This window comes from Limosilactobacillus coleohominis, assembly GCF_016901675.1.
GTDB lineage: Bacteria > Bacillota > Bacilli > Lactobacillales > Lactobacillaceae > Limosilactobacillus > Limosilactobacillus intestinavium.
The window spans coordinates 1-41365 of sequence record NZ_JACJKU010000005.1 but is presented as its reverse complement, the minus strand read 5'-3'; the positions used below and the strand labels follow the sequence as shown (position 1 = coordinate 41365).

General features: G+C 39.8%; 40 protein-coding genes, 2 pseudogenes and 1 other annotated feature. Of the genes and pseudogenes, 13 read left to right on the top strand and 29 right to left on the bottom strand.

The annotated features are described in order from the left end of the window. Positions 1–173 precede the first annotated feature (173 nt). The 3 genes from adhE to H5975_RS01050 all read left to right on the top strand — a co-directional run bounded on the left by adhE (position 174) and on the right by H5975_RS01050 (position 4415). Positions 174–2810 (top strand): bifunctional acetaldehyde-CoA/alcohol dehydrogenase, encoded by a 2637-nt coding sequence (gene adhE / locus H5975_RS01060; protein WP_204784526.1) that lies wholly within the window; start codon positions 174–176, stop codon positions 2808–2810. Between the two features lie 128 nt (positions 2811–2938). Then, on the top strand, positions 2939–3748 hold the full coding sequence (gene thiD, locus H5975_RS01055) for a bifunctional hydroxymethylpyrimidine kinase/phosphomethylpyrimidine kinase (RefSeq protein WP_204784525.1): 810 nt from the start codon (positions 2939–2941) through the stop codon (positions 3746–3748). A gap of 49 nt (positions 3749–3797) precedes the next feature. Then, positions 3798–4415 carry a pyridoxamine 5'-phosphate oxidase family protein gene (locus H5975_RS01050; protein ID WP_204784524.1) on the top strand — a complete coding sequence of 206 codons (618 nt, stop codon included), beginning with the start codon at positions 3798–3800 and terminating at the stop codon, positions 4413–4415. A 182-nt stretch (positions 4416–4597) separates the two neighbouring features. On the opposite strand, the gene H5975_RS01045 is transcribed toward H5975_RS01050, so the two are convergent. The 3 genes from H5975_RS01045 to H5975_RS01035 all read right to left on the bottom strand — a co-directional run bounded on the left by H5975_RS01045 (position 4598) and on the right by H5975_RS01035 (position 7399). After that, complete coding sequence (locus H5975_RS01045; RefSeq protein WP_204784523.1) at positions 4598–5167, bottom strand: TIGR01440 family protein; 570 nt, start codon at positions 5165–5167, stop codon at positions 4598–4600. A gap of 72 nt (positions 5168–5239) precedes the next feature. Beyond that, positions 5240–6109, bottom strand: a complete 870-nt coding sequence (gene thrB, locus H5975_RS01040; protein ID WP_204784522.1) for a homoserine kinase — start codon at positions 6107–6109, stop codon at positions 5240–5242. Between the two features lie 15 nt (positions 6110–6124). After that, positions 6125–7399 carry a homoserine dehydrogenase gene (locus H5975_RS01035; protein WP_204784521.1) on the bottom strand — a complete coding sequence of 425 codons (1275 nt, stop codon included), beginning with the start codon at positions 7397–7399 and terminating at the stop codon, positions 6125–6127. A gap of 112 nt (positions 7400–7511) precedes the next feature. On the opposite strand from H5975_RS01035, the gene thrC reads away from it, so the two are divergent. Beyond that, positions 7512–9002 carry a threonine synthase gene (thrC, locus tag H5975_RS01030; protein ID WP_204784520.1) on the top strand — a complete coding sequence of 497 codons (1491 nt, stop codon included), beginning with the start codon at positions 7512–7514 and terminating at the stop codon, positions 9000–9002. A gap of 80 nt (positions 9003–9082) precedes the next feature. On the opposite strand, the gene rplL is transcribed toward thrC, so the two are convergent. Next, positions 9083–9448, bottom strand: a complete 366-nt coding sequence (gene rplL, locus H5975_RS01025; protein ID WP_178661951.1) for a 50S ribosomal protein L7/L12 — start codon at positions 9446–9448, stop codon at positions 9083–9085. 65 nt (positions 9449–9513) lie between these two features. Next, entirely contained in the window at positions 9514–10014 is a 501-nt protein-coding gene (gene rplJ / locus H5975_RS01020) for a 50S ribosomal protein L10 (protein WP_178661953.1), read from the bottom strand. A 32-nt stretch (positions 10015–10046) separates the two neighbouring features. After that, positions 10047–10166 (bottom strand) — a sequence feature (ribosomal protein L10 leader region). Between the two features lie 322 nt (positions 10167–10488). On the opposite strand from rplJ, the gene H5975_RS01015 reads away from it, so the two are divergent. Both H5975_RS01015 and hemH read left to right on the top strand, forming a co-directional pair. Continuing rightward, on the top strand, positions 10489–11826 hold the full coding sequence (locus tag H5975_RS01015) for an APC family permease (RefSeq protein ID WP_204784519.1): 1338 nt from the start codon (positions 10489–10491) through the stop codon (positions 11824–11826). Positions 11827–12003: 177 nt separating this feature from the next. Further along, positions 12004–12936 carry a ferrochelatase gene (gene hemH, locus H5975_RS01010; RefSeq protein WP_204784518.1) on the top strand — a complete coding sequence of 311 codons (933 nt, stop codon included), beginning with the start codon at positions 12004–12006 and terminating at the stop codon, positions 12934–12936. A gap of 71 nt (positions 12937–13007) precedes the next feature. Here the strand turns inward: hemH and rplA are convergent, their stop codons facing one another. From rplA to H5975_RS00950, 12 genes are all read right to left on the bottom strand, one after another. Continuing rightward, positions 13008–13700, bottom strand: a complete 693-nt coding sequence (gene rplA, locus H5975_RS01005) for a 50S ribosomal protein L1 (RefSeq protein ID WP_204784517.1) — start codon at positions 13698–13700, stop codon at positions 13008–13010. Positions 13701–13791: 91 nt separating this feature from the next. After that, a complete protein-coding gene (gene rplK, locus H5975_RS01000; protein ID WP_178661959.1) occupies positions 13792–14217 on the bottom strand; it encodes a 50S ribosomal protein L11 in 426 nt (141 codons plus the stop codon). A gap of 132 nt (positions 14218–14349) precedes the next feature. After that, positions 14350–14898 (bottom strand): transcription termination/antitermination protein NusG, encoded by a 549-nt coding sequence (gene nusG, locus H5975_RS00995; protein ID WP_204784516.1) that lies wholly within the window; start codon positions 14896–14898, stop codon positions 14350–14352. Between the two features lie 113 nt (positions 14899–15011). Continuing rightward, entirely contained in the window at positions 15012–15191 is a 180-nt protein-coding gene (gene secE, locus H5975_RS00990) for a preprotein translocase subunit SecE (protein WP_178661963.1), read from the bottom strand. Positions 15192–15205: 14 nt separating this feature from the next. Beyond that, entirely contained in the window at positions 15206–15355 is a 150-nt protein-coding gene (rpmG, locus tag H5975_RS00985) for a 50S ribosomal protein L33 (protein ID WP_204784515.1), read from the bottom strand. Positions 15356–15464: 109 nt separating this feature from the next. Beyond that, complete coding sequence (locus H5975_RS00980; RefSeq protein ID WP_204784514.1) at positions 15465–16046, bottom strand: sigma-70 family RNA polymerase sigma factor; 582 nt, start codon at positions 16044–16046, stop codon at positions 15465–15467. Positions 16047–16345: 299 nt separating this feature from the next. After that, entirely contained in the window at positions 16346–17095 is a 750-nt protein-coding gene (gene rlmB, locus H5975_RS00975) for a 23S rRNA (guanosine(2251)-2'-O)-methyltransferase RlmB (RefSeq protein ID WP_204784513.1), read from the bottom strand. After that, positions 17085–17498 (bottom strand): Mini-ribonuclease 3, encoded by a 414-nt coding sequence (locus H5975_RS00970; protein ID WP_178661971.1) that lies wholly within the window; start codon positions 17496–17498, stop codon positions 17085–17087. The genes rlmB and H5975_RS00970 overlap by 11 nt, the downstream gene beginning before the upstream one ends. A 1-nt stretch (position 17499) precedes the next feature. Next, positions 17500–18909: a cysteine--tRNA ligase gene (gene cysS, locus H5975_RS00965; RefSeq protein ID WP_204784512.1), complete on the bottom strand. Its 1410-nt coding sequence runs from the start codon at positions 18907–18909 to the stop codon at positions 17500–17502. A 465-nt stretch (positions 18910–19374) separates the two neighbouring features. Then, positions 19375–20514, bottom strand: a complete 1140-nt coding sequence (locus tag H5975_RS00960; RefSeq protein ID WP_204784511.1) for a PIN/TRAM domain-containing protein — start codon at positions 20512–20514, stop codon at positions 19375–19377. A gap of 31 nt (positions 20515–20545) precedes the next feature. Continuing rightward, on the bottom strand, positions 20546–21919 hold the full coding sequence (radA, locus tag H5975_RS00955; protein ID WP_204784510.1) for a DNA repair protein RadA: 1374 nt from the start codon (positions 21917–21919) through the stop codon (positions 20546–20548). 12 nt (positions 21920–21931) lie between these two features. Further along, on the bottom strand, positions 21932–22468 hold the full coding sequence (locus tag H5975_RS00950; RefSeq protein WP_204784509.1) for a dUTP diphosphatase: 537 nt from the start codon (positions 22466–22468) through the stop codon (positions 21932–21934). Between the two features lie 122 nt (positions 22469–22590). On the opposite strand from H5975_RS00950, the gene H5975_RS00945 reads away from it, so the two are divergent. From H5975_RS00945 to H5975_RS00930, 4 genes and pseudogenes are all read left to right on the top strand, one after another. Further along, positions 22591–22896 (top strand): GNAT family N-acetyltransferase, encoded by a 306-nt coding sequence (locus H5975_RS00945; protein WP_204784508.1) that lies wholly within the window; start codon positions 22591–22593, stop codon positions 22894–22896. Positions 22897–22898: 2 nt separating this feature from the next. Then, positions 22899–23582: a ribose-5-phosphate isomerase RpiA gene (gene rpiA / locus H5975_RS00940; protein WP_204784507.1), complete on the top strand. Its 684-nt coding sequence runs from the start codon at positions 22899–22901 to the stop codon at positions 23580–23582. A gap of 93 nt (positions 23583–23675) precedes the next feature. Further along, positions 23676–24290: pseudogene (locus tag H5975_RS00935) on the top strand (sugar O-acetyltransferase). 49 nt (positions 24291–24339) lie between these two features. Next, positions 24340–25677, top strand: coding sequence for an aminopeptidase C (locus H5975_RS00930; RefSeq protein WP_204784506.1), 1338 nt, complete (start codon positions 24340–24342; stop codon positions 25675–25677). Positions 25678–25752: 75 nt separating this feature from the next. On the opposite strand, the gene H5975_RS00925 is transcribed toward H5975_RS00930, so the two are convergent. The 11 genes from H5975_RS00925 to H5975_RS00875 all read right to left on the bottom strand — a co-directional run bounded on the left by H5975_RS00925 (position 25753) and on the right by H5975_RS00875 (position 38705). Then, positions 25753–28275 (bottom strand): M1 family metallopeptidase, encoded by a 2523-nt coding sequence (locus H5975_RS00925; RefSeq protein WP_204784505.1) that lies wholly within the window; start codon positions 28273–28275, stop codon positions 25753–25755. Positions 28276–28287: 12 nt separating this feature from the next. Further along, the gene (locus H5975_RS00920; protein WP_204784504.1) at positions 28288–29163 is read right to left on the bottom strand and encodes an alpha/beta hydrolase; all 876 of its coding nucleotides are present in this window, start codon (positions 29161–29163) and stop codon (positions 28288–28290) included. Position 29164: 1 nt separating this feature from the next. Then, complete coding sequence (locus tag H5975_RS00915; protein ID WP_204784503.1) at positions 29165–29842, bottom strand: 2,3-bisphosphoglycerate-dependent phosphoglycerate mutase; 678 nt, start codon at positions 29840–29842, stop codon at positions 29165–29167. Positions 29843–30079: 237 nt separating this feature from the next. Further along, entirely contained in the window at positions 30080–31282 is a 1203-nt protein-coding gene (locus H5975_RS00910) for a tyrosine-type recombinase/integrase (protein ID WP_204784502.1), read from the bottom strand. Positions 31283–31672: 390 nt separating this feature from the next. Beyond that, a complete protein-coding gene (locus tag H5975_RS00905) occupies positions 31673–31906 on the bottom strand; it encodes a hypothetical protein (protein ID WP_204784501.1) in 234 nt (77 codons plus the stop codon). Beyond that, positions 31903–32631: a hypothetical protein gene (locus tag H5975_RS00900; protein WP_204784500.1), complete on the bottom strand. Its 729-nt coding sequence runs from the start codon at positions 32629–32631 to the stop codon at positions 31903–31905. The genes H5975_RS00905 and H5975_RS00900 overlap by 4 nt, the downstream gene beginning before the upstream one ends. Further along, the gene (locus H5975_RS00895) at positions 32534–33793 is read right to left on the bottom strand and encodes a relaxase/mobilization nuclease domain-containing protein (protein ID WP_204784499.1); all 1260 of its coding nucleotides are present in this window, start codon (positions 33791–33793) and stop codon (positions 32534–32536) included. The genes H5975_RS00900 and H5975_RS00895 overlap by 98 nt, the downstream gene beginning before the upstream one ends. 2 nt (positions 33794–33795) lie before the next feature. Further along, a complete protein-coding gene (gene mobC / locus H5975_RS00890) occupies positions 33796–34233 on the bottom strand; it encodes a plasmid mobilization relaxosome protein MobC (protein ID WP_204784498.1) in 438 nt (145 codons plus the stop codon). A gap of 186 nt (positions 34234–34419) precedes the next feature. Beyond that, entirely contained in the window at positions 34420–34899 is a 480-nt protein-coding gene (locus tag H5975_RS00885; RefSeq protein WP_204784497.1) for a hypothetical protein, read from the bottom strand. After that, the gene (locus H5975_RS00880; RefSeq protein WP_204784496.1) at positions 34856–35029 is read right to left on the bottom strand and encodes a hypothetical protein; all 174 of its coding nucleotides are present in this window, start codon (positions 35027–35029) and stop codon (positions 34856–34858) included. Before H5975_RS00880 ends, H5975_RS00885 begins: the two co-directional genes overlap by 44 nt. Positions 35030–35351: 322 nt before the next feature. Further along, a complete protein-coding gene (locus tag H5975_RS00875; protein ID WP_204784495.1) occupies positions 35352–38705 on the bottom strand; it encodes a hypothetical protein in 3354 nt (1117 codons plus the stop codon). A gap of 482 nt (positions 38706–39187) precedes the next feature. Between H5975_RS00875 and H5975_RS00870 the strand changes: the two genes are divergently transcribed. The 3 genes from H5975_RS00870 (at position 39188) to H5975_RS00860 (ending at position 40704) form a co-directional block, all read left to right on the top strand. After that, positions 39188–39613, top strand: a complete 426-nt coding sequence (locus tag H5975_RS00870; RefSeq protein ID WP_204784494.1) for a hypothetical protein — start codon at positions 39188–39190, stop codon at positions 39611–39613. Positions 39614–39739: 126 nt separating this feature from the next. Next, positions 39740–40222 (top strand): hypothetical protein, encoded by a 483-nt coding sequence (locus tag H5975_RS00865; protein WP_204784493.1) that lies wholly within the window; start codon positions 39740–39742, stop codon positions 40220–40222. 119 nt (positions 40223–40341) lie between these two features. Then, positions 40342–40704, top strand: coding sequence for a hypothetical protein (locus tag H5975_RS00860; protein WP_204784492.1), 363 nt, complete (start codon positions 40342–40344; stop codon positions 40702–40704). Positions 40705–40744: 40 nt separating this feature from the next. Here H5975_RS00860 and H5975_RS00855 read toward each other — a convergent pair. Next, positions 40745–41365, bottom strand: a pseudogene (locus H5975_RS00855) (IS30 family transposase); the annotation flags it as partial.

Here is a 41365-nt window from a genome sequence, read left to right as displayed (position 1 = left end):
GCTATATATCTTGCATAATATCTCCCTATCAGTTTTACTTAAAAGCTTGTGAGACCTTTGTCCACTCTCTATTGTGTTTTCTTTCACAAATCTCTTTACATCTCCAATTTCTTTTGTATAATGTAATTGTTCAATCATTAACAAACTTTTTTAATTAAAGGAGAGTGGAAACTATGGCTGATACAAAAAAGAAAGTAGCTAAAACTACTGCAGCTGATCAGGCTGCGGAAGCCCAAAAACAAATCGATGATTTAATGGATAAAAGTGAAGTTGCCTTTAATGAACTCCGTAATTTTACCCAAGAACAAGTTGACAAGATTTGTCAGGCAATGGCTCTTGCAGCTGAAGAACACCATATGGATTTAGCCATCGAGGCTGCCAACGAAACCGGTCGTGGTGTTGCTGAAGATAAGGCCATTAAGAATATCTACGCCAGTGAATATATTTGGAATAATATTCGTCATGACAAGACCGTTGGTATCATCAAGGATGACGACGAAAACCAAACTATTACCATTGCTGACCCACTCGGTATTATTGCAGGTGTTGTTCCTGTCACTAATCCAACCTCAACCGTAATCTTTAAATCAATTATTTCTTTAAAGACTCGGAATACAATTGTGTTCTCAATGCACCCTCAAGCATTACAGTCATCCATCCACACTGCACAAATTCTTGAAAAAGCTGCTGAAGAAGCTGGTGCACCAAAGAACGTTATTCAATGGATTTCGAAACCTTCCCGTGATGCCACTAATGATTTACTTCAACATGAAAAAACTGCTACTATCTTAGCCACTGGGGGCCCTGGTTTAGTTAAGGCTGCTTACAGTTCTGGTAACCCTGCCCTTGGTGTTGGTCCTGGTAACGGTCCAGCATATATTGAACGTACTGCTGACATTCCACGGTCAATTTATGACATCGTCCTCTCCAAAACATTTGATAACGGAATGATCTGTGCTTCTGAAAATTCCATTGTGGTTGATGATGAAATTTATGATGAAGTAAAAGCAGAACTTAAAAAGTGGAACTGTTACTTCATTAAGCCAGATGAAATCGACACCTTTACTAAGGGCTTCATTGACCCCAAACGACACCAAGTTGCTGGTCCAATTGCCGGTCGTTCTGCAAATGACATTGCCGACATGTGCGGATTGAAAAATGTTCCAGAAAATACAAAAGTATTAATCGCTGAGTACGAAGGTGTTGGTAATGATTACCCACTTTCTGCCGAAAAGCTCTCACCAGTGCTAACTATGTACCGGGTCCACTCCCACAAGGAAGCATTTGATAAGTGTAAAGAATTACTCCATTACGGTGGTGAAGGTCACACCGCTGCTATCCACACTACCGACGACAGCTTAGCAACTCAATACGGTTTGGAAATGCGTGCTTCACGGATCATTGTTAACTCACCATCAGCACTTGGTGGTATTGGTAACATTTACAACAACATGACTCCTTCCTTAACTTTAGGGACCGGATCATATGGTAAGAACTCCGTTTCTCACAACGTTTCTGATTACGACCTTTTGAATTACAAAGTGATTGCTAAGCGGCGTGAAAATCGTCAATGGGTAAAGATTCCTCCCAAGGTTTACTTTCAACGCAATTCACTAAAGGAATTACAAGATATCCCAAATATTAATCGGGCTTTCATCGTTACTGGTCCTGGCACCGTTAAACGTGGTTACGCTCAACGAGTTATTGACCAACTTCGTCAACGTCCTTTAGAAACCCATTTTCAAGTTTTCGATGAAGTTGAAGAAGATCCATCAACCGACACAGTTAATAAGGGTGTCGCTTTAATGCGGGACTTTAAGCCTGATACTATTATTGCACTGGGTGGTGGTTCCCCAATGGATGCCGCCAAAGCTATGTGGATGTTCTATGAACACCCAGATACAAGCTGGAACGGTGTTAAACAAAAGTACTTGGATATTAGAAAAAGAGCTTACCAAATTGGCAAGCCTCACAAAGCACAATATATTGGTATCCCTACTACTTCAGGTACCGGTTCTGAAATCACTTGTTTCTCAGTTATCACTGATTCCAAAACCCACGTTAAGTACCCATTAGCTGATTATGCATTAACTCCAGACATTGCCATCGTTGACTCTCAATTTGTGGAAACTGTCCCTCCTAAGACGACCGCATACACCGGTCTTGACGTACTATGCCACGCCACCGAATCATACGTCTCAGTAATGTCCACTGACTACACTCGTGGTTGGTCATTACAAGCCATCAAAGGGGTAATGGATACACTGGCTGATTCCGTAAAGGGTAATCAAGATGCTAGAAGAAGAATGCACAACTACTCTACAATTGCTGGGATGGCCTTTGGTCAAGCATTCTTAGGAATCAATCACTCACTAGCTCATAAAATGGGTGGGGCTTTTGACCTCCCACACGGTTTGTGTATTGCAATTGCATTACCACAAGTTATTCGCTTCAACGCTCAACGCCCAACTAAGTTAGCAATGTGGCCACACTACGCTACTTACCACGCAACTAAGGACTATGCTGATATTGCACGTTTCTTAGGACTCAAGGGTGATACCGATGAAGAACTCATGGAAGCTTATGTACAAAAAATTATTGACTTAGCCCATGAATGTGGTGTTACATTAAGCCTGAAGGCTAATGGAGTAAGCCACAAGGACTTTGACAAGGTTGTTGACGAACTCTCTGTATTGGCATACGAAGATCAATGTACAACAACGAATCCAGTCGAACCATTAGTTAGTCAATTAAAAGAACTTTTGGAACGTTGTTATGACGGTACTGGTGTTGAACCACAAGAAAAATAATTAACTTTCCCCAAGGTTAATCTTCTGACCTTATCTTGTCTGGGACGTGATAGAAGTTATTAATAATTTCTGTCACGTCCCTTTTTTTATGGTAATGTAGTGTCAACATATTCAAATGAGGTGACAAAATGCAACAAGCGTTGTCAATTGCTGGTTATGATTCTAATGGTAGTGCTGGTTTAGCGGCGGATTTACATTCATTTTATGCTGATGGTGTTTATGGGCATGGCGTATTAACCGCCGTGGTTGCAGAAAACGCTTCTGAAATTACTGCTAGCCAGACTATGCCTACTAGTTTTATTGCTGAAGAATTTAAAGACCTGGCTGAATTCCACATCACTGCGGCTAAAACCGGGATGCTAGCTAACAAAGAGATCGTTCAAACGGTCGCTAAATATTATTCCAAAGATACATTTGGAACTTTGGTTGTAGATCCTGTTATTGTTACTAAACGTCAAGATCGATTACTCAGCGACGACACTTTTGATGCATTTTGTCATCAAATCATTCCACTAGCTTCCGTACTGACGCCAAATTTTGTGGAAACGCAAGAATTATTAGGACGCCAATTAAATAATCAACAAGCTATTAAAATTGCTGCTCAAGATTTACAAAAAATGGGTGCTCAAAACGTTGTCATTAAAGGCCCTCATGAATCAGAGCAGGATTCTCAAATTCATAATTATGTCTTATTAGCCAGTGGTGAGGATTTTTGGATGGATAATAATTTTGTAAAAACTAATAAACTTAATGGAGCTGGCGATTCATTTTCTGCGATTATTACAGCTGAACTAGCAAAGGGACAACCAGTTAAAAATGCTATTCAAACGGCAAATAACTTTGTTGATGTAGCGATTCATCATCCACTATCAATTGGTAAAAAATTTGGGCCTATCAATCATTGGGCCGGTCAAAGGTCACTGAACCCAGATGATTAATTTGATATAATGAAACCATACTAATACGTTTACTAAAGGGGCTGAAAATATGAAAGCAGACACTTATTTCGATCACGAACACATTAATCAAGTTTTAGATGAAATGGAAGTTCTCGTCATTGGAATGCATGATGGCGAAAGCATTTATCAAACTCCCGTTCACTTCGGCTATGAAGAAATTGATGGCCAATATACTTTTTGGTTCCATGGTGATGACTCACACACAACAGGACGATTATTAAAAGCAGATCCACATGTTGGATTTGAGTTAGATGGTGGTCAAAAATTTCTTTTAGTTCCTAAACCGTTCCACTATAGTGCTGAGTTTAAGAGTGTGATTGGTCAGGGAATCATTACCCAAGTTACGGATCATCAATCAATGTTGCATGGTCTTAATGTAATGACGGATCATTATATTAAGAACCACCCGCAATTTACTGATAAAATGCTTGGTAAAGTGGCTGTGTGGCGTTTAGATGCCAATAAAATTTCTGCACGAATTCACATTCCTGCAGGATTAAAGGACATGAAGCCCGGTCAAAAGTTATCTGGTTCTGAAACCGTTTATGGAGATCCAAACACTACCGTGGACCTCGATGCTCTTGCTAGTGCATCTGTAAATGCAGATTATTCTGACGTTTATGCAGATGATAAGAAAAAGAAATAGGCATCTCTCACTATAAATACAAAACAGGGAGCGCGACAGAAGTCGTTTACGACTTCGTTTTCACGCCCCCGCAAGCAACAATAGGGGCCTAGCGTTCGGTTTACCGAATTCTAGGCCCCATTGTTGTACTGCGCTGTTCGTATTTAATGATTGTAGTCCGACTAATGACACAGTCACTGTTTTTACTTCTCATTAAACGGATCCCACTCATATTTAGCACGTGCACCACCTATTAATTTTGGTCGTGAACGCAAATAGCGAGTGTGGGCCTGGCCGACTGTATCAATAGATGTTCGCACTGGAATCTGCACAAAACGAACGTGCATCCCAATATCACAATCGCCAATATCCATTCCGGCATCTGCAGTAATATGTTCAACCTCCACCGGGTCGTCAAATCGTTCAAAGGCTGCAATTTGAGCTGCACCACTTGCATTAATCGAAGGATATACCGTCACAATTTCTAAGTGGTGTTTCTCAGCAACCCGACGCTCCACTGTTAAAGCTCGATTGATTTCAGCGCACCCTTCCACGGCTAATTCAATCCCTCGTGGCTGCAAAATATCATACAAAGTGTTAATCACCGTGCGACCAACATCAATCGAAGGTGCACCGCTAAGTTTTACCCCTGCCACTTCACTCGTTGAAATACCAAGGACAAAAATGTCACCTTGCGATAAATTAGCACTGTCTAATAATTCATTTACGCCTTGTGTTACTTGCGATTTAACCTGTTTCAAATCTACAGTCATCAATTATCACCTGCCTTATAAATATTTTACAGGAGAATATTTATATCGGCAATTTACTACCACTAGCAATTTTTACGGTTCTGGCTTAATAACTACTCCATCTGGATCTGGATGCAAAACTTCTATCCGGTCATTCAGCTTGTCCTGTCGAACTGCATTAATAAATGTGGTTGTCTTCTCAGAATCAATAATGGTCATCACGGTTGGCCCAGCACCACTCAGATAAGTAGCTACTGCTCCATTGGCATGACTAATTTGACGAATTTTGGCTAGTTCGGGCACCAAAGATGACCGATATTGTTCATGAAATTCATCCGCCTCAATCAATTCACCAGCTACTGAATAATCTTTTTTAAATAGCGCTGCCACTAATGTATTAGCAATTGCGCTCGCGTGAGTGCTTTGATGATAATCAAGCTGGTTGGGCAAAACTGCCCGGGCCTTTTTCGTTGCTAAATTATATTCTGGAATATACGCAACTAAATCATACGGTGGCAATGGCGCTGCAAATGCGTCAAAGTGATCCCCGATATTAGTACCAACTACTAGTCCACCTAAAATTGCAGGCGCTACGTTATCTGGATGTCCTTCAATCTGACTAGCTATTTCAACCTTCTCTTCAGCACTTAAATTCAAATTAGCAAATTGGTTTGCTAATTCGATCCCCGCAACAATTGCACTAGAACTGCTACCTAACCCATGTGTGACAGGAATGTCGCTTACGACTTTAAGATTGCGCGGTGTAAGGTCGGGGGCTAACTTAAGAGCAGTTTGAACAATCATGTTTTGCTGGTTATGAGGCAAGGATCCTAAATCATGATCAACCCGCCACTTATTACTTGACCCTAAATCTTGCAAATGTAAATATAATGAGACGGCAATTCCAATTGAATCAAATCCTGGCCCTAAATTGGCACTGGATGCTGGTACTTGTATTTCCATAGCAAAATTGCCTCCCTATTTTAAAACCTTATAGGCAGCGCCCAATTTAATAGTTGAATCATCTTTAACCCGATTCTTAAACTCTTGCAATTGGTTTTCGTTCATGCCGTGGGTGATGATTACCACATGCGCCATTCCATCCGCCTCAGTTTGCGTAATTTGGCTAAAACTGGCATCAATGTCCGTCATAATTTGAGTTAGTTTTAACATCTGTCCTGGAACATCTGGCATCGTGATAGATAAGAAGTATGGGTAAATAACTTCATCAGCTGGAGCAGGAATATAACGACGCTGATAATTGTTAAAGAAGTTCCCGTTTGTTTTTAAAACCAGGTTCTTGGTAACAGAAGTAATATCACTTAAAACACTATTAGCGGTTGGCAGACCACCAGCTCCAGGGCCATAAAACAAAGTATCTCCAACTGCCTGTCCAGTCACCATGACCGCGTTGTATTCATTATTAATAGTTGCCAATGGGTGATCATTAGGAACCAGTGTTGGTGCGACTTCCACAAAGACACCATCTTCAATGACTCGTGCAATCCCTACCAATTTAATTACGTAACCAAATTGACTCGCTTGATGAACATCAAAGGCGCTTAAATTATCAATCCCAGTTACCGCAAAATCGTTTAGTCCTAATTGAGTACCAAAAGCAAACTGACTTAAAATAATCATCTTATAGGCGGCGTCCTTACCAGTAACATCATTGGTTGGGTCAGCTTCGGCAAAGCCTAATTTCTGCGCTTCCGTCAACGCTTGCTCATATGACCAGCCACGTTGCCCCATTTGCGTCAGAATATAGTTAGTAGTGCCGTTAACAATTCCCTTAACTTCTGTGATCTTGTCCGCAGAAAAACTATTAGTGATGGTCCGTAAAATTGGAATCCCACCAGCAACACTAGCTTCATACATTAAATCGCAGTGATTATCATGAGCTAGTTTTACTAATTCGGGTCCATAGGTTGCAATTAAATCCTTATTGGCAGTGACCACGTTTTTGTGATTACGTAAGGCCGTTTCGATGTATTCTTTGGCAGGATGAATACCACCGATTAATTCCACTACTATTTGGAGGTCAGGATCATTAACAATATCATTAATTTCAGTAGTTAACTTGACTGTTTGCTGAACATCTTGATGGCGCTCGGGATGCTTCACCAGAACTTTTTTGACTTCGAGGGTACTACCGGTGACATTAGCAACCTTATCTTCATTATTTCTGATCATTTGCAGTACACCAGAGCCTACTGTTCCCAAACCAAGTAAGCCTACTTCTATTTTTTTCACAATGCCACCCCATTTTCTCATTATTTTTTCATTTTTTCGATTGTATCATACCGAATTGAAAGGTACAATATCAAATAAAGAACAACTAAATCCAGAAAGGGAGGCCTTTCACATGCAATATCGAAGTACTCGTGGAAAAATGAAAGAATCATTAAATTCTGCTCAAGCAGTCATTAAGGGACTTGCTCCTGATGGTGGATTATACGTTCCGGTCAATTTCACACAAGTGAAATTGCCACTTACCAAATTATCTCAGATGACTTATCAAGAGATTGCTGAAATGGTCCTTGGCTGGTTTTTCGATGATTTTACTCACGACCAGCTTTATAAGGTAGTCAACGATGCTTATGGTTCGCAATGGGATCAGCAACAAATTGCCCCACTATCTGTTGCTCATGATGGTAATTATTATCTTGAGTTATTTCACGGCCCAACTTTAGCCTTTAAGGACATTGCACTACAAGTTCTTCCCCGGTTAATGACCCAGGCGATTAAAAACGAACACAATGATCATCAAATTGTTATTCTAACTGCCACATCGGGTGATACTGGAACTGCTTCAATGCGGGGATTCAGTGATCTCAGTGGCACTCAAGTTATTGTATTCTACCCCCATGGTGGTGTTAGTCCTGTCCAGCTAAAGCAAATGTTAGGGCAACGAGGAACCAATTTAAGTGCTATCGCCATCGAAGGAAACTTTGATGATGCCCAAACAGCAGTTAAAAATATTTTTAATGATTTGAGCTTTAATCAACGGTTATTGGATAATCATTACCAGTTCTCATCTGCTAATTCAATGAACATTGGCCGCCTTATTCCGCAAATTGTGTACTACTTTAGTGCATATGGACAACTTGTTCACCGCCAAGCAATTAAGCCTGGTGATCCAGTGAACTTTACTGTTCCTACTGGAAATTTCGGTGATATTTTAGCAGGTTACTATGCTAAAAAATTAGGCCTGCCTATTCATAAGTTAATTTGTGCTTCAAATGAAAATAATGTCCTTACTGATTTCTTTACTTCTGGTCAATATAACCGTAAGCGTCCTTTCCATCTTACAAATGCTCCGGCAATGGATATCTTAGTCTCTAGTAACCTGGAGCGTCTACTATTCGACGTTGCCAATGAAAACGAAAGTACCATCCAAGTCCTCATGCAACAATTATCAGAAGATGGTAGTTACTCAGTCAGCTCAGATATCAAAGCCAAATTAGATCAAACTTTTGCTGCTGGTTTTGCTACCCAAGATGAAGTTCGTTCAGAAATTAAACGTATCTATACTGATGACGGTTATTTAATTGACCCTCATACTGCTGTAGCATCCTATGTAGCACACCAATATCGGCAAAAGCAGCACGATTCAACACCAAATGTTATTGTGTCTACTGCTAGCCCATACAAGTTCCCAGAAACCGCAATTTATGCACTAAACGATCAAAAAACAGCAGTGACTGGTATCCCAGCAATTAAGGAATTACAGTCAATCATCGACCAGCCATTAGACTCAAATGTCCAAACACTTTTGAAGATGACGGCTCGTGAAGAACGGGTTATCAACCCTTCATCAATGGAAAAAACCATTGCTAAAATTTTAGGAATTTAATTAATAGTACTGACAAGTTTGAATATTTTGCATAAAAAAAGACCACCAAATTGGTGGTCTTTTGATTTTGGTAATGGAAACTACTTAAGGGTAACAGTAGCACCGGCATCTTCAAGCTTAGCCTTGATGTCGTTAGCTTCGTCTTCCTTAGCGTCTTCCTTGATAACAGAAGGTGCGTTATCAACAAGGTCCTTAGCGTCCTTAAGGCCGGAACCAGTGATGTCCTTAACAGCCTTAATAACCTTAACCTTAGCAGTACCTGGTTCAGTTAATTCAACAGTGAAGCTGTCCTTAGCAGCAGCGTCGCCACCAGCAGCACCTGCAACTGCAACTGGAGCAGCAGCAGAAACGTCAAATTCGTCTTCGATTGCCTTAACAAGGTCGTTAAGGTCAGAGATTGATGCTTCTTTTAATGAAGCGATAATAGCATCCTTATCAAAAGCCATTTTAAATTCCTCCAATAATTATATCTTGTTTGATTGATAGTTTAAATGTAATACTAAGCCAAATATTATGCGGCTTCGTCTGCCTTGTCGGCAACGGCCTTGACGGCACGTGCGATCTTCCGCATTGGGTCTTGCAATGCAGATGCAAGCATTGAAAGAAGATCGTCCCGACTTGGTAATTCAGCAAATTCATTGATTTCGTCAAGAGTCTTAACATCTTTTTCAATGAATCCACCCTTAATTTCAAGGGCATCATGGTCTTCTGCAAATTTCTTCATGATCTTTGCAGGAGCAATTGGGTCTTCGTTTGAGAAGGCAACTGCAGTTGGACCAACAAAAGTGCTCTTTAAGTCGTCATAACCAGTACCTTCAATGGCACGTTCCAAGATCTTGTTCTTGATAACAACCATCTTAACACCGGCATCACGAAGTTGCTTACGTAAGTCAGTAACTTCGTCAACGGTTAAACCACGGTAGTCAACAACGATAGCAGATTCAGCATCAGTTAACAAACCATTAGCAACCTTAACGGCTTCAGCCTTTTTAGCAATAGTTGCTTCACTCATGAAATTACACCTCCTGTATTTTATTTTGGTACGGATTTATAAAAAAATCCCTATGACCGGCAGACATAGAGAAGGAACATTTCATTTCTTCCTCGGCAGGTAATTATTAAGGCTTGCGCCACCTGAGTCTTAGGCAGAGTCATATTTAACCACTTAGATAGTATACAAAACTAATCTTTCTTTTGCAAGTCTAATTACAATTTTCGAAAAAAGACTTGCGCTTATTATTTTCTAATGGTATTCTAATGTCAATCAAAAAAAGGAGGATGTTATCATGTTACAATTAAATCTTGCAAAGCTTAATATGTCCTCTTCCTCAGCCTCATCATCTATGATTGTGGTTGAGTGATTTTGGTATTCATTAAATTATAATAATAATCAATGAACCGATTCTTTCAGCCACTAAGCTATTAACTGCTTATTGATTGAAAGGGTCGGTTTTTATTGTGTTCAAAAGAAACGGAGGAATTTATTATGCAGGAAAAACAACCCACAGAGGAATTGAAACGTTCGCTTGGCTTTGGTTCGGCGATTTCGATTGTAATTGGCACAATTATTGGTTCGGGAATCTTCTTTAAACAAGGCTCTGTTTTGGATAGTGCTGGTAATTCGACAATGGCAATCCTTGCATGGGTCTTTGGTGGTGTCATTACATTGACTGGAGGCTTAACGGTCGCAGAAATCGGTGCTCAAATGCCTTATACTGGTGGTCTTTATGTCTATATTGAAAATATTTATGGACGGATTCTCGGCTTCCTCGCTGGCTGGATGCAAATTATCGTTTACGGTCCCGCAATTATTGCCTCGGTTGCCGGCTTCATGAGTATTTTAATGGCCAACTTTTTTGGATTGGGTACCGAATGGCGAATTCCATTAGCAATCATTACAGTCGGCTTAATTGGTCTTATGAACCTACTTGAAAATAAGGTTGGTGCCATTTTCTCCATCATTACTACAATTGGAAAATTAGTTCCGATTGCTGCAATTATCATTTTTGGCCTTTTCTGGGGACACCAGGATGCTTTTGGACAAACTATTCGTGAAGTTCAACAAACTTCTGGTGGATTCGGGGTTGCTGTTCTTGCCACCCTCTTTGGTTACGATGGCTGGATCTTAATCGCTAACCTTGGTGGTGAAATGAAGAACCCACAAAAACTTCTTCCAAAAGCAATTATCTTTGGAATTACTGCTGTTTTGATTATCTATACATTAATTACCGTTGGTATCTTACGTTTTCTCCCTGCTCAAACCATTCATCGTTTAGGCGAAAACACAACCGATTATTTGGCTACCAAAGCCTTTGGACAAATTGGTGGTAAGCTTTTATCGGCAGGAATTATCATTTCCATGATGGGAACACTCAATGGAAAAATGTTAACCTTCCCCCGGATTGTCTATGCAATGGCTAAGCGTGAAGATATTCCTTTCTCGAAATTCTTATCGTACCTCAGTCCTAAGGGTAAAGCTCCTGTTACCGCAACAATTTTTATTGTTGTATTAGCGTTTGTCATGATGGTATTCTTTGATCCTGACCACTTATCTGACCTCTGTGTGTTTACTGTTTACTGCTTCTACTTATTAGCCTTCTTTGGTGTGTTCATCCTCCGGAAACGCAACAAGAACGTTCAACGTCCTTTCTCGACTCCGCTTTACCCGTTCGTTCCTATAATTGCAATTGCTGGTGGTATCTTCGTATTAGTTAGTGAAATAATGAATGACCCAAGTGGTGTTATTCTGTTCATCGGAATTGTAATTGTTGGATTACCAATTCTATATTTTGTTAAAAAATTTTACCGTAAGAACCAAAAATAAATTAAGCAGCTGTGGCTGATGTCTAACCATCATCAATTGCAAGCAGCTCGTTCAAAATGGGGCCTAGCAATCGGATAACGAATGCTAGGCCCTTATTGCTGCTTATGAGGTGTTTGACTGTCACTTCTCTTTTTACTGTAAAATAAATCTATCATATTAAAAGGAAGTTTGATATTAATGAAAGATAACGGTCTGCTCCTAGTTAATTTGGGCTCACCCGCTACCCCAACCACAAAAGATATTAGGGACTATTTGCAAGAATTTCTTGGAGACCCCAACGTTGTGACAATGCCTCGCTGGTTATGGAAGCCACTGTTGAAAGGCTTCATTTTGCCGTTTCGTTCACCACGCTCATCATCTTTGTATCGCAATATTTGGTTAGACGAAGGATCTCCATTAATGGTTTATACCAAGCGGATTACGGATAAAGTTCAACAGCTTTTGCCTGATTGGGATGTCCAGATGGCAATGACTTATGGTCAACCATCAATTCCAGAAACCTTACACCAAATGAAGCAACAATGCCGGCACATTACTGTGCTTTCGCTGTTCCCACATTATACTAAAAGCACCACCGATTCGATTATCGAACAGGTTCATGAATATGATGAGCACATCCCCATTATTGACCGTTTTGCAGATAATGAAGAATATTTAAATCTGCTCGCCAACCATATTAATAAGGCATGGCAGCAAGCCAACTACGAGTTATTATTTATATCGTATCATGGCATTCCCCAATCAATGGTTAAGGCCGGTGATCCATATCAATCTGAAACACAGCAAACTACTAATGAACTAAAAAAACGATTAGTTATTCCTAACCATCAAATTAAAATGGTCTATCAGTCTAAATTTGGTCCAATGCCTTGGCTGCAACCATACTTAAGTCAATCATTATTGGAGCAGGCGCAATTAGGTACCAAAAGGGTTTTAGTCGTTTCACCATCATTCGTCGCTGATTGTTTAGAAACACTAGAAGAAGACGGGATGCAAAATGCCCAATTGTTTAGTGATCATGGCGGAGAAAAACTAACAATGTTACCTTCATTAAATGATGATCCAGCTTTTGCCAAATTTATTGTTCATCTTGTTCAAGGACAGGCCTAGTCATTATATTTCCATTTGCATTCAAAAAGAGCCATCAGTTCGCTGATGGCTCTTTTTATGATTTAATTAGCTTAAAATGTACTTAAGTCAAGTGTAACACTTGGACCAAAAGTAGAAGCAATTGATGCGTGTTGTACATAAGTACCACGTACTGAAGCAGGACGAGCCTTAACAACAACATCTTCAATTGTCTTCAAGTTTTCAACTAACTTGTCGGTACCAAATGAAGCCTTACCGAATGGTACAGCAACATTACCGTCACGGTCAGTCCGGTAAGTAACCTTACCAGCCTTAGATTCTTCAACTGCCTTAGCAACATCCATTGTCACAGTACCAGTCTTTGGGTTTGGCATTAAGCCCTTAGGACCTAAGACCCGACCTAAACGACCAACTTGTGGCATCATGTCAGGAGTTGCAATAGCAACATCAAAGTCTAACCAACCGTCTTGAATCTTTTCTACTAAGTCTTGGTCACCAACAAAGTCAGCACCAGCATCCTTAGCAGCTTGTGCGTTGTCACCCTTAGCAAATACAATTACAGTTTGATCTTTACCAGTACCATTTGGTAAAACAACGGCACCACGTAATTGTTGGTCTGCTTGCTTTGTGTCAACGTTTAACTTAAATGCAACTTCAACAGTTGAGTCAAAGTTTGCAAAATCAATATCTTTTACTAATTGAACCGCATCGTTTACAGCGTATTCTTTCTTGCTGTCAACCTTTTTCAGCGCTTCAAGGTATTTCTTACCATGTTTTTTAGCCATCTTGTGTTTTCCTCCTTGCAAATGTGGTCTAACGGGTTTACCTCCCACTTGGGAGCCTCCACTTTAGTAAAGGTCCCGGTCTGCCAGTTGCTTAGTCTTCAACAGTGAAGCCCATGCTCCGTGCAGTACCTTCGATCATGCGCATAGCTGCTTCAACATCAGCAGCGTTTAGATCTTGCATCTTAGTTTCGGCGATTTCCTTAACTTGATCCTTGGTTACCTTAGCAACCTTCTTTGTGTTAGGTTCACCGGAACCCTTTTGAACACCAGCGGCTTTCTTAAGTAATACGGCAGCAGGTGGGGTCTTAGTAATGAAGTCGAATGAACGATCTTCATAAACGGTAATTACAACTGGGATCAACATACCCTTTTGGTCTGCGGTCCGTGCGTTGAATTCCTTAGTGAATCCCATAATGTTAATACCTGCTTGTCCAAGTGCAGGACCTACTGGTGGAGCTGGTGTAGCTGCACCGGCAGGAATTTGCAACTTAACAACGTTAGCTACTTTTTTTGCCACGAGACAAAACCTCCTTAGTCCGTGTTGTGGTAATGATGAGGCAGTAAGTTTTTTACCTCTCCCACAGTATGCTTATAACATACTAAAATAACTTACCACAAATTTGTTTGTAATTCAAGATTTTGGGATAGATTAATCGTCCATCGTATCAATTTGGTCAAATCCAACTTCTGCACTAGTTTGACGACCAAACATTTCAATTTCGACGTTTGCTTTCATCTTTTCATGGTCCACTTCGGTTACCTTCCCGGTGAGATCAGCAAATGGACCAGCGATGATCTTAATGTTATCACCAACATTAACATCAATATCAGTTCTTGCCACATCTTGGCCCATCCGCTTCATGATCCGGTCAACTTCTTCAGGAAGCAGTGGTGTTGGCTTTGAACCACCACCATGTGATCCAAGGAACCCTGTTACACCTGGGGTATTTCGTGCAATGTACCATGCTTGGTCAGTCATTACCATTTCAACTAATACATAACCAGGGAAAGTCTTTTCTTCAGTTTCTTTGGCTTGGCCGTCTTTAACTGTGCGGACAGTTTCTTCAGGTACCACTACCCGAAAAATGTAATCTTGCATTCCCATTGATTGTGCACGTGATTCCAAATTGCTTTTAACCCGGTTTTCATAACCAGAATAAGTATGAAGCACGTACCAACGCTTTTCATGTGATTCCATGATAATTCTCCTTTATTGATCCATAAATTGTTCAAAATAAAAAAACCTCGCTCACCACGAAGTTTTGCTTCTCAAACATTGTAACAAAAAAAGCGGTCATTGACCACCTTATCTTACTTCACAAATGCTAACATCCCGGTTTGAATGATCCAGTCAACTAATGCGAAGAAAATAACAAAGAAGATCGTCAACGAAATAACAACTCCTGTATCTCGCCGGTTTTCTTTCCAGGTTGGCCATACAACCTTATGCATTTCTTGACCAACACTCTTTAAAAATCTGAATAAATGCATTGTTTGCCTCCACACTACCTTGTTTCACGATGAATTGTATATTCACCACAATGTTTACAAAATTTTTTTAATTCGAGTTGCTTGGTTCGTTCTGGGTTAACAGTAACAGTATAATTACGAGTGCCACATTTACTGCACTCTAATCCAACTTTTTTCTGGGACATTACTGTCACCTCCATACTGTTTAAGGTTATCATTTTTTGAAAATGAAAACAACTCCAATCCAACAACCGGGACTGGAGTTGCTACAAACAAGCAGACAAAGTGAGCTAATTATTCATATAAGTATCTCAAAAACTTTTGTCGTGCTCTTTCAAAAGCACTGCGTATTGATAATGGCGAGCAACTTAAACGGTGCGCAATTTCTTCTGGGCAATGGCCAGAGTTAATCATTGTAAAAGCATCACGCTCTAGTAATGAACAACTTTGCAAGAATTGCCGATAAATATAGCGAAACTCACTAGCATCATCAGGACGGAAATGGGCATCAACTAATCGTTGATCGATATGTAGATCCGTAATTGGCTCTACATTTTCAACAGGGATCCGTTTCTTCGCCACTTGTTGACGGTACAGGTCACGAATTTTATTCAATAGTGCCTGCCGTAAATACCAACAGAAACGGACACTTTGGCAATGATTATAGTATGAGCAGGAAGTCCTATATAACACAACCGCAGCTTCCTGTTTCCAATCCTCAAGGGGCAATTCAGTCAAATGAAATTGGTACCATACCTTACAAATTAATGGTAAGTACTGATCATAAAGTTTTGAAAAACTTACTGAATCATGCTCCACCACTTTCTCAATAAGCAAGCTTTCTTGGGCTGTTGATTTAGCATGGGTTTTACTCATGGACTACAACCTCAAACCTCGCTAACAACAAAAGGCCCCCACTTGAAAATTAGTTGCCTAATCATCTCACCATCACAGCGTCATGATGGAGGGTAGCAAATTAACTTTCACATTGATTTACCGGTGGCTTTTCTCCTGCGTTTCGTTCCGCTGTCGCAAAATTTGACCACCCTCGTTTGTTGTCTAGGATAATTTACCAGACTTTATGACTAATGGCAATAGGTAAAACCTTTCACTAATCTAAGGATAAGGAACATTATCCCTTATTCTTTGTTAATTCTGCACTTAATTTTTTTAAATTATTTTAGAGGATGCCGAGAACTGAACCCTTGATAAATTAAAAGGCTGGCAGCCACGCTCGCATTCAAACTTTGAACATGGCCAATCATTGGGATCGTCAGCATTTCATCACATGTCTTCTTCAGTAGAGAAGAAATTCCCTTACCTTCATTACCAATCACAAGAGCCACAGCACCTTTAGCATCCCAGCGGCGGTAATCTGTCCCTTTCATATCAGTACCAAATAGCCATACGCCCCGCTCTTTTAGCTCATTAGCAGTTTGAATAAGGTTGGTAACTCTGGCAACTGGAACATGTTCAATTGCGCCGGTCGACGTTTTAGCAACAACTGAGGTCAGTCCAACGGCACGTCGTTTAGGAATGATAATCCCATGGACACCAGCAGCGTCGGCAGTTCGCAAAATTGACCCTAAGTTGTGTGGATCAGCCAATTCATCAAGAATTAAAAAGAATGGCGCCTCATCATGCCGAGCAGCATTATCAAATAAGTCATCAATTGTTGCATACTTATATGCCGCTACGGCCAACGCAACTCCCTGATGATTTTGATGGTTTACCATCTGATCCAACTTAGTCTTTGGAACATTTGAAATTACTAAGCGACGCTCCTTAGCTAATTTCACTATTTGCGAGATAGCATCCGTTTTTAATCCTTTTTGAATAAATACCTTATTAATTTCTTGATCTGATTTAAGAGCCGCTACTGCAGGGTGACGGCCAATAATAAATTCTGGAGAATCATTGTTCATATTGAATCCTTCCTAGGTCGACCTGTTTAATACACCAAGTGCATAATTCATTCAGCCGTTCCTGTTGTCCTGATAATTTCAAGTAACCCATCAATGCTTCAAACCCCGTCGAGATCCGATAGGTGATTACTGATGTATGTTTGGCGTGTGTATAGCTATTAGCATTGCGTCCACGTTTGAAAAATTCCCATTCTTCATCCGTCAGCTTATCTTGATCTTCCATTAACTTGATCAAGCCAGCTTGCGCTTTAGCAGAAACATACGAAGTAGCCTTTTTTTGAAGACGATTTGGCTTTGACATTCCTAAATCTAATAAGTGTTCTCGAACATATACTTCATATACCGCATCGCCAAGATAAGCCAGTGCAATCCCATTTAATTGTTGAAAATCAGCTTTTGCCATACTATTCCTTCCTATAACGTGTTCCCTGAGGGGTATCTTCTAAGATAATTCCCTGAGCTTTCAAGTCATCTCTAATCTTGTCACTCAATGCAAAATCTTTGTTCCGCCGTGCTTCATTGCGCTGATCAATCAGTTGCTGAATCGCATCATCATCAATTTGGCCAGTAGCAACAATCTTGACCCCGAAAATACTCAATAATTCCTGAAGTAATTTTTGAATGTCAGCAATGTCATCTTGATTAACTGATGCTTGTTTAGCGTATACATTGGCATACTTCACTAATTCATAAACAACCGCAATCCCGTTTTGAACATTAATATCATCATTCATTGCTTCAATAAAGTGTTCCTTAAAATCACTTAACTTGCTTTGAACATGAATTTCACTACCGTCGTGGGCATCGTTCTTACGGTATTCTAAATTATTGTAAGCATTTTGGATATGTTCCAAATTATTCTTAGCATCTGTTAGATTAGCTTCACTATATTGAATTGGCCGCCGATATTGGGTAGTGGCCATAAAGAACCGTAGCACTTGCGGATCAACGTGCTTAATAATGTCGTGAACAGTAATAAAATTATGCAAAGACTTGCTCATTTTTTCGTTGTCTTTACCAATCGTAACGAAGCCGTTATGCATCCAGTAGTTTACAAACTTCTTTCCAGTAGCAGCTTCTGATTGCGCAATTTCATTTTCGTGGTGTGGGAATTCCAGATCTTGCCCACCAGCGTGAATGTCAATTGTATTATCCAAATACTTGGTGGACATTACTGAACATTCAATATGCCAGCCTGGCCGACCTGCTCCCCATGGTGAATCCCAGCTAATTTCACCTGGCTTTGCAGCCTTCCATAGTGCAAAATCCATTGGGTCTTCTTTTTTACCAACTTCGTCTGCACTAACGTGTTCACTTGCCCCAACCTCTAAATCGTCGATTGATTGTCCAGACAACTGACCATAATTTTTGAATTTCCGTGCTCGGTAATAAACATCTCCATCGACAACGTAGGCGTATCCCTTATCAATCAATTTTTGGACAAAATCAATAATTTCTGGAATATTTTCCGTAGCTCGCGGATGCATCGTGGCTGGTTCAATATTAATGGCATTGGTATCTTCCATAAATGCCTTAATATACTTATCAGCTAGTTCTGGAACGGTAATTCCTTGGTCATGGGCAGCTTTTATCATCTTGTCATCCACGTCTGTGAAATTAGAAACGTAGTTAACCTGATAACCAATGTATTCCAAATAACGGCGCACAGTATCAAAGGCAATCGCACTCCGCGCATTGCCAATGTGAATATAGTTATAGACTGTTGGCCCACAGACATACATATTAACCACACCTGGATGGACTGGATGAAATTCTTCTTTTTTGCGTGTTAAAGTATTATATATTTTCAGCATATGCAAAACTCCTTTGTGGGCCTGATTTGATAAGTTAATAGTAACATAATCACTGCAGAGACCTCACTTTTCTCAGAAAAAATTTTGAACTGTAATAATTATTTACTTTTTGGTCACACTTTCTTCACAATCTATTGGTAATATATAAACCGTAGTAGAAATTAACTACTACGTATTAACCGAAACCGATTATTTTTCAATTACTCCTCCCAATAGTAACCGAAAAATATCCTTTACGAAATCTTCCCCAAAGATATTCGTAAGAAGCCGTGGTTCTCCCAAGCCACGGTTTTACTTTAAATCTCCTAATTACTTCTGAAATTGAAATAAAAGCTTTCCCGATTTTGTTTCAACTCTCAGAAGTGCAAATAAGGCCTCAAACGTTTATTTTCCCGAACGTTTGAGGCCTTTTGTGTATCCTTATAGATCCTTTTGATCTGCTAAAGAACTTATCACATAGTTTCTTTAGTCTTGATCATCTTTTGATTGCTTATCATCTTCACCAATTGGCTTGCCAGAATGAAGCGGTCGAGCAAAAATCATCCGCCCTGCATCAGTTTGCAGTGCACTGGTAACTTCAACTTCAATGTTTTCATTCATGTAATAGCGCCCATCTTCAACAACCACCATCGTTCCATCATCCATGTATGCAACACCCTGTTGCCGTTCAGTACCCTTTTTAACGACTGTCACGTGGAGATGTTCACCCGGAATTACCCGAGGACGTAGTGATTTAGCCAGATTATTGATGTTTAATACCTGTACATTTTGAAACTGAATAACTTTGTTAAGGTTCCAGTCATTCGTCACAATCACACCATCAACTTTTTTAGCTAGGGTGATTAACTTACTGTCAACTTCTGGAATATCCTCAAAGTCACCTTCGTACATCTCAATTGGAACAATTTTTTCACTCCGCAGTTTATTTAAAATATCTAGACCACGGCGTCCACGAACCCGTTTAATACTTTCGCCAGAATCGGCTATGTATTGTAATTCATACAAAACAAAATTCGGTACTAATAATGTTCCTTCCAAAAAGCCGGTTTTCACAAGATCATAAATTCGCCCATCAATTAAGATGTTGGTATCCAATATTTTATAGTGATGGTAATTAGCATCCTGCTGTTTGATAACATCACCCGTCTTACCGGTGAGTTCTTTATTATTACCACGTTTTAGCGTTAACAACGTTCGCCAATCATCTAAACGGGTTGTTCCCATTCGGAACCCAAAGTAACTGAAGATAATCATCAGCAAAATTGGAATAATGTTATTAACTACGGGGATATGCGTCCGCCATAGTGGAATAGAAATTAAAATTGCTAAGATCAAACCAATGATTGTCAACAGTGCACCAAAAAATAGGTAGATGGGACTCTTTTTTGTTAAATAATCTTCCACTCGCTGGATCAATTTCAGGACCCAACCAATAGAGATTAATGACAACAGCCAAAAAATAATTCCACCAATTAAAATATCAACAATTACCATCAAGACTGAATTATATTTAACCCCAATGGCTGGCCACACTGGCGGTAGATAATAATAACCCATTGCGGCCCCAAAAACTGTAAAGATTAGTCTAACGATTCCTTTACGCATTTGATGTCCTCCTTTCTTTTTGATCTCCTATCTATGCTAACGCGATTTTCAATGTTTCGCCAATTGTTGTAACACCAACGACCTGAATATTCTTAGGTGGTTCCCAATTTTTGAGATTATTCTTAGGAATAAAAATCCGTTTGAATCCTAACTTAGCTGCTTCTGCCACCCGCTGTTCAATTCGATTAACACGACGAATTTCGCCAGTTAACCCCAGCTCACCAACAAAAGCATCCGTTGGTCGGGTTCCTTTGTCACGATAGGATGACGCAATTGCTACTGCTATGGCTAAATCAATTGCCGGTTCATCTAATTTCACTCCACCAGCCGCTTTAAGATAAGCATCTTGGTTTTGCAACAACAGATTGGCCCGCTTTTCTAACACTGCCATAATCAAGGAAACCCGGTTACGATTTAAGCCCGTCGCTGTTCGTTGGGCATTTCCAAAAACAGAAGGCGTGATCAATGCTTGAATTTCTACCAGAATAGGTCGTGTTCCTTCTAAAGACACGACAACAGCTGAACCATTGGCATCTTTTAAACGCTCTTCCAAGAAAATCTCGGATGGATTTGCTACTTCTTTAAGTCCATTAGCATTCATTTCAAAAATGCCTAACTCATTAGTAGAACCAAACCGATTCTTTACAGAACGCAATATTCGGTAGGTATGGTGGAGATCCCCTTCAAAATACAAGACCGTATCCACCATATGTTCCAGAATTTTAGGTCCGGCTAGGATACCACCCTTTGTAACATGACCAACTACGAAAACGGTAATGTTTTTACCCTTTGCAATCTGCATTAACTGTGCTGTCACCGCACGAATTTGGGAAACACTACCAATCGCTGAAGTAACATCAGTGGCCTGCATGGTTTGAACTGAGTCAATCACTACATATTCAGGATTCATTTCATCAATCGTTGCCCGAATACTATCCATATTGGTTTCAGGATAAATATAAAAGTCGTCGCCAGAAACGTCTACCCGCTGAGCACGCATTTTGATCTGGTTCGCACTTTCTTCTCCTGAAACGTATAGTACAGAGTGCCCTTCTGCACTTAGCTGTCCGGAAACCTGTAAGAGAAGCGTTGATTTCCCAATTCCAGGGTCCCCACCAATTAATACCAGTGATCCTGGAACGATCCCTCCTCCTAAAACACGATTCAATTCGGCCAGTTTTGTTTTGACCCGCGGTGTTTTTTGAGTATCAATTTCATTAATTTTTTGCGGTTTGGCAACAATACCAGTTAAAGTAGTCGTTGGTGTCTTCACTGGTTTTACAGTTGACTGATCGACCTCTTCAACTAATGTATTCCATTGCCCACAATTCGGGCACCGTCCTAAAAACCGTGGTGAAATGTAGCCACAGTTTTGACAAACATAGTGTGTTTTGGCTTTTGCCATTCTCATCCCTCTTTACTTTTGGGTTGAGCCGAAACCACCTTCCCGATCAGCTTGTGGTGTTTCTTCATCATCTGCTGTCAAATAGGGAACAAAGATTCCTTGAGCAATTCGTTCGCCCTTTTTAATGTGGTAATCGGTCAATCCATAATTAATTAATTGAACAAATATTTCGCCTTCATTGGCAGGGTTATCATAATAATCTGCGTCAATCACGCCAATTCCGTTTGGAAGCACTAATCGACGCTTTAAAGGACCACTCGATCGGTTAACTAATAGTAATACTTCATTCGGTTGCATATAAGCCTTAATCCCAGTCGGTACCAAATATGGTTTCAGGCTTTGGTCACCATTTGTAATTTCATCCGTCGTAAGTTGCTTTTGCTGGTGGATTTTCCATAAAGCCTTGATAAAATTACCCTTCCAAATTGATGGAAGCGTAAAATCTTCTGCCGCCTCAAAATCATATCCGGCAGCCTGTTTAGTTTGCCGTTGTGGAATATGCAAACCATCATTTGCCTTTGCTGCAACAACTTTAAAACCCCGTTGCATCTTTTTTCACCTCGTTAAAATTTCATTCATTTTATTGTAACATGAACTCTGCTTGACTTTTATTAATAAACCAGTAACAATTTATTTTGTATCAAATCAAGCAAGAAAGGAATTGTTCAAGGGTGGAATTCAAACTACAAGCTAATCAAATCACTGCGATGACAGAAAACGGTGAATGGGCCGGCGAAGTGAGCTTCCCATTTGTCGACCGCGAGCAACGGCGAGTTGTCGTGGAAAGAGTTTTTGTGGTTCCCAATTTTCGTCATCACGGATTAGCAGCTCAATTAATGGAACAATTTATCGATTATGCTCACCAGCATTCCTATACCGTTAAAATTATGTGTCCATATGCTAAGCAATACTTTAAGTTGCATCCCGAAGCTCAATCCCTTCTCTTGCCGCAAGATCGTTGTTCAAAGGAGTTGTAAAGATGGATCAAAATAAATTAAAAGCACAGGTTGGTAAAGAAGCCGTTAAATATATTGATGATGGCATGATTGTTGGCCTTGGTACTGGATCTACAGTGCGTTACATGGTTGACGCCCTTGGTGAACGAGTACAAAAAGAAGGCTTAAACATTGTTGGTGTTACCACCTCTAATCGGACAACTAAACAGGCCGAATCCTTAGGAATTACTATTAAGGATATCGATGACGTTGATCACATTGATGTATGTATCGATGGTGCTGATGAAGTTGATGATGATTTCAATGGAATTAAGGGTGGCGGCGGTGCCCTCTTATGGGAAAAAATTGTTAATAACGCCTCCACAAAGAAAATTTGGATTGTTGATCAATCCAAGTTAGTTCCACGGATTGGTGACTTTGGTGTCCCAGTCGAAGTCATCCCATTTGGAGCTCAACACGTCTTTAATGCGTTTGAAAAGAAGGGTTACAACCCACAATGGCGCATGGATGGCGATCAAAAGTATCGGACTGACGAAAATAATTTCATCATTGATATTAAGGTCGGTCAAATCCAAGACCCACACGCATTAGCTGAAGATTTAATCCATACAGTTGGTGTTGTTGAACATGGTCTCTTCTTAAATCGGGTAGATGACGTGATCGTTGGTCGCGACAACGGTCCAGAAGTTTTACACGCTAATAAATAATCACCTTGGGTACGTGAAAATGAAGTCGTAAACTGCTTTTTTCACGTGCCCTTTTAATCTCGCTAAATATAAGATTTTCAAGGAGCAAGCTACATGGACGAAAATACTAAAAAGATGTTATCTGGGCAACCCTACATACCAGATACAGACGAATTAAACCACCTTTCCAGTCGAGGACATCAATTGTGCCAAGACTATAACCAACTTTACGATACCGCCGCTGATCAAAGGAACGCTATTATCGACCAATTGTTAGGGCATCATGGTTAGAACTGCTACTTTCAAGGGCCGATTCACTTTGACTATGGCCGGTTCCTATCGGTTGGCGAGAATTTTTATGCTAACTTTAATTTCACCGTTCTTGATACATGCCCAGTAACCATTGGTGACAATGTAATGGTTGGCCCTAATGTCAGCTTGGTTACACCAATTCACCCACTTCGTTGGCAACAACGCAATGCTCGCAAACAGACAAATGGACAATTCACAATCTTAGAATTTGGTGCCCCTATTACCATCGGCAATAATTGTTGGTTAGCCAGCAACGTTACCGTTTGTGGCGGTGTTACCATTGGTGATGGCTGTGTAATTGGGGCCGGTGCTGTGGTTACCCATGACATGCCAGCAAATTCTTTAGTATTAGGTGTGCCCGCTAAAGCTGTTCGTAAAATCACTGCCGAAGATAATTTGGATTCGTTCCCCTACTAATTAAATACGTTATAATAGTGATTAACATCTTTTAAAGGAGTGACTTTTTGTGAGTTTTGAAATTACTGCAAATGATTTGCAAGATTTTGCGCAAGATTATGATAATCGACGTGATTCCGCTATTTTAGAAAATGCGGTGACCACGAATGGTGTTAGAGCTGCTAGCTTTAATTGGCATTCCATTGCTGATGACAGTCCCGTGTTTTCGATCGACTTATCTACTGGCGATGTTACTGACCAAAAGCAATCTGGGCGGTGTTGGATGTTTGCCGCATTAAACACGATGCGTCATGAAATGCAACAAAAGTTCAATCTTCCAGATAACTTTGAACTTTCTCAATCATATGCATTTTTCTGGGATAAGTTTGAAAAGTCTAATTGGTTCTATGAAAACGTCATTAAAACTGCCAAATTAGATATTGATGACCGCAAAGTGGCTTGGCTAATGGAAACCCCTCAACAAGATGGTGGACAATGGGATATGCTCTGCGCACTCATCGAAAAATATGGTGTTGTTCCAAAGACTGCCATGCCTGAATCATATAATTCAAGCCGTTCCAATGAAATTAACGCGGTTTTGAATAATCAGTTGCGCCACGATGCTGTTATTCTTCGTAATATGGTAAACGATGGTGCTTCAGAAGATGACCTAAACGGGATTCGCAAGCAAATGCTTAACAATGTTTTCCGCATGCTTTCCTATGCTTTTGGTAAGCCAGTTACCACCTTTGATTTTGAATACCGGACTAAAAAAGATAAAGAATTTCATCGGGATTCTAATCTAACCCCTCAATCATTCTTTAAGAAGTATGTTGGCTGGAACCTTGATGATTACATTTCAATTATTCAAGCTCCAACAGCTGATAAGGAATATGGCAAGACATACACCATCGACATGTTAGGTAACGTTGTGGGTGGCCGCCAAGTTAAACACCTGAACTTATCAATGAAGGACTTTAAGCAACTTGCTATTAACCAACTCAAGGGTGGCGAAAGTGTTTGGTTTGGTTCTGACGTTGTAAAGTACTCCAACACTAAGCACGGATTAATGGCCCTCAACACTTATGATTATGCAAAACTATTCGATACTGATTTGGATATGACTAAGGCCGAGGCCCTTGATTACGGTGAAAGCATGATGGACCACGCAATGGTTCTAACCGGAGTTGACCTCGTTGATGACCAACCAACCAAGTGGAAGGTTGAAAACTCATGGGGACCAAAAGTTGGTACCAAGGGTTACTTTGTCATGAACGATGCTTGGATGGACAAATATTGTTACCAAGTAGTCATTAATAAGAAGTACCTGAGTGATGACCTTCAGAAGGCTGCTGCACAGAAACCAGTTGTGCTTAAACCATGGGACCCAATGGGAACATTAGCCTAAATATTCATACAAAATAAAAAGACGGTATGACCCAGAACTGATTTACTAATAGTTCTGTCATATCGTCTTTTTTAATTATCGAATTGAACTTTCAATTACTTTATTAACGCTGTCTTTTTCGTTATCTACTAAGTCAACACGACTATTAATTACGCGGATATCCATATTAATCTCACGGGTTAATCCTGGAGTATTGATCTTTGGAGTAAAGAAGTCTTTGAATTCGTTTAATCGATCTATTGTATGGAAAATACCAGCAGTAACGGTGATATAAGTAGCAAATTCCATATCACCACCAACTGTTACTTCTAGCCAGTCCCATTCATTTCGTAACCAATCCCATGCCAACTGCTGACCAGCCGGGTTAGCCAGGACACCACGGTACCAAGCTCGTAAGTCCTGTGGTTTGATCACTTTAGTATTTTCAAACTCGTTCACCACCTTGGTTAACAGTTCTGGATCAGTAAACTTTGTAACTGCGAAGCACAGATCTTTCTTAAGCCCTGGATCAGCAGTTTTTTGGTAGGCACTGATCATTCTGTCAAACAGTTCAGGAGTACCATAATTTTCTGCTTCGTTTTGCAAGACTGCAGGACGAACGGAAGCAGGCAACTCAGCTAATTTATCAACAGAATTAAATAATTCGTGTGCCGCCTTTAGTGAGGCAGAATTCTTTGCATACAAGGAAGCGCTCAGTACGTATGGTCTGGTTAATTGATCATCATTGCTTTCCCCTGCTTCTGGTTGCCAACCGAGTCGCGTTACTTGTTGCTTGCTAATTTGATCAAATAGTTGGCGTAAGTTGTCTTCAAGAGCGGTACCAGGGATCACAAACTTCTTTAGTGAATTAGCAATTTGATACAATGCTGCATTAACAATTGCGAAATGACTGTTACTAAACCACTGCAGTAATGGTACTAGAGTAGCATAGCTAATTTCGCGACCTTCAGCTAATAAACGCAGATCTTGCAATAATTGTAATTGGGCAATGTTATCTAGTTCACCATGATCCAAAATATCGTTTAATAACGTTTCATCATACTTCACAATGAAATGGGAATTATTACCGACATTTAAGCGGAATGGTTGACCATTGTTAGCGCGTAACTCTTGATAATCACCTAAATCAAGGTCTGCTTGATCCATAATTTGTGGTGCAGCATCATAGTTGGCGTTTAACGGAATCTTCCATAACCGTCCTTGATCTTGACCTTGACCAATAAAGAATTGTTGCTGATGTAACTTCAAATGACCATCAATTACATTTGCAGAAACTACTGGGTAACCCGGTTGGTTCAACCATGAATGCATAATTTCACCAATTTGCATTCCTGATGCTTCACCCAGGGCATCCCAGAGGTCATCACCTTTGGCATTACCATATTGGTGAGCAGTGAAGTACTTCTTCAATCCCTTCCGTAATGCATCATCACCTAATAAGGACCGTACCATGACTAACATCCGCGATCCTTTGGCATAAACAATTGCCCCGTCAAAGATTGAATCAATTTCTGCAGGACTTTCTACGTTCACGTGAACTGGCTGTACACCATCGGTTGCGTCACGTTGCAATGCCATTGGGACTTCAGATGTTTGGAACATTTCCCAAATCTTCCATTCTGGATGAATGGCATCTACTGACAGGTATTCCATCATGTTGGCGAAACTTTCGTTTAACCACAGGTCATCCCACCAGTTCATTGTCACCAGATCACCAAACCATTGATGGGCTAATTCATGAGTAATAACAGTGGCTACCAGTTGCTTATTATCAAGGGTGGTGTTATCAGGATCTAACAATAAATATGCTTCCCGATAAGTGACCAGTCCCCAGTTTTCCATTGCCCCAGCTGAGAAGTCAGGCAGTGCTAGTTGCCAAGAGTGTTCCAATGGATATGGAGTTTGATAGAAATCTTCATAGAACTCAATTGCCCGCTTAGCGATTTCCAATGCAAAATCTAGTTCCTTAGCCTGGTGCGCCTTAGTTGCAAACACACCGATCTTGACACCGCTCTTGGTTTCAGTCAATTTCTTTTGCATATCACCAAATGCAAACGCAATTAGGTAAGTGGACATTTTAACCGTCCGCTTAAAGTAGTGGACACCATCTTCGCAACGTTCTTCTGGCATATTGGCAATAATTGTTTCGCCTGGCTGTTCATCGAACTTAATTGCTAAATCAAAGGTCGCCTTGGCTGCTGGTTCGTCCACACAAGGAAAGGCTTGCCGAGCTGCTGTCGTTTCAAACTGAGTCCCAATTAATTCCTTGCTTTCACCATTAACCTCGTAATATGACGGGTAGATCCCCATCATTGTGTCAGTAAGTTTGGCCTGATAAGTGATCTTCACAACTACTTCGCCAGTGGCTGGTAAAGTAATTTTAATGATTTCATTATCATCATCAACTGAAAAAGGAACGTCCTGATCGGACACCTGCACCCGATCAACTTGTAAAAATTTTTGGTTAACAGCAATTTCTGTGGTGTTAGCATGACCAGTAATCGTGGTGACACCCTTGATCATTTTTGATTGACGATTAATATCTAAATAAATTTGGTAATTATTAGGTGTAAAGTCTTCAACTAATCTTTTACTCATTTGATATTCTCCTTACTCAACTACTGGTTTTTCAATTGGTGCTAAGAAGTCTTTAACAATGTCGTATATTGTTTGACTCCAAAAATCTCGTTCGTGATTAGCACCCTTCACCCGGTATGCCTCTACTGAAACCCCATGTTCTTCTAAAGCATGATACATGTCTTCCATTTGGTGATAAGGAACCACCTTGTCAGCATCACCATGCAAGAGTAAAAATGGTGGGTACTTTTGACCGTCTTTAATTTGATATAACGGACTCATTTGACGCTTAATATCATCCCACTTACTTGGATCAGTACCAAACAGTGAGTACTGTAAAATATATGAACCTGGTACCTGAGAAGCATTTTTAAATGTATCTACAACATCTGTTGGAGCAAAGCAACTAACCACTGCATTTACTGCATCCGACTGATCCGCATATTCAGCGGTCTTATAGCGGGAATCATTAGGGGTCAAAGCAACTAATAACGAAGCGTTTGCTCCAGAAGAAGTCCCCCAAATTGCTACTCGTTGAGGGTCAATTGCATATTGTTCAGCGTGAGCCCGTAAGAAGCGGATAGCAGTTTTAACATCTTGCAAAAATGCTGGAAAACTATGACCATCTAATGAATTTCGGTGTTGCACAGTCGCAACAATATAACCAGCCTTAACAAACTGAACTAACTGGGGAATTTCTTCTCCCATGGTGGGTTGACGCCAAGAACTGCCTTGAACGAAAACAATTAATGGTCGCGGATCACTTTTCAAATAGTCGTATCGTTGGGACCAAGGGGCTAAAATATCCATCTTTAATGCTTCACCATCCACTGCTGAATATGTTACATTTTCAATCAGACGAACTTGGCCTTTCATGGCAGCATTGTTGTTAATTTCATGAATTGTCATGCTAGTTCTCCTTTATAATTTCTTTATCTAATAGTGTCAGATGTTCATCAAAGTGGTATACGATTGGCTGTCCGTTAGGCACTTCAACTTGATCAATCTGGTCGTCCGGAACTTGTTCGATGTATTTAACCAATGCCCGCAGAGAGCTTCCGTGAGCGACAATTAATTGGTTTTGATTATCTAACAGTCGTGGAGCAATTTGGTCCTGCCAATAAGGCAAAATCCGCTCCAAGGTCATCTTAAGGCTTTCACTTAATGGTTCTTGAACTCCCAAGCGATCATAACGTCGCTCATGTTTCCGCTGTTTTAACCGCGGTGGAATTTCAGTATAGCCACGACGCCAGCGATGCAAAGTCTCTGCTCCGACCTGCTCTTTGACAAGCGCCTTATTTTGACCACTAAGTGCGCCGTAGTGACGTTCGTTTAAACGCCACGTTTTATGAATTGGGATATATAACTGGTCAATCTCTTCCAGAACGATGTTAGCAGTCATAATGGAACGCCGCATATATGAAGTGTGTACATCGTGAAACAGGTAACCACGTGCTCGCAACTCTTGTCCAACTTTATGCCCCTGCTCAATTCCCAGCGGTGTTAATGGAGAATCACTCCATCCCGTAAAGACATTGTCAAGGTTCGCTTGACTTTGTCCATGTCGAACCATTACTAACGTAGACATTACTTTCTCCCCTTTCGTCATGGCTTTATTTTACCACCTTCAAGTTGAAAAACTGCCGTTATTCATGAATCTCAATAACATTTGATTATCGGAAAACAAGAAAAGGACCATGACTTCCGTCATAGTCCTTTTCTATAGTAGTGCGGCCAAGAGGATTCGAGGTTGCAACTAATTAATCCTTTAGTATCAACGGTTCAGGCATTCAGTATATCCAACTGTGTGCAGAGCGTGTGCATCTTATTCAAGCCAGCTTTTTGCCATTTCGTCATCTAGGTCACGATCGTCTTTTACATAAACGTTCATAAATACTAGCAAAGAATTACCCATTCTTGCTGCAGCCCAAGGATACGACATATCTTTCTTATTAGCTAACTTAGTACATACAGTATGCCGGAAAGAATACATGGAAATATTATCATTCTCTGACTTGATACCTACTTTTTTACACAGTTTATCTAACATGTCGTTCATACTACGCTGATTGATCGGTTGGTTATTTGATGAAGACTTATAATCCCTAATGTTAAGGAAAACTAAGTCTTCTGGGTTGCTTAGCCCGTGCAACTTTAAAAATTTCACTTGTTTCTTATGAAATGCTTTAATAAAACTTAATAGCGACTTACTAATTGGCAGGCACCGGCGTGAATCCCCATGAGGACGTGCCTTTAATGCACCATTGAAAGATTTTGAATAGTCAGACCAACTATCATCAATCACAAAAGTAGTATAATTTTTGAATTGTTCCAAGTTGCGGAAACGTAATGCTTGAATTTCTCCTGGCCGCATTCCTGTTTCAAGACCAATCCAAATCGCTAACTTAGTTAACCAGCGAGTAATTTCTGTATTGCTTAATTCGCTAATAATTTCATCCTTTAAAAGATTCAATTCATTATCATTAAACACATAACATTTGCTACCAATATCAAACTCATTCCGACGAAAAAACACATTAAGCGGTTTTCTTGGAACAGGATTCTTCTTAACAACTTTTCCAACTATAGTTTGAAAATAACTACGAATATGGGTTAAACGACGATCAATCGCTGAAGACTTACGTACTGTCGTGTTATGGTCTTTAACAAACTGACGCGCAAAATCGGCAATAGCTTCAGTATTAATTTGCTTAATTTTTGCCGACCCAAAGTAATGCTCAACTACGTCCGCAGAATAATCCCAATCACGATAAGTAACCGCTGAAACGGATTTTTTTCTTTTATCCACAAACTTGCGAAACTGTTCAGCAAAAACAGCATTACCATCAGCTCGATTAAGCCCATCCTGATAATCGGCCCACATTTGACGTTCCATTGCCTTGGCAGCACGTTTTGTTTTTGCATAACCAATAGGCCAATTCTCACGTTTTCCTGTTAGTTCATTAATCGGCTGAATTCGTACCTGAAATTCTCCTGCATGGTTACCTGTACTCTTTTGCTTGATCATTTTTAAATCAGTTCCTTTCCTTATTAAGAGGAAAGGTTGTACTTACTGATTACCAGTAATGGTACAACCTTAGCCTTTACTTTGTCCACTTTGATTCTTGGTGGTACCCGGCGTTTAATAGCCATTCCTGCACTTCTTTTAAAATGTAATACTTACGACTTGCCGTTGATAGTTGATGGTACGGCATACCTTGCTTTAGCAGACGATACAGCAGAGTGGTGCTTATCCCTAACGCTTTGCAGATTTGCCTGCCATTTAAAATTTCTTTCCCAAACATTTACATCTACCCTTTCCTAGATGATAATGAAGGGGATAACAGTTTGTTGTCAGGAAGCGACTTCCCAATGTTGGTGACGGGGGTTAGTCGCTTTTTTTGTTTGCTGTATAACCTTACAGTTCCAAATCATTATCCTTACCATGCATCTTATTCATCTGACCATCACTAATTGACTTGGAATTGATATTTTCTCTTCCTTTATTTAGTGCTTTAGTTCTTTCACGTTCATGCTTCGTTTGCGAATATTCGTATCGCCAAGCATGAAGCTTTGGTTGATACATAAGGCGCCCCCAAGGCTTGTTCAAGTCAAATAGGTTTACCTTTTGCTTAAAATCGATGTGGATCATAAGTTATCAACTCCTTTGTTAAAAAGCCAACTGATTATCGCAACCGTCATGATAGCTGGTGCTTTCCACCAGCCAGGTACCACAGCCGCTATTGCCAAACCAATAAATAGTTCAAATAACACTCGGTTAATACAACGACTAATGTTGTAATCCAGCATATCGGTCTTAGCAGCATACTTTTCACACTGCTTTGCACGAAAACTGGCGGCATTCTCAGCTTTTTCAGCCTTCTTTTGCGCTTGTTTAACGTCTTTAACCCGCCGCTCTAGTTCATCGTAAACCGCGTCCTTAATTAATCCATCAATCGAATAACCGGTAATCTTGTTCAAGTCGTCAATCACAGAACGGGTTACATCGGTGGTCGATACTTGAATACCACCAAGCAGCAAACTTTTGATTACTCCGGCGATCCGATTATTAGATATGGTGTTGCTCCGTATATTATCGGACATTCCCTTTAAATCAGCGTACATAGCATCATTTGTTCGGGCAACATCGCTCATATTCCTTGTCTGATTATCAAGTCGGATTTGAAAAGCATCAACCTTTTGACTTACACCATTAAGGTTATTTTGCACGCCCGCATTAAACGCGATGTTTTGGGTATCAACTGCAGTCTTAATGACTTCATTCCCCTGGTTCCGGACCGTCTGGTTGATGGAATCTGTTGACTCCTTCAAATCCTGCTTGTTGACTAGTGCTTTGGCTTGCTTCTGGGTCAGCATTTGGATTGACACATTGTCGACTTTCTTGCCGACGGCTTTGACGCTTTCGTTCAGTTGTTCGTTCGTCGTTGATTTCTTCAGTTTCGGTGGCAAGTTCGTGCTGCCGAAGGTGTTCTTGCTGTCGGCGTTGACGGTTGACTTCTTGTTCAAATCGTTTGATGTCGTTGTTACTTTTTTCTCTGACATTGTGATCATCCTTTCTTTTACTATTCTTGTTAACTGATTTAGGTTGATAATCTGATTCGATTTCAACCTGTTTCTCCCAATAATTAATCAAAGCTGACTTGGTATAACCAACACCCAAACCGCGTGTAGATAAAACGCTGCCGGTTTGTCTATCAATCCGTTGGTAAAAATCACGCACGCTTAACCTTTTAGTCCCTTTCGCTGTTTTAATAACTTGATGGTATGTCCATGCTCTGCCCTTCTGGCGTTCAGTAACTGTGATGCCATAAGTCTGCAGAACGGCTTTGAAATCTGTCTCATTACTGACTTGCGATTTAACGTTATCAATAGTCTGTTTTAAGCGTTTGTTCCATGCTGATTTGGTAACTAACTTATCAACATCATGCCGTGTTTTGTTATTACTAAAGGGATTCTTCCATTCACGACCAGTTGCCTTTTCAAAATTCTCTTCCATATAAGTATTCAAATTCTTACGTAAGTGAAAAACCGAAAAGCGGTTAGTTGCTACCGTCCTTCCATCACGCTTAACGGAATTAACAATTAAATGGACGTGTAATTTACCATCACCGTCATTTAACCCTCCGGGGCCGTCACATTGAACACAAATTACTGACTGCGCATCACCAAAATATTGACTGGCGAATCCCTGAATTAACTTCAGTGCTTGTCGCGACTGTCCAGCCAAGTCACTGGTATCAAATTCGTTTTTACTAAAAGAGACAACAACCGATTGACATTGGTACTGCCGGTGTGGGTTGTATGCTTTCTTTAGTGACTGATGGAATTGTTCTTCAAGATATGGTGCTGATTGTACATTACTAATCTGACCATCTGCGTCATGTAACAGATTAAGATTGGTTCCCGAAACAGCTAGTGCCCGTTGATTTGTTTTCGAATTATTGTGTGCAGATCCCTCCAGCACATAACAAATGCGATTGTAGCTGCTATGACAAGCTCGGCTTTCTAATACAACCATTTTTAAGCACCCACCTTTTGCTTAATTGTTTCAATTAACTGGTGGAGTTCCGGAACTTGCTGATTAACTTGCTGGACATTTTTAACGATCCAATCCCAGCTTGGTTGATTGTCCGGATCATTTGAATTTAACTTATTAACACCATACGCAATCTGGTTAACGTTGTTTGCAATCCCGGTGATTTGTCGCAACAGCGCTTGAGTGCTAGCACTAATGTCTTCCATTAATGCTTGTTTCTGCAACTCATCTTCAATCGATTCACCATTGTTATCAGCAGCCAATTTGATCAGCATACGTAACGTGCTCGAATTATTATCAGCCTTCAGTTTTCTTCGTACTAACCAAAATTTCCGAAATTCTTTATTATTCATACGTACTTGCACCATGTGATTCTTCGTGTTGTCATTTTCCAATTCCGGATCTAAGTTATCTTCAACCATGATCATTTACCTCCTCACTATCACTAACATGATTAACGCTCGTCGGGCCGCTCTGCATGTCACACATGTTTTAAGCGGCGGGCAAGTAGTTAAACTTAGCTGTAAAACAGCTCGTTACTACTTGCAGGGGGATACCCCCTTGCCCCCCCTTCACCGGAGTACGAATCCTTTCATTGATAAAAGTCATTATTGTTTCACTTTCTTCCTATTAATATTCAATTGCTTTTTCTTCCAAACTTTCCAAAATTCGTACAACTCCCACCTAGATAACATAGGGCTGCCATTCCCATACTCGAAAAGCAGGCTGACACCAAAGTTGTCTTCTATATCAGGTGCGTTGTGTGAACTACACATATCGCGTTTAACATACGTGCAATATTCTCTTGCCACATCACGCCATTCAGGATCAACAGCTAAAATGTTGTATTCGGTATCAAACTTCATCAAAACGCGCTTTGCTGTTTCCGGTTCATACAAACCTTGATCAATCATTTGGTTAACACCATTTACGTATTTATCCAACGTTGTAATCGTTTGGGGAATCATTTCACCTGCTCGATTTAGGTAATCTTCCAATTCGTTAAATTGGCTCACCAACGTATACCGTGTTTCGCCCACCAAATTAATCAGGTTCATCAAAAATACGACATTCATCTTCGTTTTCATCGTTTAGTACTCCTTTCACTGATTCATCCTTTTTACTGTCATCATCTTGCTCATCTGCCACATTCGGATCGTAATATTCGAAGTCCACAACTTCTCCAGGTAGAATTGGACCTAAATCAAAGTCATCCATGTCCATCGCCTCGCTTAATTAGATTACTTATGACATTATCTTTTTAATATCATGCTACAACAAACGATCTTACATTATGTCAACTAAAAATCAGCTGTTCATAATAATTAATTAATGGTGGTTAATTCTGAACGTTAACCGTTGTATTACAGTAATCACAGCCCTTCCATTCATAATTATTTTATTATTTTATTTTCTAACTTTATTTTAGAACAACTTGAACACCAATATGTTAATCAAGAATCAAAAATGACAACTGCTGACATCCAAAAACCACCCACTTCAAAAAAATACGCTCCACGTAATGTGGAGCGCTTATTACCTATCTATAATCACCATTGGTTGCGTCCAACGGATTTAAATATTGGTTACGGTATTTGCACATATATGGAACTGCAACCTTATCGCCTGCTTTAATTGCCTTCTTAAATCGGTAAATCTTGTCTTTGTATTTACGATCGGCTTTGTCTGATTTACTTATATGATTAAGCACATAAACCATGTCATCATACTTGTCCGAATCATCCAAAGACTTCTTGTTACCAAAGCTGTATGTTTCCATAGTCTTCAAATAACAATCAAATCGGTCATTTGAACGCATAATGTTAAAACGGTCGGTTAGGATTTTGCTACGTTTCTTCCAATTATTATGTTCGTCATTATCTTCAAAGAATGTCGTCAAGAAACCGAACCCTTGCCAATCATCAAACAGCCATTGGTCCGGTTTGCAGGCACAGTCGTACTGCAAATTTATCCAAACAGGGACCGTTGGAACATAAAGTAACCCCATCCTGTGATTTAGTGTTCCGTATTTCATCGCAGTAAGATTAACAAAACGCTGAGATCTTTGGTGGATTGCAATAACGCCCTGGTTTAATAAGTCATATACTTCTTTGGGCGAATAGGTATTAGAACGAATAGATGCCATGGCATTGATTGAACCATTTAAAGCGCCGTTAAAACGCGTTTTTGTATTGAAAACCCAGGTTGAGTCATCCCAATCCTTTGGGTCAACACTACTATCCGCGAATTTCCTTTCGAATCCAGCTTTAGTCCCGATAGCTTTCAAGACCTGGCGATAATGTTCCGGAAGCTTGGCATTAAACAACTTATTTACACCGTCAAAGTCGAACTTAATACCAGGTTTTAAGACAGCCCCTTCACCGTCCGTAGTGATATTTAAAGGTATAATGTTATCACCATAAAATTCTTGTAAAGCATCATATAGGTGATTAGCCAGATATCGGGTAATACTTGTGTATGTACTTGCAATCAGCGGGTCTGTGATTTTGCTTACGGGCATTTTTTCCATGCGGTTAGTCTGATAATTACGGGCTTGTTTAGTGGTAACAGCCTGGGCAGATTTACCGAAAATCACATTGCCAGCAAGCTTCCAAAATAATTGTTCCCCATCGTATTTAAGATATTCACTACTGCCTTTGGGATAACCGTCACGTTTTCTTTTTGCTAGATCACGTTTTTTGCGAAAATCAAATTGAGTCTTACCGTATACATTTAATTGCTTCCACGTTTGTGCGGGGATAAAGAGCGAATGTACTTTGATGCGGGCACCATGCTCATAAGCATTGATTACATCAATTAATGGAAGTGAATTACTGGACTGATGTTTAACATAAATTGGTGACCCAGTGCCCTTACCTTTTTGACCATCACGCATAGGAGTAGTGATGATGCCTTGATAATCGTCAGGATAATCAATATCAAACTCCCCGCATCCCATTACAAAGGGAAAACCAGCAAGTTTCTTTAAATGTTGATAAATGACATCAAAAGAATATGAGCACTCGCTCAACTCAACAAACTTACGCCCTATATCTGTTATCTGATGGCTCTTCTTAGCATTATAATTTAGGCAGGGCATTAGAATTCCAGCAGTGTTATAAGCAGAAGTCAAATCAAGATCCACGACGTTTCCATAAATGACCAAGCAACCGAAAGCGACATTATAACCGCCAAAGAAAGATTTCCTTGCCACTTCATAGCAATCCCGGTAACCAGTCTTGACACAAGCCAAAGGGTCTTTCTTAATATCACTTTGGGAATATTTATCATCATAAACTGACTGTTCAGGATGTTTTTTCAGTTCAGCCGCAACCTGGTTCATCGCGTATTGTCCTGTAGTCACAGGAAATTGACTAAAGTGATTAAAGTTAATATGGTAGGAACTGGCTACAGCTTGTAGAAACTTGATGGGTATTTCGGCATCATGGAAAACGTATTTTAAATAGGTATCTTTATCATCATGAAGTAGCTGCTTCATGTGTGACTTGTAAAATCCCCGAGGATGACCAGTTTTCACGTCATAGGCTTCTGTATCCAGTTTTTGAACGCCTACAATTCCCCCAAGGCTTTCCAAATTACCCTTTGGTGCTAGTAATCCAGCATCACGTATAGTCAATGTTATATGACAACCAGATTTACGATTATTGACTTCACTTGGCGTTTTGACTTTGAAGCAAAAATAATGATTAGTAAAGATATACTGTTTACGAAGTACGGTAATATCCATATGCTTTAGATTCCAACCTTTCAGGCAACTTATATCCACTCCCAAAAAGTAACCAGTCAACAACATATCTAGCCGATCTAACATTAATTGTTTGCCCTGCGGAACTGGATATCGTTCCTCTATTAAAGATGTAATCAAGGCAAAAAACCTGGTAAAGTTAAAGCCTTCTCCAGTAAGATTAAAAATTGACCCCACAATGTCTATTTTGTTCTTGTCAGGTCCAGTCTTATCTGGAAACCAGATACAAAAAGCAATGTTAATCACATCATCAAAACTGCGCGGCGTATTTGATTCTTCTTCAGCAACTTTATCAATCAACTTTAAGTCCTTAGCATTATCATGCGGTTTGTGGTGGATATCCCACTCCGCATCAATACTGACCACCGCGCGGACTTTACGGATCGTGTTTTCATCATCACCATAATTTCGACGCGGCTTGCTAACACCTTTGAAGAGTTTCTTAAGGAAATCAACCTGTGCGCTTAGAAATTCTTTTGGATCGTCGTGGGATTTTTCGTAGTAGGGATCCAAAATCCCTAAGACTGAATTGTGCGACACCCAAAAACCGCGATTTGAAGCGGATTGATAATTACTTAAGGGTGACACCATTTTAGTTGGTATCACCTTTTTTGGCTTTTCCCCAAGCATTTTTAAACCATCTGACGTATACAGCATTGACATCAATAGTTCCCGATAATAACTAACAATCTTATTTTGTGAGTTCAATAATTCGAAATTTTGCTGACGCAGTCTTTTTTGTTGTCTTGAAATCTTGGATAAGGTAGCCAACTTACTATTATTTTCCTGAATTTGACAGTAATTCTCAAAGTAGTCTTCTGACATAACGATCAAATGCTTTAGCTCGGTTTCAGTGCCGAAAGTAACGCATTCGACTGGGTCAACCAACTTTTTTAAAGAGTCAGCATCACCTTTAGCAGATTCCTTGATATAAGGTTTCAACCGTTCATTAAGAAACGGAACTACCTTTTGTTTAACCTGCTCGAGAAACGAATTTTCCCAGACATAAGCTTTCGCAAACAGGTTATGTTGTTTTTCCCTTGCAGTTGTAGCCATATATGGTTGCGACGAATACTCGTTGGGAGCATTCTGTAACACCAACTCACGCTTTATCTTTTTACGTGGCATTGGCGACCACCTCTTTCTTTTAGATTTTTATCCGTGAAAGAGAGGTATAATGAAATTGTGTTTAACATATGGTGCTGGACACATATAGGGTTTTATCATTTCCTCAACCTTCACGGTTGTAGGAATACTGATTGGGCATTATCCACGGCGGTGGGTAATGCCTTTTTTATATTCCAGTTCCAATCATAGAATGTATGTCATCTAAAAGTGCTCACCCAAAAACCTCTGGAAAAATAAAACGGAAAAAAGGCCGTTAAACGACTAAAAAGTTGAAATTTTAAAGTTTAATTTTAACCTCAAAATTTTTAATTAACGTCATTACTTAATTTGTATATTAAGTTAGCAAAATCATCGTAAAAGCACAAACTTTTAATACTAACATTTTGTTAATTACAAATTTATGACTAAAAATCGTTTTACAAAGGTGGCTGTCGCCACGCTTGACCTTGTGTAAAACATTTACACAAAGGAGAATTTGGATAATGAAATACTTTACGCGTGGAGAAATCATTAATCGAATAAAAACCAGTCTGGATGATTACGATGACAGCAAAAATATCGGTGACTTATTCGATGGCCTGTTTAATAGCGATTACTACATCATTGGTAGCTATAAAGCTGCTCTAGCGTTAGATAGTAATTGGCAAGCTGATTGGTATGATCTACTTACGCAGTATTCGGTGGACTTACCTGGTGTTTTCGGTGCTTTGCAGTTAGTACGACATTACAACGAGGACACGATAGGAATCGAAGACATTAGTATTGATGAGTTTCTAAATCCGGAAAAAATTGCTAATCAAGTCGAATACATCCTTGCGGCGTATCAAATGGACAAAATACTAATATCAAATAATCTGGACTATGAAAGTCGCTTGACCAAGCACGTTAAAGCCTTGTTATTAAAGTAAAAACGACCCCGTGAAGGAGCCGCTTTTGTGCAGATTTCTACTATTAATATAAATAACTAATTACTAGACATAATTTCAGCTTGAGCTGAGGTTATGTCTTTTTGTGTTTTAAAGGAGTAAATACTTATGAAGACTAGTCTGTTAACTAAAGGAATCAATCAATACTACCAACGTAACCGTCAAAATAAATATGGGAATTCATATTACCTTATGGCCAAAGATAAAGCCCCACTTGATGTTCTAAACGACCACTCAAAGTTTTTAATAACAACTTTTGATGGAAAAGATAATTATATTGTTGTTGGCGATTGTCGTTATTATCTGAATCAAATCAATTCTATTAAATGTACGCAAAATGAACGAATCCGGTTAGCCATTGTTGACTTAAATGAACTGGTTAAAACGAAATCTTATCCGTTTAAAAGTCAATATCGTAATAAGTTCACAGTTGAATTTAGAACGTTCGACGAATTGCGTTCATTAGCAAAGGGTCAATGGGAGGCTGGCGGAACTCCCTGGATCCATCAACAGGCCGTTTACAACAAAGATACTGGTAAATGTAGATACCTGTATGAATTGTCTTGCGGTAAGTTAGATCAGCTTGCTTAATTTTCAAACAAAAAGAAAAAAGCCCTTGCTCCGTGCAAGGACTTCTCTTTTAACGGCACCTAGAATTCACCGTAGTCATAACTAATAACATGTGAATAAATTATTGGGAGGTATCAATCATGGATTTAGTAAATAAAATCAATGACCAATTCAACTCTGATTTCGACCTGGATGAGGACGATTGCTTTGAAATGATGGGAGCAGTGGTCAAACTGTTCGATAATACAACTTACAACAATCTTCCTATTAATCAGGTCACTAAAGACTTAGTAGTAATCGCTATAAACTATGGACAACCAACTGTTGGCGGGTCCCGATGTGATTATGCTATCAGTGACCTTCTAAATGCCGTGGAAAACCACTTTCAAATTACGAGTATTAAACCAAATTATGTTAAATTGCTTAAACAAGAAATTAACCAATATGCGTTAAATCCTGATCGTGAACATCGCCAATTATCGGCTGTTTTGAACCAAATTTAAAAGTAGATCATTGAGATTACCAGATATGCACGACGAATTGTCAAACTAAGTGCAACGGTTCTTCAAAAAATACCTCACATGGAGTTTCATAGTTTAATACTTTTCTTGGACGTCGATTTAGTTGATACTGACAGAAGTTGACGTCCTTTTCTGTGTAATTATCAATATCGAACCCTTTAGGAAAATATTCTCTAATCAGACCATTAGTATTTTCATTAGTGCCACGTTGTTCTGGCGAGTATGGATCTGGCCAATAAATAGTGACTCCTAAGCGTTCTTGGACTTCGTCCAAGCTAAGGAACTCTCGACCCCGGGTATACGAATTCTTTTGGAATGGAACCTAGAAGATCTATTAATCCTTGATTAACATCACCGGTTTCCTTATGATCTATCTTTTTGATCAAAACCAACCGACTTAAACGATCAACCACTGTTAAAAGAACTGAATGTCCTGTTTTTCCCATTATGGTATCAATTTCCCAATCACCAATACGTTGACGATCATTAATAAACTTAGGACGATCATGAATTGAAAGATAATTAGTTTTTGGCTCCTGATGTTTTCTAGTGTTTTTAGGATGACGTGTACGGTGTTTATGTCTTAAATGTCTTTTAATTCCCGTATCACCGTGTGACGAGAACTTCTCACCCAAATTATGCT

Coding starts and splice junctions, on each gene's coding strand:
- adhE (WP_204784526.1), top strand. CDS start 174: ATGGCTGATACAAAAAAGAAAGTAGCTAAAACTACTGCAGCTGATCAG.
- thiD (WP_204784525.1), top strand. CDS start 2,939: ATGCAACAAGCGTTGTCAATTGCTGGTTATGATTCTAATGGTAGTGCT.
- H5975_RS01050 (WP_204784524.1), top strand. CDS start 3,798: ATGAAAGCAGACACTTATTTCGATCACGAACACATTAATCAAGTTTTA.
- H5975_RS01045 (WP_204784523.1), bottom strand. CDS start 5,167: ATGACTGTAGATTTGAAACAGGTTAAATCGCAAGTAACACAAGGCGTA.
- thrB (WP_204784522.1), bottom strand. CDS start 6,109: ATGGAAATACAAGTACCAGCATCCAGTGCCAATTTAGGGCCAGGATTT.
- thrC (WP_204784520.1), top strand. CDS start 7,512: ATGCAATATCGAAGTACTCGTGGAAAAATGAAAGAATCATTAAATTCT.
- rplL (WP_178661951.1), bottom strand. CDS start 9,448: ATGGCTTTTGATAAGGATGCTATTATCGCTTCATTAAAAGAAGCATCA.
- rplJ (WP_178661953.1), bottom strand. CDS start 10,014: ATGAGTGAAGCAACTATTGCTAAAAAGGCTGAAGCCGTTAAGGTTGCT.
- H5975_RS01015 (WP_204784519.1), top strand. CDS start 10,489: ATGCAGGAAAAACAACCCACAGAGGAATTGAAACGTTCGCTTGGCTTT.
- hemH (WP_204784518.1), top strand. CDS start 12,004: ATGAAAGATAACGGTCTGCTCCTAGTTAATTTGGGCTCACCCGCTACC.
- rplA (WP_204784517.1), bottom strand. CDS start 13,700: ATGGCTAAAAAACATGGTAAGAAATACCTTGAAGCGCTGAAAAAGGTT.
- nusG (WP_204784516.1), bottom strand. CDS start 14,898: ATGGAATCACATGAAAAGCGTTGGTACGTGCTTCATACTTATTCTGGT.
- secE (WP_178661963.1), bottom strand. CDS start 15,191: ATGCATTTATTCAGATTTTTAAAGAGTGTTGGTCAAGAAATGCATAAG.
- rpmG (WP_204784515.1), bottom strand. CDS start 15,355: ATGTCCCAGAAAAAAGTTGGATTAGAGTGCAGTAAATGTGGCACTCGT.
- H5975_RS00980 (WP_204784514.1), bottom strand. CDS start 16,046: ATGAGTAAAACCCATGCTAAATCAACAGCCCAAGAAAGCTTGCTTATT.
- rlmB (WP_204784513.1), bottom strand. CDS start 17,095: ATGAACAATGATTCTCCAGAATTTATTATTGGCCGTCACCCTGCAGTA.
- H5975_RS00970 (WP_178661971.1), bottom strand. CDS start 17,498: ATGGCAAAAGCTGATTTTCAACAATTAAATGGGATTGCACTGGCTTAT.
- cysS (WP_204784512.1), bottom strand. CDS start 18,909: ATGCTGAAAATATATAATACTTTAACACGCAAAAAAGAAGAATTTCAT.
- H5975_RS00960 (WP_204784511.1), bottom strand. CDS start 20,514: ATGCGTAAAGGAATCGTTAGACTAATCTTTACAGTTTTTGGGGCCGCA.
- radA (WP_204784510.1), bottom strand. CDS start 21,919: ATGGCAAAAGCCAAAACACACTATGTTTGTCAAAACTGTGGCTACATT.
- H5975_RS00950 (WP_204784509.1), bottom strand. CDS start 22,468: ATGCAACGGGGTTTTAAAGTTGTTGCAGCAAAGGCAAATGATGGTTTG.
- rpiA (WP_204784507.1), top strand. CDS start 22,899: ATGGATCAAAATAAATTAAAAGCACAGGTTGGTAAAGAAGCCGTTAAA.
- H5975_RS00925 (WP_204784505.1), bottom strand. CDS start 28,275: ATGAGTAAAAGATTAGTTGAAGACTTTACACCTAATAATTACCAAATT.
- H5975_RS00920 (WP_204784504.1), bottom strand. CDS start 29,163: ATGACAATTCATGAAATTAACAACAATGCTGCCATGAAAGGCCAAGTT.
- H5975_RS00915 (WP_204784503.1), bottom strand. CDS start 29,842: ATGTCTACGTTAGTAATGGTTCGACATGGACAAAGTCAAGCGAACCTT.
- H5975_RS00910 (WP_204784502.1), bottom strand. CDS start 31,282: ATGATCAAGCAAAAGAGTACAGGTAACCATGCAGGAGAATTTCAGGTA.
- H5975_RS00905 (WP_204784501.1), bottom strand. CDS start 31,906: ATGATCCACATCGATTTTAAGCAAAAGGTAAACCTATTTGACTTGAAC.
- H5975_RS00900 (WP_204784500.1), bottom strand. CDS start 32,631: ATGCTGACCCAGAAGCAAGCCAAAGCACTAGTCAACAAGCAGGATTTG.
- H5975_RS00895 (WP_204784499.1), bottom strand. CDS start 33,793: ATGGTTGTATTAGAAAGCCGAGCTTGTCATAGCAGCTACAATCGCATT.
- mobC (WP_204784498.1), bottom strand. CDS start 34,233: ATGGTTGAAGATAACTTAGATCCGGAATTGGAAAATGACAACACGAAG.
- H5975_RS00885 (WP_204784497.1), bottom strand. CDS start 34,899: ATGAAAACGAAGATGAATGTCGTATTTTTGATGAACCTGATTAATTTG.
- H5975_RS00880 (WP_204784496.1), bottom strand. CDS start 35,029: ATGGATGACTTTGATTTAGGTCCAATTCTACCTGGAGAAGTTGTGGAC.
- H5975_RS00875 (WP_204784495.1), bottom strand. CDS start 38,705: ATGCCACGTAAAAAGATAAAGCGTGAGTTGGTGTTACAGAATGCTCCC.
- H5975_RS00870 (WP_204784494.1), top strand. CDS start 39,188: ATGAAATACTTTACGCGTGGAGAAATCATTAATCGAATAAAAACCAGT.
- H5975_RS00865 (WP_204784493.1), top strand. CDS start 39,740: ATGAAGACTAGTCTGTTAACTAAAGGAATCAATCAATACTACCAACGT.
- H5975_RS00860 (WP_204784492.1), top strand. CDS start 40,342: ATGGATTTAGTAAATAAAATCAATGACCAATTCAACTCTGATTTCGAC.